Consider the following 57671-nt stretch of genomic DNA (forward strand, 5'->3'; position numbering starts at 1 on the left):
CCTGGGCCACCTGTTTATTCAGATCAGCCTCCGTATGTGCCAGCCGAGCCAAAGGCCATTCCGGATAGGCCCGGGTCGAATGCAGAAAAGGGAGATGGTTTTTGCCGCCGCCATGTTCATGCACCACCGCCAGTTTTCTCCTGACCAGCAGGCCTTCCTGGATCATGCGTTCCAGCACTCCCGTACGCACGACGCCAAACTGGACGCGGCCGGCAAGCACCTCGTAGACCGCCAGATCGTGGGAGTCTGTAAATTTCAGAGCGCGCAGATCACCCTCAATCGACAAGCCCTGCTCCTCCATTTCCCGGCGCAGGGCCAGCCAGGGCATCGAGTCTTCATTGGGGGCCGCCAGAGATGCGCCGCGCAAGGCCGCGAGCCGGTTCAGCTGCGGCTCTGCCGCCGAATGAAAAAGCACCCCGCCGAACTGGTCGCTGCGACGATCGCCCTCACTATGAATCATCGTCAGAATCCGGGAGACTCCGTATTTCGGCTCCAGATTGATATAAATCGCCGGGTTGGTGAGAATGAAATCGACCCGCCTTTCGGCAACGGCCGCCTCGATCCCATCAAAGGCCAGCCGGACCACGACAAAAGTAGTCCCGGCAAGACGCTCGTCGAGATATCGCGCCAGCGGCCGCCAGCACCGAATGGTCTCACTGGGGCTGCGGTAACAGAGCACTCCGAGAAACACAACCTAGCCGCGGAATCGGACTCTGATTCCGCCCTCGCTCCGACCGCCGACAAGAAAACCAGCAATCCCAGGCTCCAGACAAACCACGGTTTCAATTTTGATTTCACAGGCCTTTGACCTTTAAAAACTGAAGCTGTCATAAAAGATGATCTTGCGTCAAACCGACAAACCTTCAAACCCACATCATACCCTTCATGCGTTATCCGTACCTCACCAGCAAATATACCCGGCCTGGCTGAAAAAAAAACAAGCCGCCTCCCGGCCCAGCCCCAAGATCGACTGCCGCTTTACCGGCCCCGAAACGGTTTCATTGACAGCGGCAGCGGGTTTTAAATTTGCGGAAACGATCCCCCCGGCGCCGACAGCTTGCGCCCGCGCCGACGATCCTGCAAGGCCATCAGAAGATCCCACTCCAGCGGCACGATGAAAATCGTCAGAAAGGTTGCCGTGCACAGACCGGTGACAAAGGTCGAGGCCATGCTGCCCCAGACCAGCGAATAAGAAGGAAAACCGATGGCCATCGGTAGCAGGCCCAGGGTCGTGGTCAGAGTCGTCAGGAGAATCGGGCGCAAACGCAGCCGAATCCCTTCGGCGATCGCGGCGCGGCGGTCGCCGCTGCGTTGATAGGCGCGATTGATGAAATCGATCAGGACCAGGGAATCGTTGACCACCACCCCGGTAACCCCGACCACGGCAATAAAGCTGTTAACGGTAAAGAGCCCCTGGGTCAGAAATTTGCCGAACACCACCCCAATCAGGGCAAAAACCACCGCCGAAAGAATGATCAAAGGCTGCAGATAGGACTGAAACTGCAAGGCCAGAATCATGTAGATGGCCAGCACCGCGATGATAAAGGCGTAAGCCAAGGAGGTATAGGAACGTCTGGTGCTTTCAAATTCTCCGGCGAAATCAACCTCCGCCCCAGGGTAGTCTGCCGCGATTCGGTGATAATATTGTTTCACGATCTGAACCACGCTCGGCAGCGACAGGCGGCTGCGGCTATCGAGGTTGGCGGTCAGGGTTATTTCCCGACTGGAGTTGTAACGATTGAGATAACCCGGTTCCAGCGTGAACGAGACCGTCACCAGGTCTCCCAGGCGCAGACCGCCGCCGTCCGTCGCCAAAAAAGGTAGCCGCAGGGCGTCGCCCGGCTTTTCGAACTCGTCGGGATCGATTTTCAGTTTGAGATCAAGGTCTTCATCCCAGGCGCGAAACTTGCCCACATAACGGCCATCCAGGACCGCCCCCGCCAGGGCCGCCACCTGGGCTCGGCTCAAATCGTACTCGGCCGCCTTCTTCTGATCAACCTTGAGTCGATAAATCCGGCTCGGTTCCCCCTGATTACTGGAAAAATCCGTCAAGGCCGGCTGCAGTCGCGGGTCTCGCCGCAAAAAATCATCGAGCCTGGCAGCCAGTGCCTGCACCGCCTTTTCGTCGGTTCCGATCACCCGGACATTAACATCCTTGCCCGCCGGAGGACCTTCTTTTTCCGGTCTGACCCGCAACTGCCACCCGAGACCGGCCAGAGGGGCGACCAGCTGGCGCACATGTTCGAGAAACAGCATGGGATCATTACCGGGATTACCAGGGAAATCCTGCTCCGCCCGGGCCGGTAGAGTAACCGCCAGATGACCAACATTATTCCCCCAGACCGGCTGATAATCCTCATTGATGTAAAATCCGGCCTGCGCCATCACCGAGGCAGCCTGACCCGGACCGCCGCTCAGAATCAGACGACTCCCTTCCATCAGGCGTTGGTTGGTCTGCTCCAGAGTGGCGGCCTGCGGCCCCAGAAACTCGACATAGTACAGGGTGTAGTCGTCCGGGAAAAATTTAACTTTGATCAAGGGCACGATTCCGCTCATGGAAAGATAAAGAATCAGCATGGCGCCCGCGAATAAAACCCCGATTCCGGCCAGGGTGAGAAAACGAAAACGCAGCATCCAGGACAAAACCCAAACATTGAAACGTTTGAGCCAGACCATCATCCGGGGTTCACGCACTGCCGTTCCACCGTCGGCCTGCTCCAGCCCGGCGGCCCCCGGCCAATCGACAAAATGGCTCGGCAAAATCACCAGGCATTCAAACAGCGACGCCCCCAGCGCAAAGCTTACTGTCTTAGGAATGAAGGCAAAAAATTCGCCGGTCGAACCCTTCATGATCAGCATCGGCAAAAAGGCGGCCACCGTCGTCGCCGTGGCCGCGATTACCGGCCAGGCGACTTCTACGGTCCCATTGAGCGCCGCCAGGCGCAGATGTTCCCCCTCCTGCAGCCGCCGGTAAATATTCTCCAGCACGACAATAGCATCATCAACGATGATGCCGCTGACCAGGACAAAGGCGAAGATGGTGATTTTATTGAGTGAGTTGCCTGTAACGTACATGACGATCATGGTGCAGAGAAAAGAAAAGGGAATCCCGACCGTGGTCAAAAGGGCATTGCGCCAGCCCATAAAGAGCCAGACCACCAAGGTAACCAGAAGAATGCCACAGACCAGATTCAGACCCAGGGTGTTAATCGAGTCATCCAGATGGATCCGCTGATCATGGGTCAGAACCACTTCGACCCCCTCCTTTTCCAGACGCTCGGCAAAACGAGCCACCACCTTTTCCACCTCGGCGACGATTTTCAGAGCATTGCCGCGATCGTTCTTGACGACCTTCAGACCGACACTGGGACGCCCATTCACCGAGGAAAGATAAAGGGGATCCCGATAGGCGAACCGGGCCTGGCTGAGCACCTCGGCCAAGGTCACAAAGGAACCGTCACCGTCCCGTCGCAGGATAATTTCCGCGGCGTCTTCGGGACCACGGAAAAGCTCGTCGACGACCACGACAAATTCGCCGTCACGATTCTCGTAATCACCGGCCGGAAGGGATAAATTGGCGGCCTGCAGGGCTCGAGCGACATCCTCGAAAGTCAGTCCCAGCTTCTCGAGCCGCACCGGATCGATCAGAAGATGAAATTCCCGCACAAGTTCGCCGGTAAGTTCGACATTTTCGACCCCGGCGATTTTTTTGAGAAAGAGCTTCATTTCCTCGGCCATCAGGCTCAGGGCGTGGTTGTCGCGTTCTCCGACCAGGTTCACGCTCACCACCGGCAGCCAGTAACTGACATCAACCTCCTGAAACTCCGGCGGCTCGATTCCGGCGGGCAAATCCGGCAGCGCGCCGAGCACCCGCAGCCTCAATTCTTTATAAAGATTGTCATAATCCGTATCATCGATAAATTTGACAATCATGCTGGAACGCCCACGATAGGAGGTCGACTTAATAAATTCAACCTCTTCGAGATCGTCCAGGGCGTCCTCCAGCGCCCGGGTCACCAGGGCTTCGACATCCTGGGGCGAAGCTCCGGGCAAAAAGGTGGTGATCATCACCTTGCCCATGTTGACATTGGGATAACGCTCCACCGGCAACTCGAGCAAGGCTACACCGCCGATCACCATCAGAAAAAGAAACAGCAGACTGATCAGAACCTTCTGTTCAAGGAAAAATTTTACCAAAAAACGCATCGAGCCTCACTCTTTAACCGATGACGAAAGCGACGGAGCAATATAACGAAAAAGCTCGCCGGCCTTAAGCCGCTCTCCGACAATCTGAACATAACCATCCAGGCCCACCCCCACCTTGATTACCCGAACCTCGACGCCATCGTCGCGAACCAACCAGGTCGCCCCATACCGTTCAAACAGGGCCCCGGCCGGAACCTCGACCACGCCTCCGGCTTCCGGCAGGGTCAAAAGCAATTCGAGAACAATGCCGCCGCGCCGATCTTCCAGACCTTCACTGACTTCAAGTTCAATCTCGATTTTACGGGTGGAGGCGGAAAAGGCCGGCGAGACCCGAAAGAGCCGCGCCGGAATTGCAACCGGGTTATCACCCCCCGTCGACAAAGACAAGGTGCCGGCGGCCAGTTCCTGTTCCAGCCGACGAAACTGTTCCATGGTCAGGGAAAAAGGCACCACCAGACCACGATAATCTCCGGCCAGCCCAACGATTTGACCGGGCACCAGCCATTCTCCCGGCTCCAGCCGACGTTCAATCAGACGCCAGCCGGGCGGGGCCATTATGCGGCAACGCCGCCGCCGTTCCTGTAAGATCTCGGCCTTGACCTTAAGCTCGGCCAGGCCCAGACGGGCCTGATCAAACTGCTGTTCATACTCCTGCACCCGGGCCTCGGCCACCGCCTGCCCGCCGCTCAAACTGCGAAAACGCTGCAACTCCCGCTGCCAGTAGGCCATTTGATTGGCCAGCCGCTCACAGGCGGCCTGATTGGCTTGCAGTTCCAGATCAAGAAAGGTCGTGTCCAGGGTCGCGTAGCTGCCCGCAGCCGGAATCAGGTCACCGACATCCGCGTTGACCTCCAGGCAGCGACCGCTTTCTTCGGCAACCAAGTGCTGCTGCCGCCGGGCTCTGGTATAACCGCGCAGAACCGTGGTTTGTAAAGCCGGGCGCGCTCGAACCAGAGAAAATTCCTCGGCCGGCGCCGACCCGCCAGTGAACGTCAGCTGAAAAAAACATGATAAAGACAACATCAAGAATAATTTACGCATGCTCAACTCTCGCGATAAAGCATCGCTAACTTTTAAAATATTCTGCTGAAATAGTCCGCCAGGATTTGCCGGTGGTCGAAAGCTATCCGTTCCGGAAGATGACCGGGAGAAAACACCGCCGCCGCAACGGCATCATCTCCGGCCTGAAGCCGGCCGCGACCCTGAGCCGTGAAAACGGTTGCAATGGTATGCTGGCGAGGGTCGCGGCCGGGTTCAGAATAGGTATGGAACTGCCCGGTCAACTCGACCAGCAGACCCGTCTCCTCCAGCGCTTCCCGCCGGGCCGCGGCCTCCAGGCTTTCGCCGTAATCCACGAAACCGCCGGGCAGGGCCCAGCCTGGCGGGGGGTTACGGCGCTCGATCAAAACAATTCCCCCCTGATAGGAAATCAGCAGATCAACCGTCGGCACCGGATTGCGGTAACGAAACAGCTCTTGCTTACAACTCGGGCAATGGTAGGCTTCGCGCATTTTCGAGCTATCCTTTCGGTAAAGTTTTTTCTTCCCGCCGCAAGCGTTCGACTAGAGCCAGTTCCTCGGCCGGGCCGTGAACCTCACCGTCAAGCCGGGCTTCCCGGACCCGGTCCAGAATGACCTTGAAACGCGGCCCCGGGGTCAGGCCCGCGGCGATCAGATCATGACCGTTGATGTCAAGTTCAACAAACTGCAGATGGGTAATAAAATTAGAAATCGCTTTCTTGGCCTTTTCGTTCTGATGGCCGGCCATGACATACAGCAGGACCTCCAGAGGCTGTCCCAGCAACAGAGCGTAGACCTCGGAATTACTAAAGCCGCGCGGCCGTCGACAGCGCTGGTCCAACTCGACGGCGGTTTCAATGCCACGCTGCCGGTCAGTGATGAAACGCCGGCCGGCATTGGCATCGAAACCCAGGCGCTGGGCGCAATAGATCGCCTCAGCCTGTCCCAAGCCATCCATAAAACAGAGGAAATAAAGTTTCCAGGCCTCCAGTTTCTCCTTCAAATAAAGATATTCATACCAGTTAACCACCTCACGGGCCGCCTGGAAAAGTTCATCACGCCGGTCGATCTTAAGGTTCTTAAGTTCAGGGAAAACTTCCCGCCAGAGATTCAGGCGACCGATTCGGGCAAAAATCGGGAGGGGATCCGGTTCAGCGCAGATCAGCTTCAGTTCATGCAGAATCCGCGCGCCGGAAAGCCGCCGGACAAAACCGACCTTAACCGCATTTCTGATCAGATGCAAGGTCTGACGTCCGATACTGAAGGCAAATTCATGTTCAAAACGAACCGCGCGGAAAATCCGGGTGGGGTCTTCGACGAAACTCAGATTATGTAAAACCCTGATACTGCGTTCCTTAAGATCACGCCCGGCACCAAAATAATCACGCATCTCGCCATAGCTGGCGCGGTTCAAGGAAACCACCAGGGTATTGATTGTAAAATCGCGCCGGTAAAGATCAACCTTCAAGGAACTCTTTTCAACCTTGGGCAGGGTCGCGGGAGCGTCATAATATTCCATGCGGGTACTGGCGATATCTAGTTTATAACCCTCTGCAGTCATAATTACCGCCGTGCGAAAAGGCTCATGTCCATGGCAGCGGCCGGAATACTTCCGGCAGTAGGCCTGGGCCAGGGCGATGCCATCGCCTTCAACCACGATATCGAGATCGAGATTGGGCCGCCGCAGAAGAAGATCGCGCACCACCCCGCCGACCAGAAAGATATTAAGCTGGAGCTCGTCGGCAAGGCTTCCGAGGCGGGACAGAATCGACAACAGCGCGGCCGGAAAACTTTCCTGCAGCAACCCCTTGACATTCTTCCGGCGAAGTTTGCGCACCGCCTCAGGCTCCCCGGCAAAAAAACCGCCACGGTCTTCTTCCTGATCATACAAGGCCCGCAACAGGTCCTTGCGGGTAATCGCTCCGATAATTCTGAGCTGCCCATCGACCACCGGCAGAAAACGCTGATTACGTTCAATAATCAGCTCCTTAATTCGATTAAGATCATCTCCCGGAGCGATGGGTTCGTAATCGGTGGTCATATACTCACTGACCGCGAGCTGCTGTAAACCATGATACAGGGCCTTTTCCACCACCTGACGGGAAATAATTCCGGCCAGCCGGGTACTTTTTTCATCGATCACCGGCAGAACATTGATATTGTAGCGGGTCAGCAACGATGCGGCTTCAGCCAGCGGGGTGGCTAATTTAATTGATAACACCGGCGCAGTCATCAGATCGGCGGCGGTCAGCGGAGGCACCACCTCCACCTGCAAAAGCTCGATAAGTTTTTCGCGGCACTGAATCAAGGTCTGCTCACGGGTCACGGCGGACGCCGCCGAATGGTGACCGCCGCCCCCGAAATGACTTAACAGACGCCCCATGTCCAGAGCCGGGCTGCGGCTGCGACCAATCAGATAAACCTTGTCATCCAGCCGTAACAGGGCGATCACCACCTCCAGTCGTTCAATCTCTCTCAGCCGGTGAATAACCATGGCGACATCGGCCACGTAATGATCCCGCCAGGCTTCGACCAGCACCACTTTCAGACCACGAGGATAGAGGGTTTTCCGGGAGAGAAGCAGATCGTTGAGCAGAGAAACCTGTTCCCGGTCCAGGGGACTGTTGACAACCTCGGCCACGGTTTCGAGGTCCCCCCCCTGTTCCAGCAACCAGGCGGCCGCGGCGAAATCGCGGGTCGTCGTATCACGAAAGGTCAGGGAACCGGTGTCTTTATAAAGACCGATCATCATGACCGTCGCCTCGTCGGCCGGAAGCCGAATACCCTGTTGCCGTAATTTTTCAACCATCAGGGTGACCACCGCGCCAACCTCGGCCAGCTCCAGGCGGGCCGGGTTTTCAAGGTCGTCGGAGCTCGCGGGATGATGATCAAAAACCACCACCTCAACCCCAGGCCGGGCCGCGACCTCGGCAAAAGCCCCGATCCGGCCTTTTTGGCGGGTATCGACCACGATCAGTTTGCCGATCTGAGCCGGATCGATATCCTTGAGTTTTTTAAAGGGATAGGCGTAACCGCAGGAATTGAGAAAAAAATCATGCAGACTGCGCTCGGGACTGCCGGACAGGACCATCACGGCTTCAGGAAAGAGATGCCGCGCGGCCAGCATGGCGGCCAGACCGTCAAAATCGGTATTGATATGGGATGTGATCACGGTAAGCAAACTTTTTACCCTTCAGCCCGGGGATGATAGCGCCGATAGACCTCCTTGAGACGCTCGGCATCAACCTGAGTATAAATCTGGGTGGTGGAGAGATCGGCATGCCCCAGCAGAGTCTGGACAACCCTGAGATCGGCTCCGCCGGAAAGCAGATGGGTCGCGAAGGAATGGCGCAGCAAATGTGGATAAACCTTCTGACGAATGCCGGCTTTACGGGCATAGCGGCGAATATTTTTCCAGAAACCTTCACGACTCAGGGGCCGCCCTGAACGATTGAGAAAAACATAGGGTGAAAGCATGCCTTTAATCAGTTTTTCCCGGCCCTTATCGAGATAGACACGCAGACTGGCGATAATCGGTTGCGGTAAGGGCACGATCCGTTCCTTGTCGCCCTTGCCCAGAATCGTCAGAAAACCGAGATTGAAATTAACCTGTTGCAACTCAAGAGCCACCAGTTCACTAACCCGCAGCCCGGCCCCGTAAAGCACCTCCAGCATCAGGCGGTCACGCTGCCCCAGAACCGTCGCTGAATCCGGGGCCGCCAGCAGCTTTTTGATCTCGACGACGCTCAGCACCTCGGGCAAATGCCGATCAATCGCAGGCAGGCTGAATCCGGCCAGCAGTTGCCGCGAAATCTCACCCCGGACCAGAAGAAAACGAAAAAATGAATTCAGCGCCGAGAAACGTCGGCGAATCGTCCGTCGGGCATACGTCTGTCTGAGCAGGACCAGATATTCACTGATCTGGTAAGCGGACAGGTCCGCGACCGACGGAGCCGCGATCGACCCCAGATAAAGTCCGAAATGCTCCAGATCAACCCGGTAGGCGGCAATCGTCGGCGCCGCTAGGCCTCTTTCAAAAGCGATATGATCGAGAAATTTTTCGATTTGTTCGCGGTAAACCGATACCGCCTCGCTCTCCGCTGTCATGTCCGTCAATGTTTCTCCTCCCCAAAATCCCGCATGGCCGGAGCATCCTGCTCTGTCGGAGTCAGCATGGCGACCGCATGTTTGTAGATGAGATGGCTTGTGAAATCGTCATTTAAAATCAGACAATGGCCGTCAAAGCTGCTGATCCTTCCCTCACGGGCAGTGCCGTTTAAAAGTTCAATACTGACCCGGCATTTTTCGCGCCGCAGCCGGTTCAAAAACTGTTCCTGGACGTTTGCCTGATGTCGCGTCATGGTTCCCTCACTCGTCCGCAAAGGTAAGCGGAGGTTTATCTCCGTAAGTTTCAGTGCGACTATCTAACACTGTGCTCGGCGTTTTAGCAAATAATTTAGTAACGGTTCCGCCATTTTTCCGTGTCGATGGTTCAGATGGTGTTCCGCAACGCCTCGCAAAATTTCGTTGTTGAAGGTTACGTGATTCATACCTATTTTAAAAAACGACAGTGACATTTTCAGCTGAAAATGTTAAATCAACCAGATCCCTCGGATTCGCGCCCCTGCGGGGGGCAAACCCCGTAGCCCCGGATCGAAGATTAGGGCCCAAAGCTGAAGGCTCTCCCGAGAATCGCAGCAAAGTACTCGCACCAGATCATGGCCCGTTTTTTTTAAACCGAAAATGACTTGTGAGTCGTCAATCAACTTCTAAACCTTACAGGGACCAGAGAAAAGCTCATGCAAGATTTCAACCGTTATTCCGGAACCAGCGACTACATTGTCTCCGAAGACCTGCAAAATGATGTCAATGTGGCGATCGCCCTCGGCCGCCCGCTGCTGATCAAGGGCGAGCCCGGCACCGGGAAAACCCTGCTGGCGCAAAGCGTGGCCCGCGACCTGAAGCGCAACTTGTTGATCTGGAACATCAAATCGACGACCAAGGCCCAGGACGGTCTCTATCTCTATGATACCGTCCAGCGGCTTAACGATTCCCGTTTCGGCGGCAACGATGTTTCCAACATCGAAAACTATATCAAACTCGGCCGTCTGGGCGAGGCTTTTGCCGCGGATGAACCAGTAGTCGTACTGATCGATGAGATCGACAAGGCCGATATCGAGTTTCCCAACGACCTGCTGGCCGAACTCGACGAGATGCGTTTTTATATTCCGGAAACCAAAAAAACCATCGCTGCCCGGCAGCGACCGGCAATCATCATCACCAGCAATTCGGAAAAAGAGTTGCCCGATGCCTTTCTGCGGCGTTGCGTTTTTCACTATATAGAATTTCCGCAGCCGGAATTGATGAGCCGCATCGTCCGCGTTCATTTTCCCGATCTTGAGCAACAACTCATCGAGGAGGCGATGGCGGCCTTCTACCAGCTGCGCGGACTTGAGGGCCTGCGCAAAAAACCCTCGACCAGCGAACTGATCGACTGGCTTAAGGCCCTGCTGGCGGCCGGTCTCGGCGGCAAGACCGACCTACAGAAGGAGCTCCCCTTTCTCGGAGCCCTGCTTAAAAACGAGAATGATTACGAGGTCGCCGCCAGACAACGCAGCGCCTACCAGCGACGCGGCGCCCTGGCCTCCTTGCGGCGCTGAAATCCGTCTCGACCAGCGCCCTACCATCATTCGGCCGGGCTTTGAGCCCGGATAAAACCCATCCTTTTTCAAGGGCAGGTGGACAGCGTCCGCCGCGCACCAGTGACACAGCATGTTTACCGGTTTCTTTTTTTGCCTTCGAGCCCACAAAATCATGGTCACCCCGACGGAATGGCTGGCTCTGATGGAAGCCTTAAGCCGGGGTTTCGCCGGCTGCAGTCTGGTTTCATTTTACCACCTGAGCCGGGCCCTGCTGGTCAAAAGCGAAGCCCTGTTCGACCATTTCGATCTGGCTTTTCGCGAATTTTTCACCGGCCTCGAAGTTCCTCAGGAAATTTTTGCAGAACTCTGGCAATGGCTGGGGCAGGAAAATCTGAAACGAAAGCTTGCCCCCGACGCGCTCAAGGACCTGCCCCAATACAACTGGGAAACCGTTAAAAAGATGTTTGCCGAGCGGCTTCAGGAACAAAAGGAGGAACATCACGGTGGTAACCGCTGGATCGGCACCGGCGGCACTTCACCTTTCGGCCACGGCGGCTATCATCCCGGAGGGTTGCGGGTAGGAGGCGAAGCCGGCGGCGGCATGGCCATTAAAATTGCGGCCGAAAGACGTTTTCAGGGTTACCGCCGCGACGTCACCCTGGATATTCGCCAGATCAAGGTCGCCTTAAAGAAACTTCGTCACTTGCGCCGCACCGGCAACCGCTTTGAACTTGACGTGGATAAAACCATCGACCGGGCCTGCCGCAACGCCGGCGAGATTGATCTGGTCTTCAGCCCGGAGCACAAAAACGATGTCAAGCTCCTTTTGCTGATGGATGCCGGAGGTTCGATGTATCCTTACGCCAAGCTGGTGGACCGGCTCTTTTCGGCCGCCAACTCGGTCAACCATTTCGCCGAACTCAATCATTATTATTTCCATAATTCGATCTACGATTATCTCCGTCCTGAAATCGACAGCCGGGAACGGGTGCCGACCGCACACGTGCTCAAAGAGTTGAACCCCGATCACAAGGTTATTCTCGTCGGCGACGCCAGCATGGCTCCGTTTGAACTGTTCATGGAAAACGGAATTATCGACTATTACGACAGCAATCAGACGGCAGGGATTGTCTGGTTTGAAAGGATCGCGGCCCATTTTCGCCGCTGCGTCTGGCTCAACCCGATACCGCAACGCTACTGGGGCCATCCGACGATCAGCGCCATCGGCCGGGTTTTCCCGATGTTTCACCTCTCGCTGGAGGGGCTGGATGAAGCGATTCAGAAACTGACGGCTTTCTAAAGACCAGCTCCGCGCCGCAGCAGATTATCGATTAGGCTCATCAAACCGCGGATAATCCGCACTTCACGGCTGGTCATTGCCGCCCGTCCGAAAAGCCGGCGCAGATATTCAAGTAAATGATCGGGATTACTGCGATCAAGAAAACCGGCAGCACTTAAAGTCCGACGCAGATGCGCGTACATCCCCTGCAATTCAGTATGCGCCGCCAGAGCGGCAACTGCGGACTCCGATCTTCCTGGCTGAGCTTCGAGGCGACTGAGCTCGTAACCGTACAGAAGTACGGATTGCGCCAGGTTGAGTGAGGAAAATTCCGGATTGACCGGAATCGAAGAAAGCATATGACTGTGGCGGCGCTGTTCGCGGCCCAGACCGAAATCCTCCCGGCCAAACATGATGGCCACCGGCACTCGGGTCCCGAGTTCAGCAATCTTACCCGCCGTCTGCGCCGGAGTGAACACCGGACGACAATATTTGCCGAGGCGGGCGGTGGTCCCGACCACCAGTTTAAAACCGGCCAGGGCTTCTTCCAGATTATTAAAAACCCGGGCTGCTTCCAGGATGTCATCCGCTCCGCAGGAAAGCGCCCGAGACTTGTCGGACAGCGGGTCACAGCTCGGTGCCACCAGAAACAAACGCCCAAGATTGAAATTTTTCATGGCCCGGGCCACAGCCCCGACATTTAAATCAAGTTTCGGTTCGACCAGGACAACGGCCAGCTCCGGCCAGAAATTTTTCACGAGAAAATCAGACATGGCAGACCTGGCGACGATTTTTGCCCCCTGAGCGTTCAGGGCCGGCGAAATAATTTTGCCGCGCCAGAGGCAGGAACAGAAAGATCTCGCCGTCAGCGACGGGAAAACAACCACCAGGCAACCCTTTCACGGCCGAAAACTCAGCTCGAAAAGGGCTCATTTTTAATCCGGCGGCAGCGCTTGATTTCAAACAGGGCGACTGCCGCAGCCACCCCGACATTAAGTGATTCACTCTCCCGGGACAACGGAATGGAGACTTGAAAATCGCAGGCCCGGTTAATGATCGGCCGCAGACCCTTGTCCTCCGAACCCAGCACCAGAACCAGCGAGGCCGCCCAGTCGACGGCATAAAGGTCGTCGCCGCCGGAAGCGGCGGCGCCATAGATCCAGAAACCAGCCGCTCGGCATTGCTGCAGGGCGTCGGCCAGATTAACCACGCGACAAATGGGCAGTTTTTCCAGGGCTCCGGCCGCCGTCTTGGCGGCCGCCGGGGTTATCGCGGCGCTGCGGCGCTCGGGCAGCAGCAAACCGGCGACTCCGGCGGCGACCGCGGTCCGAATGATAGCGCCGAGATTACGCGGGTCGGTTACCCCGTCCAGCGCCAGCAACAAAGCCCCCGATGGCGCTTGCGCGCAGGTTCTGAGCAGCTCGACCAGCGGCGTGAAAACAAACGGCGCCACCTGGGCCGCGACCCCTTGATGCCTGATTCCGCTCGCGAGGCGATCCAGAGCCTTTCCCGGAACTATCTTAACGCTGATGCCCTGATCACGGGCGCGTTCCCCAAGGTCCTTCAGCCGGCGGCCTCCTGTATCCAGCAGATACAGGGTCAAAATCCGCGATGACCGAGCCAGAAGTTCAGTTACGGCATTGATGCCGCAAACTAGATCTTGACCACCATCCGCCTTCGAGATAGCTGAAGCCATGAAGATCAATGGCCAAAGATTCGAAAGTTAATAATTTTCGACCACCCCGATTCGGTTTCAACCCCGGCTTCCGGCGCCACGATACAGGCTGTGCCGGATGAGGGGGCGGCGGTCAAAACCTTTGCCGGGGTGGACGGAGTCGACGAGGCGATCGGCAAAGACATGATCATTCGCGATTGCGGGCAAGCCTGAGGACAGGGCGGGCAAAGCAGCCGGCTGGACTGAAAATTTCGCGGTGCACTCCCGGCAATTTCCTCTTCCAGTTTTTTCTGTTCGGCCCCCAGGGATTCGACCAAACCATCAACCACAGCTCGCAAATCCTGGTTGTCATTCAGTAAATCCTGCAAATCAAGCAGGTTCCTGACCGACGCGCCGATCTTCTGCACGCGCCGCTTCAGCCCCCAAACCACCATTTCATCCTCCAGGGCCAGCAATCTTGTACCGGTTTCCGCCTCCGCCGCCTCCAGGGAGACAATTTTACGATTAACCTCAACCAGCTGTTTGCGAAGTTTCTGATAATCAAGAAAACCCAGCCCGGAGGCTACAACCAGCAGAAGAAAAACCGCTGTCGACACAAAAAGAAAGAGACCACCTTTCTTCTTCTGCACGCCGCCATGATTTGCGACCACGGAGGCACCACCCAATTCTTTTTCGTTTTTTTCTTCCGTCACATTCAATCTCCTGGAAATCGTTTACAGTCTCAGAACCTTCGGTTTAAATTCCGGCCTTTCGGCAAAAAAGATGGCGATGAAAGCTGAATATAACCTTTCCCGGCGGCAGGGTCAAGCTTCAGGAGGCGACCGGCTCAAGCAAAGGATATATAAATCTTTTTCTCCGATTCGTGTTTTCGTGTCGGGCGCGGGCGCTCTTTTATTTCACATCAGTTAAGGTTCTCGGTCATGTCCATGGCGGGGACAAAAACCGGCGCCCGGGTCTGGCTTTCAACCACTTCAAGCGCCGGTCAGGATTCGCCACCCGGGCCTTTTTCCTCCCGCAGCAAGGCCAGAATCGTCGCGGTCCGTTCCTCCAGCAGAGCCTGATTTCCCCGGCTCTCGACATTAAGGCGCAACAAAAACTCGGTATTGGAGGAACGCAGGTTAAAACGCCAGTCGGCAAATTCCAGGGTCAGACCGTCGACGCAAAAACTGCGCAGCACCTTTTCCCGCTCCCGGAAATACTTTTCAACCCTGGCGATTGCCGCCGCGGGATCGGCCGGAGAGCAGTTGATCTCGCCGCTGACCGGATAGAGCCTGATTCTTTCATCCACCAACTCAGACAGTCGCCGCCCGCTGCGAGAAAGCAGCTCCAGGACCAGCAACCAGGGAATCATGCCCGAGTCACAATAGGAAAATTCCCTGAAATAGTGGTGGGCGCTCATCTCTCCGCCATAAAGGGCGTCAAGTTCGCGCATGCGCTCCTTGATGAAAGCATGACCGGTTCGAGAAACCACGGCCTCGCCCCGCGACTTGCCGACCAGATCAATCGTATTCCAGGTCAGACGCGGGTCGTAAATGATTTTGGCGCCGGGATGCTGCTGCAGACGAAGCTGAGCCAGCAGACCAACGAGATAATAACCCTCAAGAAAACGACCCGTCTCATCAAAGAAAAAACAGCGGTCAAAATCACCATCCCAGGCCAGACCGATATCAGCCCCCGCTCTGATCACCGCCTGACTCGTCAGGGAACGATTTTCCGGCAGCAGAGGATTGGGAATACCCTGCGGAAAAGTTCCGTCCGGCTCATTGAGCAGCTTGATAAAGGTAAAAGGCAGACGGCGTTCAAGCAGGTCCAGGACCGGCCCGGCGCAGCCGTTACCTGCATTGACGACGACTTTCAGGGGGGCTAAGCCGGGACAGATCGATATAACTAAGCAGATGCTCAATATAGTCATCGCGAAAAGTCAGGGACCGGCGTTGCGCCGCCCGTGCCGCCCGCGCGGGAAAGTCCCCCCCCGCAACCAGTTCTCGAAGTTGAGGCAAACCGAAATCTCCATGTAAAGGGCGAGCTTGCGCGCAAACCAGTTTCATTCCGTTATAATCAGCAGGATTATGACTGGCGGTGACCATGATACCACCGTCAAGCCGATAATGGAAAGTCGCGAAATAAACCTCTTCGGTGCCGCAAAGACCGAGCTCCAGGACCTCGACTCCGCCCTCGCTGAGCCCCCGGGCCAGCGCCTCGGCCAGAGCCGGACTGGAAAGTCGCACATCCCGACCAACAGCAACCCGGACCGGTTTAAAGAATGCGGCGTAAGCCCGCCCCAGACGCCAGGCCAGTTCCTCGTTAAGCTCGTCCGGAACCCGCCCGCGAATATCATAAGCCTTGAAACAGGCCGTAGAGATGGTTTCAGTCATCAGTCAAGTTCCTTTAAGATAACTCGCGTAGGCCGCATGAATCCCTTCCTTAAGTGTAAACCGCGGCCGCCAGCCGAAACCATGCAGACGACTGGAATCCAGCAACTTGCGCGGCATGCCGTCCGGATGGGTGGCGTCAAAAACAATCCCCCCGGTATAACCGACGATTTCCCGAACAATTTCCGCCAGTTCGCGAATAGAATGCTCAACCCCACTGCCGATGTTAAGCAGTTCTCGTGCTTCATACTCGTTCATCACAAAGAGCAGGGCCGAGGCCAGATCATCAACATATAAAAATTCCCGCCGCGGCTGCCCGCTACCCCAGAGCTCGACCGCCGTCGTCTTGGCAAGCGGCGCGTTGCCGACGGCGTCCCCCTCTCGAAAAGGGAGCCTGCGCCCATGCGCCGCGGCGATGCGCCGCAGATTGGCATAGAAAGCATCGGGAATCACCCCATATCGCCTTTCATCCGCCGCCAGGGCTGCGGCATTGCCGGCCGCCGCCAACTTCGCAAGATGAAACTTACGGATCAGGGCCGGTAAAACATGGGAACTCAAAAGATCGTAATTATCGTTGGGACCATACAGATTGGTCGGCATCACGGGGACGAAATTGGTTCCGTACTGCTGGTTAAAAGAGTTGCACATCTCTATGCCGGCAATCTTGGCGACCGCATAGGCGGAATTGGTCGGTTCCAGAGGACCGTTGAGCAGATATTCCTCTCGGATCGGCTGGGCCGCCAGACGCGGATAAATACAGGAGCTGCCCAAAAAAATCAGTTTTTTGACCTGGTTGAGCGCCGCCGCCCGCAGCACATTGGTCTGAATCATCAGATTTTCGTAGATGAAATCAGCCGACTGGGTCAGGTTGGCATAGATTCCACCCACCTTGGCCGCGGCCAGAAAAACATAATCGGGTTTTTCCCGGGCGAAAAAAGTCTCCACCGCCGGCTGCCGGGTCAGGTCGAGCTCAGTCCGGGAAGGCAGCAGAAGGTTGTCGTAGCCCTCCCGCCGCAGGCCCGCGACCAGAGCCGAGCCCACCAGACCGCGATGTCCGGCGACATAGATCTTATCGTTTTTTTGCATCTTTCAATCCTCGATTTAAACTTCGCCGACAACCCTTGGCCCAGCAGGAAAGAAACCGGCTCCCCGATAAAAACCGACAGGCCTAAAACAAAGGCCAGGCAAAAGGGCCTAAACCAAGGTTATTAACCTATTGCGGCGCTGCAGACAAGTAAGAAATGATAAAAACAACAGAACAAATCCCCACGCGAAAATTTTTCGAGCAAGAAAAAGTTCTCTGGATTTACGGCCGCTACCCTGCTATACTCAAAACTTAGGGAACAAAAAAAAGGCGCCCCATCAACCAGGATGGAAACGCCTTTAATTTGAATTGCTGGTGCCGGGGGACGGAATTGAACCGCCGACACGGGGATTTTCAGTCCCCTGCTCTACCGACTGAGCTACCCCGGCTGACCAAGCGAGCGCCTAGATAGCTCAAAGAGCCGGTCTTTGTCAAGCGTATTTTTTAATCTGTGGGAGATATTTTCATGGTCAGCCGTCTTGATGCGTCCCTGAACGCCGTCCACAACCATCTTCAACGTCTGCAGACCAGCACGACCAACATTGCCAATCTCAATACCGACGGCTATCAAAGCCTGCGACTGACCATCAACGAGGGTCCGACCGGGACAACGACCACGACCCTCAGTACCGAGACCACTCCCGGCCCCTTACGCCAGGAATTAAACCAGGATGGCGGCATGGTTGAAACCCCAGGCTCCAATGTCGACCTGGCCGGAGAATATGTCAAGATCATGACCTCGACCCAAGCCGTCAAAGCCAATCTCAAGGCCGCCGCAACCGTCAGCGAGCTTCTGGGTGAGGTTATCGACACCCTGGCCTGAACCGCGAACGCACGACAAGCAGACCGCCGAAACCTTTAGTGATTATCGATTATCCGCCCGCCTGGGTTTAAACCCGCCGGCTATTTTTTTTGCCGGCCCTTGATTCTGCCGACCAGTCGCAACAGACCGTCCAGAATCGTCAGTGGATGCGGCGGACAGCCGGGAATATACAGATCAACCGGCAAGAGGAAACCGGCGCCGTCATTAACCTGCTCATGCCCCCGGTAAGGCCCCCCACCAATCGCGCAGGCCCCGACCACAATCACGATTTTCGGCTCCGGCACCGCCTCCCAGGTTTTTTTCAGGGCCAGTTCCATGTTTTTCGTAACGGGGCCGGTAATCAGAAGGCCGTCGGCATGCCGGGGAGAGGCCACGAACTGAATCCCAAAACGCCCCAAATCCCAACCGATCGTACATAACACGTTCACATCCGCTTCGCAGGCGTTACAACCACCCGCACTGACCTGGCGCAGTTTCAGGGAGCGGCCGAAAAGCTTTTTCAGACGCCGATCCAGCTCGGTCGCCAACCGGATTTCCATCTGTTCAGCCGTGACCTGCAAATCCTCGCGCCGACGAACCGCGAGTCGGTAATCCTCGGAAAAAGAGATGGCTTCCCGAGGACAGGCCGTCATGCAATCGGTGCAGAAAAGACATTTGCCCATATCCAGGCTTTTGTTTTCGACGTCGATCGCTCCCACCGGACAAACCTCCGCACAAATCCGACAGCCGGCCTCACATTTATCCAGGGCAAACAATAGGCGTCCGCGAAAATGCGGCGGCAGCAGCGGAGGCTTCCCTTCCGGAAACTTGATGGTACGATAGCCCTGTTTGAAACGGGAGACGAATTCCTGATACATGTTTATATCCTTAAACTTTTAAAGATCATGCCCACAATAGGAAAGATTGAAACTCTTGTTGCACAAGGGAAAATCGGAAATTTCCTGCCGCCGCAAAACCTGAGCCAGAGCAAACCAGTTGTGAAAAGATGGATCGACGATCTTGTAGCGGGCGAAACTGCCGCCCGCATCGGTGATGCCGACATGGCAAATTTCACCCCGCCAGCCTTCGCAGAGGGCCACCGCCAGGGAATCGGCCTGCAGCGGAGCGGAAGTAACCCTCACCTTGCCGGAGGGCAAATGTTTCAACTGTTCCTCGATAAAAGCAAGGGACTGCTGAATTTCCAGCCACCGAACATAGGCCCGCCCCAGAACATCCCCTGAGTCATAAGTGGAAATCGGAATCTGCGCGAAACGATAAATCCCCGTGGGATGGTCGTAGCGCACATCCCGCGGCAGACCACAGGCGCGCGCCGCCGGCCCGACAATTCCCAGGGCGACGGCGGTCTCCCGGGCCAGACGACCGGTGTCCTCAAAACGGGCCATCACCGACTGATTCTCCCATAAAAGATTAATCGCCTCGCTCGATTCCTTTTTCAGAATGCGCAGCCGGCGCAGTAATTCCTCGATCCCACTCTGGTCGACATCAAACCCCACTCCGCCCGGTTGAATCAGCCCCCGCCCGAAACGATTGCCGCAAAGATAGGCGGTCAGGTTTAAAAACTCACCCCGAATGCGACCGCAATAACTTGCGGTCGGCAAAAAACCGACATCTCCCGACAAGGCGCCGAGATCGCCCACATGATTGGCCAGCCGCTCAAATTCCAGAGCAATGCCCCGCAGGGCCTGGGCGCGCACCGGTTTTTGTATATGGGCAAAACCTTCAAACACCTGACAATAAGCCAGGCTGTGACCGATCGTGGTATCGCCGGCCAGGGTTTCCATAAAATGCAGGGTTCTGGCATTCGGTCCACCGGGCAGAGCTTCTTCCACCCCACGATGCTGATAGCCCAGCGCGATCTCCAGATGAAAAACCTCTTCCCCATGACATTGAAAACGAAAATGCCCCGGTTCAATAACGCCGGCATGAACCGGACCGACCGCCACCTCATGAACCTGGTCCCCGGCAATCCGGTAAAAATCACCGACCGCCGGCAATATCGGTTCACCCGCCGGCCGCTCCCAGGCATCCCGGCCCGTCCAGGATGGGCGGTAACGCACCGGCTTAAACCAGGGATGAGACCGGGCTTTGAGGCCGAACTGCTCGGCAATTTCCCGCTCAAAGAGCTGAACCTGGTGACAGTTCGAAGCCAGGGAGGGAAAACTCGTTTCCGTCACCTCGCTACGGCCGACATAGAGATGATTATCCTCATCATCGGCCAGGACAACGTACAGAATCGTGTTTGCTTCCGACGGCGAAGGCGCAGCGAACAGGGCGCTCACCCTTTGGCCCCGCTCAACCGCGGCGCTGATGGTCTGCATAAAATCATCAACCGCCAAACCAGGGATATCCTTCAGAGAAACAACCCCACCGTTGGCGATGGTCGCAAGTTTGGTCGACATGGGCATCATCCTCGATTCTCCAGAAAGCTGACGGCGTTATTGAGCATGGATTGCAGAAATTCCGGAATGTACAGGCCCAGCAGCAAGACGATTGCCATAAAAGCCAACACCGGCGCCGCCGTCAGGAAAACATCCCGGTAACCGGAGCCGATCACATCCGTGGGAACTCGACCCTGCACCACGCGTAAAACCGTGATCCCCATGCCGATAAAGACCAGGAACAGAAATACCAGGAAGAGCCCTCCGGCCCAGAAACGCCCGGTGCTGAAAGCGGCGTCAAGAATCGAGAATTCACTGATAAAGGGAGCGAAGGGAGGCGATCCGGTAATCGCCAGGAAACCGGCCAGAAACAAAGCCCCAGATAACGGCAGACGCCGGAGAGCGCCGCACACCTGATCGGTATTCTTGCTCGCGTAAGCCCGGTGAATATTGCCGGCCGAAAGAAACAAGACCCCCTTGGTCATGGCATTATTGATCATATGCAGCAGGGTTCCGAACAGGGCCGGGCCGCCGATTCCCAGGCCCAGAACCAGGATCCCCATATGCTCGACGCTGGAATAGGCCAGCATGCGTTTGAAATCACGCTGGCTGAGCATGAAAATACCGGCGACCGCCATGGAAAACAGGCCCATGAAAACCAGCAGTTTCGCCATAAATTGCTGTTCCCCCGCGGCAAGACCGATCTGATAGATCCGCAGCAAAGCGAGAAAGGCGCCGCTGGTAATCCCGCCGGCAAAGATACAACCGACCACGCCGGAAGCTTCACCATAGGCATCGGGTTTCCAGGTGTGCATGGGAGCCAGCCCCATCTTCGTCCCATAACCAACCAGAATCAGGATGAACGCGGCTCGCAACCAGGGTTTCGCCAAGCCCGGTCCGTTCTCAAGCAGCTCGGTAAAACCCAGAGTCGCTTCCATTCCTCCCTGCAGGGAGGAATAGGCCAGGAAAAAGGTTCCCAACAGGGCCAGCGCGATACCCACGGATCCGACCAGCAGATATTTCCAGGTGGCTTCGATACTGCGCGGGGTATGATTGAAATAGATCAGGGGAGCCGTAACCAGGGTGGTGCCCTCGATCGCCACCCATAAGAGTCCGAGATGGTGAGCCCAGGCAACCAGGGTTATCAGCCCGAGAAAAGCCAGCAGACAAGCAACAAAGATGCGATTGGGCCGTTCCTGTCTGAATTTAAGATAGCCCACCGTGTAAAAAGACGAGAACAGATACAGCAGGGTTATGGTCAGCAGAATGATCGCTCCGACCGGATCCAGCACGAGCCAGGGCGTCCGGCTTCCCCACTGAGGGAAAATAAGCACCAAAACAGTACCGGCGGTATGCGCCAAGGCCGTCACCGGCATGAGCCAGGGACGCCAGTAATTACTGGTCACCACCATGGCCAAAGCGGCCATGGCCAGAGGTAACAGAATCAGGGCCAGGGCCATGAAATTACTCCTTAAGAGAAGAAAGATGGCGCGTATCCAAAGAGGAAAACGTGCGATTGATTTGGTTGGTAATGATTGAAACAATGAAAATACTGACAAAAAGGTCGAGCAGCATCCCCATTTCCACGACCAGTGGAATCGCCTCCATCAGCAGCAGGCTGAACATATAGATGCCGTTTTCCAGCACCAGATAACCCAGCACCTGAGTCAATGATTTCAGCCTGGTCGTCAACAGAATAAACCCCACCAGGACGACCGTGATCGCGGTTGGAATAATAAGCGACTCAGACTGTCCCGGCACCTGCCCGCGCCCGCAGATCAGAAATACCGCCGCCGTCACCAGGGCGCCGATGATCGTCGACGGCAGCAAACCGATAATGGGTTCAACTTCCCGTTTGATCTGCACATCGCGCAGAGCTTTGATCATAATTGCGGGAATAACGATCCCCTTCAGGGAAATGGCCGCCAGTGAAGCCAGAATTGTGGCAAAGGAGAGATGCGAATGGATGAACAGAGGTAAAAACCCCATCAGCACCCCCTGTAAAGCCACGATGCGAATCACCGAAATGATGCTCGCGTTGCCGAGGGCAAAAAGATTAAGCGCCAGAATGAGCATGAAAATCGCATTCATTAACTGATCCATCAAATCACCTCAACAAAACCACAAAGGCCGAACCGCATAAAAGAACGGAGACGATCAATAAGGACGGCACTCTCGACATCCGCAGGCGGGCCATGATCGATTCGATAACCCCGACCGAAACCGCAAGCCCAAGCAAACCGGTGATAAAGATCAGCCAGTCCAGCCAGATTTTTCCGGAAGCTGCCGGCAGCACGAGATTAAGAAAAACGGAACCGAGAACCATGAACTTTAACGACGAGGCATATTCAATCAGGCCCAGCAGAGGCCCACTGTGATCAAGCACCATAACTTCATGGATCATGGTCAATTCAAGATGGGTATTGGGGTCATCCACCGGAATACGGCTGTTCTCGGCCAGGAAGACAATATAAAAACCCAGGGCGATCATGACGATTGAAGCCGCACTGCCCCGATGAAAAAGAGAAACCTCTGGATCGTGCAGCATGCCGGCAAGAGAAAGTGAGCCGGAAAGTTTGGCCAGCACCAAAAAAGCAAAAAACATCGCGGGCTCGGTCAGGACCGCGAACGTCACCTCACGGGAAGCCCCCATACCTTCAAAGGCTGAACCGGTATCCAGGGCGGCGGCGGTCGTAAAAAACCGGGCCAGGCCGAAAAGGTAGGCAAACAGGAGAAAATCCCCGGTAAAGGAGACCAGGGCCGGAGAACTGCCGAGCGGAATCAGGACGGCGGCGGCCAGCACCGCGATCAGCGTGATAATCGGGCCGGCCTGAAAAACCCAGGTGGTGGTTCCGCTCAGAACCAAACCCTTACGCATAAGCTTGAAAAGATCATAGTAAAACTGAAAAAAAGGAGCGCCTTTACGTCCGGCCAAAAAAGCTTTAGTTTTATTGACCACTCCCAGTAAAATTGGCGGTAAAACCAACAAGAGAAACAGATGCACCGGCAGATTGATCATAAACCACCTCCCACGCCGCCGAAGATAAAGAGGCCCAAAGTCATCAACAGGACGTAGAGAACATAGATATGCGTCCAGCCATGCTGAAGGATGTAGATCTTGGGCACAACTCGACTTGCCATTTTAAATGCCGGCAAAACCAGTCTGTCCAAGACGGTGTCCGGCATGACTTCCTGAAATTCAGTTTTTTGCGGAAAAGGTGAAAAGGTCAGCGCGGGAAAACGAATCATGGGCCATAAGACAAAACCGAAAAGTTTGCTAAGCGGCTGGGTAAACGAAGTCCCCGTGTACTGCATTTTTGCCGCAGGTTGCGAATAACCACAATCCCAGGTCGGCCCCGAGCCCACTATTTTTTTCTTCCGCGCGCGCAGATACCAGGCCCCCGCCACAAGCAAAGCGATCAAACTTATACCGTTACAAGAGGCCAGTCCTGAAGGTGAGGCCAAAAGGGCAAGCTTCTGGGCCGGATCGAGCAGGGGCATCCAGCAACGCACGGCTTTCTCAAACAAAGGCGACACCGCCATCGGCAGCAGGCCGATGAAAAAACAACCGCCCGCCAATAAAAACATAGGCGCCAGCATGCTGATTTCGGGATCATGCGCCGCCGCGGAAGCCGACGAGCGTGGAACGCCCAGGAAAATGGCGCCATAGAGTTTGACAAAGGTGACGACCGCCGCCAGAGCGCCGATCGTGGCCAGGGCCACGGCACCGGCACCCGCCAGGGCCAAACTCGCTTCCGGCGTTTTCGTCGCGAGGGTTTTAAACAAACCCAGATAAATAAACCATTCGCCGACAAAACCGTTAAGCGGCGGCAAGGCGCAGATGGCCAGTGCCCCAACCAGAAAAAGAGCCGCGCTCACCGGCATTTTTTTAGCGCCCCCCATTTGTTCGAGATCGCGAGTGTGCCCGGCATGAATAATCGCCCCGGCATTGAAAAAGAGCAGGGCCTTGAACAATCCATGATTCCAGACATGGAGCAGGGCACCACTCATTCCCAGGAGCACCAGTCCCGGGCGGGCACAGGTCCGGCCCAGCAGGGCAGCCCCACCCCCATGGTTATAATACCGACGTTTTCAATGCTGCTGTAAGCCAGCGCCCTTTTCAGATCACGTTGACTTAAAGCGAAAACAATGGCGAATAAACCACTCAGCCCCCCGGTAACCAGCAACAGGATACCCCACCAGGAAGCGCCACAGGAAAACAGACTGGAGATTCGCAGCAGGCCGTAAATACCCATTTTCAGCATTACTCCGGACATCAGGGCCGACACATGACTGGGGGCGTTGGCATGGGCTTCCGGCAGCCAAACATGCAAGGGCATGAGACCGGCCTTACAGGCGAAACCCAGAAGCACCAGAACAAAAATCAAGCCCGCGCCGAACAACGGCACCGTCGCCGGGGCCACCAGCAGGGAAAATGAACCCGTGGCCTGGTGCCAGAGAGAAAACATGGCGATCAGTAACAAGGTGCCGACATGAGTGGCGACCAGATAAATCCGCCGGCCTGCCGAACCTCGAGAAGATCATCCTCAATCGTGGCGGCAAAATAGGCCGAAACGGCCATAACCTCCCAGACCAGCAGAAAAAGAACGCCATCCCGGGCAATCACGACCAAAGCCATGCTCCCGGCCAGCAAGCCGTAGAAGATCCCCAGTTTCTTTCCATTTTCCGGATGCTCAAGCTGTTTCCAGTAGCTCAGGCTATAGACTGAACCAAGTGCGGCAATCGTGAAAATCAAGCTCAGGAAGAAAGCGCTGAGCGCAGCGACGGCCACGGTAAAGCTTCCCCAGGGCAAACACCAGGGCAAGGACAGGACCGAAACCTCGGTACCGCACCAAGACCATCCCGTACTCAGGATGCCCAACAGGCTTCCGGTCAGCAGCAGACTCACTGTCAAACGCTGCCCCGCCGTCGGTCCGAGCGGCAACAGACTCGCCGGTAAACCGCTGAAAAGCAACAACCCCAGACCCCAAAACACCAACCCAAGCCCTTCCATCTTTTTTTAAACCTCTCAACAAAATCTACAGAATTAACCAACCCCATGCAGGCCGGCTGACATTTTTTCTTTTGCTTACCCCAGGCGTCTGATGACCGTAAACCAAACGCAGAAAACCGGACACATTCGCGTCCGGCATAAAGAAAGCACCTATCTGATTCTTCGCTCTTAAAGCAGGCCGGCGAAGATCTCGGCAAAAGGAAGCAGGGTCGTCAGCATGAGTAAAACGGCCACGACGACATACAGAACATAGAGACGCGTCTGTCCCTGCTGGAAACGATAAAACCAGCGCAGCTGCCTTTTGAGCCGACAGAAACCCGGAATCAGCGCCCGATCCAGAACCAGCTCGGCGACATGGCTATGCAGACGGCTTCTCTCCGGCATTACGCCTCTGATTTCAGGCCCCCTGACTTCAGGTTTGAGAACCCAGACGAACAAGCCCAGTAAAGTCCGGGCAAACGATGAGGCCGTGTATTGCATCCTGGCCGTCGGCGCGGCGTAACCACAATCCCAGGTGACCACTTTGCGCCGCGACCACGGCTTGCGACAACGGCGAAAGCAAAGAACCGGAAGTAAAACCAGGCTCAGCAGAAGAAACGCCGACCAACTGATGGCGGAAAAGGGAATCAAGCCCGCCAGGGTCGGACTGTAGGTCGACAACGAAACCGGCAACCAGGCGGCGATAGCCTGCTCAAGCACCGGAACCATCAGCCCCGGCGCCAGGCCCAGAACCAGACATAATCCGGCCAGAACCAGCATGGAAGCAAGCATGACGCCGGGCGCTTCAGGGGCCGACGCCGCCGCCGGACTGCGCGGCGTCCCCAGAAAAACCGCGCCATAGACCTTGACGAAACAAGCTATGGCCAAGGCCCCGATCATGGCCAGAACCGGAGCTGCGACCCCCACCATCAAACCAGAATTTCCCGGAACCATAAAGGTTTTAAAAACCCCCAGATAAACAAAAAACTCACTGACAAAACCATTCAAAGGCGGCAGACCGCAGATAGCCACGGCCCCGATCAGAAAGAGAACCGCCGTCCAGGGCAGGCGTTGCGCAAGCCCCCCCAGCTGATCGATGCGGCGGGTATGAGTCGCGTGAACAATCGCTCCTGACCCCAGAAACAGCAACGATTTAAAAAGACTGTGGTTCCAGATGTGCAACAGACAGCCGGCCATTCCCAGCATAATCCATTCCGGCCGGCCATAGCTGCGGCCGAGCATGGCCAGTCCCAGACCCAGCAAGATAATGCCGATATTTTCAACGCTGTGATACGCCAGCAGGCGCTTCAGGTCATGCTGAGCCAAGGCAAAGATAACCCCCAATAAACCGCTCAGGGCTCCGGCCGCCAGAATGAACCAACCCCATAAGGCCGGAGGATCAGGCAGCAGGGAAAGGATGCGAATCAAGCCGTAAAGCCCGATTTTCAGCATGACTCCGGACAAGACCGCCGACACATGACTGGGCGCGTTCGCGTGCGCACCGGGCAACCAGAAATGCAGCGGCATGATTCCAGCTTTCAGACCAAAACCGACAAAAGCCAGAAAAAACAGGATATGGCTCTGCAACCTCGAGACGCTCCCGAGCGCCGGGGAAAAAAAAGCAAATGATCCAGTCAGATGTCGCCAGAAAATAAACAAGCCGAAAAGCACCAGGGTCCCGAAATGAGTGGCCAGCAGATAAACCAGGCCGCTCTTTCGACATTCTTCAAGCTCGTCTTCCGTCGTAACCAGAAAAAAGGCCGAAAGCGCCATCACCTCCCAGCCCAGCAGAAAAGCCAGAGCATGCGTACTGACCACCAACAAGGCCATCCCCGCCAGCAAAGTGCCCCAGAAGCAACGCAACCCGGAAGCGTTGTGTTGGTTTTTCTGCTGCGGCCAATACCCCAGACCAAAGACCGCTCCCAGAAAACCCATCACAAAAATCGGCACCAGGAAAAAGGCGCTCAGAGCGTCAAGCCCCAGACAGGAACCGCCGGCGGGCGGCCATGGGAAAGCGTGAGCGGTCGAAAAAGCCGACAGGAAAAAAACCCGACCGCTGCCGATCAAACCGGACAAGGCTCCAAGTCCCAGCAGGAAAACCGCGCTCCGCTCCCCCCAGACCGAAGTCCGCGGCAGAAAAAGCCCGGGCACCCCACTACCGGCCACCAGAATCAGGGCCAGATTCAGCAAAAAAAAATTCACTCGCGGTTCCTTGGTCTATCGATTCAATTTCGCGCTGGAATTTCACCTTCAATCAGAGTCAGCAGGGCCAGCAGCTCTTGTTGCGATGCTTTTTCATGTAAGGCATCCTGCAGACGTTGATTGTGTAAAACATAACTGATTCTTGACAATAAATGCAAATGAACTCGCGTCGTCGTACTGATCAGGGTAAACAGGACGTTTACGGGCTTTCCATCCAGAGCCTGGAAATCTATGGGTTTTTCTAAAAAACAAAGGGTTACCGAAGGCTTTGCGACGTTCAAGACCACGGGATTGCGCACATGGGGGATGGCGACTCCCCCCCCGAAACCGGTTGAACCCAGACTTTCCCGCGCCAGAAGCACTTGATAAAGGAACTCACGGTCGACCGTTTCGGGCAAATTTAGGAGGGCGACCATCGACCGCAGCACCGACGCCGAATCGTTGCCGGGCAGTTGATAGATTACGCCTCCGTGACTAATCGCCTCCACCAAAGAGGGCAGAACCGTCGAACCGTTGCGTCCTTTCTCCAGAAAGCTATCCGGCGCCAACTTCATATGCCGGGCGTTGGCCCATTCCAGAATCTCGCTGCGCACAAAACGATATTGCTCGTTGATTTTGCGAGATGGAATGATTGACTTTTTAATCCACCGATGAATCGTGTCCTCGGAGACGTTAAGCAGTTGCGCGATGTCCTGAACCGACAAATTCATCAATGAAACTCCTTGAAAAAAATAACCATTTTTTTACTCCGCGGATATCGGGCAATAAAAATCAGCTCTTACTTCGGGGAACGGATATCAAAACGGGGAGCGGCCAGCATTCTGCCGATCTGCTCTTTCAAATCCGTCTGATCCGGGTTTTCACTAGCCTGTTCCTGCAACAGGTTAAACAAACGACTCTGCTCCAGCGGATGAGCATAGGCTTCCGGAGTGCCGTCCTTCAGTTGAATATGGGCGGCCCAGGGAACAAAATAGGTGGTTGCCGGAAACCCCTGATACTCGGAGATGTCTACGTTGAGACCCGCCACATAAAGCAGATTTTTATCGGCATACTCATTCCCCCGACGAATGGACTCCACCGTCCGGGCAAACTCAAGCTGGATATTGATCTTGGCCGCTCTCAACGCCGGGTTGGGAGCGGTGACGATCGTGGGCATGAACTCGATCAGAGATCTTTCCAGCAGGATAGACTCATCGGTTTCATGGAAAGCTTCCTGAAAAAAGAAAAGGTCATCATACAGATATTCACCGATCGCTTCCCCCTCTCCCCCCTTCCACACATAACCTGCGATCTCAAGACGCCGGCGAAAGGATTCGGAAACCTCGTAAGTCTGGCTCGTGGAAAGGGCCGCTATCGGATTGATCCGACCGGCCGCGTCAATTCTGGCGATGTTCTCCAACCGCAGGACCAGGCCGCTTTTCACCGGATGCAAGGGGAAATCGACAAATGAATTCTTAACGGTTATCAGGTGCCGCCCCGCATCTTCCCGCCGGAGAAAGATGCGATTTCGGGCAAAATGATATTGTTCGAGATAGGGCGTGATCACATGCGTGATCTTGCCGCAGGAGTTGGAGCTGCACGAACCTTTCATTTTGGGGCGCACCCATTTTCCGTAAGCACCGGTATGCGGGTCATAGCCCACATGGCTGGCCTGCACGATCAATGAATCCTCGCCATGATGGGCATGCGGACCATGGCGGTCAATCGCGACGATGCCGCCCACCCGGCCATGATTAAAAGGAAAGGTGCCGAAATGCTTGGTCAACAGAATAATCGGCCAGCCCTGATTTTCATCGGAGCAAAAGGCCCGGGAAGGCATGATGTAACCTTTCCTGAACCCCAGGGTCATGCAGAGGTTATAAAGCTTGGGAACGAATTCGGCATAGGGAATAGCCAGACCATCCACCGCGAAAGGCGCCAAGGTTCTAACAATATATGGTTTCTGATAAAAATTCGGCATTGATTGAACCTCCGGTAAGCTAAACCGCAACCTGCCTTATCCATGCCTTTCCTTATCTTTCGCCGAGAAAGGCCATGTCCTCGCCTTTTCGCAAAAAAGCAAAGTGCCCCTTCTTAAAAGAGAGGGGCACTTTGCTTGAGCAACCAGCTTATATAACCAGCCGTTCCTGCATGATCTTTTTCATATCACTCCGTGGCCGCCACTACCCGATTCGAAGTTCGTTCGGACTCTGAATCAGAAAGGAATATCATCAGGACCGTTGTCGGGAATTGAAGAATGACCATAAGGTGCTGAATTTTCCGCACTCGACTGACCCCCGGAACCGAAACCACCGCTCCCGCCACCGGCAAAAGCTCCACCTTGGCCGCCACCGGCCGACTGACCGCCGTCCCGCCCCCCCAACATCTGCATGGTGCCGGCCACGATTTCCGTAGTCCAGCGTTTAACCCCATCCTGTTCCCAGGAACGGGTCTGTAATCTTCCTTCCAGATAAATCTGTTTACCTTTATGAAGCCATTTGGCGCAGATTTCAGCCAGCTTGCCGAAAGCGATAATGCGGTGCCATTCGGTTCTTTCCTCCTTTTGCCCGTCCTTAACCCAGCTGTCGGTCGTAGCCAGGGTGAAAATCGTAAAGGGGTTACCGCTACTCCCATATTTCATTTCGGGATCACCGCCCAGATGCCCGACCAGAATAACCTTGTTTATTCCCGCCATCCTCTCGTCCTCCATGTTGAGCGCTTAAATCCACGCTGATTTTTCAATGCCGACAGCTTGAAGAGTTTAAAACTCCTTCGAGACAAACCAACCTGGAATATAATTTGCAGACCGCAGACGACACCATTTCAAAAGTATATTACCACATCGATAATATATCGATTTCAAGGAAGACATCCTCGAAACAATATTTTTATATACATACGACTTTTTTTCCCATTAATCAAGCCGGAAATTTCGGGCAAAATAATATTGTGTTTTTTTATTCATTCTGGTAAGCCTTCTTTGATTATGCAAGGTTAAACATGCGTTATAAAATCGCCGTCAACCGGGAAAATCGGCGGGAATAAATAAATAATGAAGTTCAACAACCCCCGCGCCGACTTCCGTTTCTAATAAAAAAACGGTTTTCCAGAGCCGGCGGGGATCAAATCAGCAACGAGGTTTGCCAAGGAGAAATCAGACCATGAGTGAGATCAAAACCGTGGGCGTGGTTGGTTTCGGCGTCATGGGCGCCGCCATCGCCCTGAATGCCGCCGGAGCCGGCTATCAGGTTATTTACAAGGAACTCAATGATGAACTAGTCGCCGCCATGTTTGAGCGCTGGGTGACCAAACCATTGAGCAAGAGAGTGGCCCAAGGCAAGATGAGCCAGGGCGAGATGGATGAACTGAGTGGCCGGATAAGCGGCACCAGTCTTTACTCGGGACTGCGGGAATGTGATCTTGTCATTGAAGCGGCAATCGAAAAAATGGATCTTAAAATCGAGGTTTTTACCGAGCTCTCCAAGGCCTGCCGCCAAGACGCCATCCTCGTCAGCAACACTTCAACCTTTCTGATTGAAAAGCTCATGGCCAAAGTCGACAATCCGGGTCGCACCGCCGGCCTGCATTATTTCTTTCCGGCCAATATCAACCGTTTAGTCGAAGTCATCCGACAGAAGAAAACCAGCGACGACACCTATCACGCCCTAATGGAATTTGCTCGCAGAAACCGTAAAGTGGCCATCACGGTTAAAGATTTTCCGGGATTTGCCGTCAATCCCGTTTTTATCGCCAGCTATGTCGTTCTCGACAGTTTCCATGGGGATAAATTCAATGCCATCAGCCTCGAAAGCATTTCCCAGGAAACTCTGGGGCTTAAATTCGGCATCATGTGGGTCCAGAACGGAGCGGGTCTCGGCACCTGCTACCATGCCGGTGTTTCCATGGCCGCATACCTGCGCGCGGCAGATACCGGCTATCCCGCGATGTGCCCCCAACTGAAGAGTCAGTTTGAAAGCGGTCGTCCCTGGGATATTGAATCCGGCGTGATCATCGAAGATTCGGCCGCCCGGACCGAGGTCAGGGAACGACTTCTGGGAGCCATTTTTGCCATTTCCACCCATTTGATTGAACACGAGGTGGTAAGCCCCGACGATCTGGAGCTCGGCATCATCACTTCTCTGGCCTGGCCCAAGGGTCCCCTGACCCTGATGAACGAGCTGGGCATGGAGGAAAGCTCCCGTCTGGTCAAACTCGCGGTCGCCGCCGGAGATTTCAATCTGCCCCAAAAGTTCGCGGACAACGACCTGAGTCCCTGGAAGTTAAAAAAATAACCCCTAAAAGTGCCGTCTTTCTTAAAGAGCGTGAAGAATCTTTAAACAAAAGATTCTTCACGCTCTTTAAATTTTGGCGTCAAATCTTCCGGTCGCAGCAGCACCGTCAGCCCTTTTCTTGCGGGCAACTATCTCTTGGGCCAGCCTGAGAATTTCAGCAAAAGGATGGTGAACCTGCGTGGTATTGATGGTGATAATCGTATCGGTAATCGTGCCGTACCGGGTCGGATCTCCACTCTCATGAAGATGATGGGAAATTATATCCCGCAATTCGGTTTCCGTGCCCATCATGATATGGCGTTCATTCTCGGCGATCAGATCTTTGATGCGAGGCCTCTGCCGGGTGCGAATAAAGAACTGGGCTCCCAGGGTGGCGGCTCGCAGGGCATGCCCGCTGTCCCAGCCAATCGCTTTCAAGGCAATGAAAATTCCGGCGAAGGTATCCCCGGCGCCCAGGGTTGACACCAACTCATCGACAAAATCATCCCCGCAGATAATCCGGCGATCGGCATAACGCATGCGAAAAATCGTGTCTTCAGGCATGCGGGCCTTCCGCCAATAAAGCTGAGCCCGTGCCGGAGTCAGGCGCTCGGTATAACGAACCCCTTTGCTACCCTCGGTCAACAGCAAACGACCGCCCTTATTATTCTCTCCCTTTTTACCTTGATTCATCTGGCGCACAAGTTGACTGCAGGTCAAATCAATCCCTCGCCGCCGAACCACGCTGTCCATAAGCAACAATTCATCGGTATTTAAAATCAGGTACTGAATAAATGGAATTATCGCATCATGAATAAGTTCCTCACGGCTGTTGAAAAAACGTTCCTGACGCGAAGTATAGTAACGCGAAGCAACCAGCTCGTCCATGCAGCGGAACAAAGTTTTGGTCGGGCAGAAATACGTCTGTACGGCGCTGGCATACGCCGTATGCAGAAGTCTGCAGACCAGACGCAGTTCCTCCGGGTTGGTCAGCGAATTAACAATCAGATTGGTGTCGACGAACTCACTGTCTTTGCGCAGCTTATACTCAAGATCAAAATAACGTTGCGCCAGTCGTTCAACCGGAATGATCTCTTCGTTGGTCTGGTTAGAGAGCACGATGCGATCCAGAGTCTTGCCCTCATCGTTCTCGATCGTTAAAACATAGCTCGTTCTGGGCACCAGATTTTCAACATGCATTTCCGGAATATCGCCGATCTTAACCTGATTATCCTGATAAAAGTTTTTCACAAGCTTGAACATGGGATTCTTGACATCAAAGAAAAACAGATGTTCGAACTCAATCGCCGAACTCTCGGCTTTAAGCTCAGCCGAGTTGTAAAGACAGCGAATTGCATCAATCAGGTTACGATTATTGCCCCCCAACTGCACCTTGGCCTTGCGCTTGACCAAAACCTTGTGCAGATCCTTTTCCGTCCGAATAACGTCAGGATAAACAGCGTTAAGCCCCTTGAGCAGGGACGGCAGATCCGAAACCCGCAGATCGGCTGACTTGCGTTCCCCATGCTTACCACCAAAAGCCATGGTATAGTATAATTTTTCATTAACCTTCTGCACTTCGCAGGCCGCCAGAGGGTTGACTATCAGCATTGCTTCGCGGCCATCGACCTGACAACAGAAAACCGTTCCCAAAGGCAACAGTATCTTATCGTCAATCATGATAATATCATTATTGACGGCCGCCCGAATCTCCTCCAAAGAAGGTTCGATCATGTAATCGAAAACCGGAATTCCCCCTAAAAAAACAAAGCGACTTTGCGTTTTTTTATCAGCCATGACAATCCTCATCTAAATCATACTTGATTTTCATTGTTGATTCGTGCTAAAGGGCACAGCCTCACTGAGGCTTTAACTAAACAGAGAGCATCGTTGCGCTTGAGGTTCTCTTAATATTTACGATAAACCAGCCAATTCGACGGAGTATTTAAAGATGGCCAGAGTCTGTGATATCTGCGGTAAAAAACCGCTTGTCGGCAATAACGTTAGTCATGCTCACAATAAAACCAAAAAAGTCTGGCGGCCCAATCTGCAGGAAGTCAGGGCCACGATTGACGGACAGAGCCGCAAGATTAAAGCCTGCACCCGTTGTATCCGCTCCGGCGCGATCACTAAATAATCCAAGCCTTATTTCGACCTCTGCAAAACCGGTACCGGATATCCGGTACCGGTTTTTTTGGGTTTATCCCGGGTTGCCGGCCACCGCGGCAACCGCTAACTGATCCGCACCACCTGATAAACCCCCTTCACGGCCCGCAGCGCCTGCTTGACCTTTTTGAGATGTTCCAGATCCCTGACCTTGACCTCAAAAAGACAAATGGCCTTCTGATCGATACTGGTTTTCAGAGAACCGCTGGCGATATTGGCCTCCTGACTACTGATCGCGGTTCCCAGAGCCACCAGCATGCCCTTGAGGTCCTCACACATGATTCGAATCTTGACTGAATGATAAGAAGCGCGCTCCAGATTCCAGTCAACCTCCATGTAGCGCTCCGAATCACCCTGATGCACATGCCGGCAATTGCGCCGATGAATGGTCAGGCCTCGCCCTCGCGTAATAAAACCAACCACGTCATCACCCGGCAGAGGATTGCAGCATTTGGCAAAACGCACCATCACATCATCGATATCCTTGATGGAGATTCCATCGCGAACGTTTTTCTTGGCGTTCTCCGTCTCTACTTTTTTGCTTTTAGGCTCAGGCTTGTCGCGCAAATCCGGAAAGATCCGATTCGCCACCTGTTTTGCCGAAATCTTACCGCGCCCCACCGCCGCCAGCAGTCCCTCGGCATGCCCCAGAGAGAACTCCGTGGCCACAGCCTGCATTCTGCCGCTCTTTAAAGCCTGATTCAAGGACAACTTGTCGCGGGAGAAGGCTTTTTCACAAAGTTCTCGACCCAGTTCTATACTGCGCCTCTCCTCCTCCTTTTTAACCCATTGTTTAATCTTGGCCCGCGCCTTGCCGGTTTTGGCAAAAGCCAGCCAATCCTTACTGGGATGCTGGCGCTTGGAGGTGACAATCTCGACCATCTCGCCATTTTTCAGCTGATAGCGCAAAGGGACAAGCTTGCCGTTAACCTTGGCGCCGCTGCATTGATCGCCAAGATTACTGTGGATACTATAGGCCAGATCAATCGGAGTTGAACCGCTCGGCAGCTCCTTGACCTCCCCGGCGGGAGTGAACACATAAACAGCCTCGGAAAAAAGATCAATCTTAACCGAATCAAGAAACTCTCCGGGATTATTAACATCCTGCTGCCACTCAATCATCTGTCGCAGCCAATCCATCTGTTTACGATCCTGATCCTCAAGCTGGTAGCCTTCTTTATAATGCCAGTGCGCGGCGATTCCCATTTCCGCGATCTGATGCATTTCATGCGTCCGAATCTGAAATTCGACATGGCGTCCTTCGGGACCGATTACCGTAGTATGAAGAGACTGGTACATATTGGCCTTGGGCATACTGATAAAATCTTTAAAGCGGCTCGGCACCGGCCGCCAGAGAGAATGAATAATGCCCAGAACATTATAACATTCCGCCTTATCGTCAACCAGGACCCGAAAAGCAATGGTATCGTAAATCTGCTCAAAAGCAATATTACGCTGCACCATTTTTCGATAAATACCGAACAGGTGTTTAAGCCGACCCGAAACCTGGTTCTGAACCCCATGATAATCCAGGTTACGCTGCAGCAACTTAATCACCCGATCGATAAAATCCCTGCTTTCCAGCTCCTTACGGGCGACCTTTTCCTCGAGTTCGCGATAGATTTCCGGCTGCAGATAACGCAGCGAGAGATCTTCAAGCTCCAGCTTCATCCAGGAAATTCCCAGGCGATTGGCCAGCGGCGCATAGATATCGAGAGTTTCCTGAGCGATAACCTCCTGTCGGGCCGGTTTCTGAAATTCGAGGGTCCGCATATTATGAATACGGTCAACCAGCTTAATAATCAGCACCCGGATATCCTTGACCATGGCAAGGATCATCTTCCGATAGTTCTCGGCCTGGTGCTCACGGGAACTTTTAAATTTAATCTTGCTGATCTTGGTCAGGCCTTCAATCAGCGAGGTAATCTCGTCGCCGAAACGCAGGCTGAGTTCTTCAACCGAGGTCAAGGGATCATCTTCGAGGGTGTCATGAAGCAGGCCGGCTGCGATACTGGCCACATCCATTTTCATATCGGCCAGTATGCTGGCGACCTCTATGGGATGAATCATATAGGGTTCACCGGAGAGGCGAAGCTGATTACGGTGGGCGTAGGCGCTGTATGCGTAAGCTTTGCGAATGGTATCGAAATCTGCCGCCGGATAATAGTCGGCTACCTTCTCAATAATATCATTCGCTCTGATCATACTGTCCGGCAAAAAGATTATTGATTATTACTACAGTTACGGGGAGGAAACCAGTCGGGCATCATTAAAGCCGGCAGCCCTGATCCGATCAAGAACCTTCGGCAAATCGTCTTGAGACCGAAGAGGGTCAAGCGCCAGGACGGTCTGCGGCAACATCAAATTTTCCTTGCGGACCTGGGGATTTAATCCGGCGTCATGATACATATTTTCCCAAGCCACCACACTGCTCTGCAGATAAAATGAACCGACGACCACCAGATAGGTCCCTTTTTCCATTTCAAGAAAAGGGTTGTCTCCAAGCTTGCGGGCCGCCGCCATCATCCGGAGCGCCTGCTGCCGCTCGCCAAACGGGCCCAGATAAATTCTCGTCATCGGGGTCTGACATTTCCGCCTGAAGCTTCTCACTGTAAAACCGAGTTTTTCAAGCTCAGATCGGGCTTTATCCGCAGATTCTGGCAAAACATAACTGCCGGCTTCAATGACCTGGAGCGGCCGCTCCGGAACGCCATCGCCTGCCGGCAAAGAGACCGACGAAGGCGTGGTGGAGGCGGCCGGCGGCGCCGGTGGAGTCTTTGTCCCGGCCGCAACCTCGACCTTCGGCAACACCGGGCAACCGGCTTCGACAGGATCCTGATCCACGACAATTGGAACCGCGGAGTCAACCGTCATGACGCTTGCCAGCCCAGACCTGGCTTCCGAAACCGCCCCAACCCCGGTTTCCGTTTTTGGCGCCGCCGGCTCCAGCGCCGAGCTAGCTGGAAGGACAGGCGACTCGACTTCCGTTTGAGCCTTCAAATCAACCCGGGAATCGACCGGCACCGCAACCGACCCGTCAGGCCCAGGCATGGGCGAAGGCTTCACACCCTGATTTATTGTCGGCAGCGCGGCCAAGGCCATCTGCGGACTGCGAATCGGCTTTTTCGGCATTCGCACCGGAGAAAACGAAAGAAAATAATAAAGGCCGATCAAGACAAAAAGAACCACCACGATTTCAAAACGCAGAAGATTCTCCAGCCAGTGGTCCAAACCTCTTGCGGCCTGTTGCTTTTTTTTACTTTTTACCATCTCGATTCACGATCAGTGCTCTTCCTTAAGATGTTTGGCTTCCTCGACAATCTTAGCCGTCAGATGACTAGGCAGTTCTTCATAATGAGAGAATTCCATGGTGAACATCCCCCGCCCGCCGGTCATGGAACGCAGATCCGGGGCATATTTCAAAACCTCCGACATCGGCACCTGGGCTTTGATCAGCTGGCTGTTGGCCATGGGTTCCACCCCATTGACCTTACCCCGGCGGCTGTTCAGATCACCGATGATATCCCCCATGTATTCATTGGGAACATTGATCTCCATCAGCATGATAGGCTCCAGTAGAACCGGTTTGGCCTCGGCCACCCCTTTTTTAAAGGCCATAGACCCGGCGATCTTAAAGGCCATCTCCGAGGAATCAACCGTATGGTAGGATCCGTCATAAAGAGAAACCTTGACGTCAACCACCGGATAACCGGCCAGCACCCCTCCGGCCATAGCCTCCTGCACCCCTTTTTCAACCGCCGGAATATACTGCCGCGGGACCACGCCCCCGACGATATCGTTGGAAAACTCAAATCCTCCCCCTTTGGGCAAGGGTTCAATCTTAAGCCAGACATCGCCGAACTGTCCCCGACCACCGGACTGTTTTTTATGGCGACCCTGCAGCGAAACCGTGCCGCGAATGGTTTCCTTATAGGGAACCCTGGGAGCATCCAGTTCCACGTCAACCCCGAATTTACGCTTGATGCGGTCAACCGTCACCTCAATGTGAACCTGACCCATTCCGGAGATTACGAGCTCTTTCGTCTGGTCGTTACGTTCGAGATGAATCGTGGGGTCCTCAGCCATCAGCCGTTGCAGGGCGCTGCCCAGTTTTCCTTCATCGCCCTTACTTTTCGGCCGTAGGGAAAAAGAAATCACTGGGGCCGGGAGGGCCAGTCCTTTCAGGCGCAGCGGGAATTTTTCGCTGCACAAGGTATCCCAGGTTGAAGTTTCCTTCAATTTGGCCACCGCGACGATATCACCGGGAATACATTTTTCGATCGGAACCTGTTTATTGCCCTCAAGTTTAAGCAGCTGTCCAATACGTTCCCGACGATCATGCGTACTGTTGAGACAGCTCGAATCGGACGCCAGGGTTCCACTGTAAACCCTGAAAACAGACAACTGCCCGGTAAAGGGATCGACGATGGTTTTAAAAACCAGGGCGACGAAAGGAGCCTCAGGACTCGGCACCAGATCCTCGGCGGATCCGCTGACCAGATTCTCCGCGATCTGGGTCGGCCGTTCCAGAGGAGAAGGCAGACAGCTGCAAATCAAATCCAGCAGCGGCTGGACACCGATATTCTTCATCGCCGAGCCACAGACCACCGGAACGAATTTACCCGTCATGGCACCTTCGTGAGTTGCTCGACGGATATCTTCTTCTTTTATTTCTTCCCCTCCGAGATATTTTTCCATAAGCTCATCATCGGCTTCAACGGCCCGTTCTATCATCTCTTCACGCGCCGCTTCGGCCGATTGCCGAAGATGCTCAGGGATTTCCTCAACCGTATATTTACCGCTTTGATCGTTACTGTAACGCAAAGCCTTCATGGTAACCAGATCAACCACGCCGACAAATTCTTCTTCCTTGCCGAGAGGCAGCTGCAGAACCAAAGGGTGGCATTTGAAAACCGCTTCCATTTCGCCCACGGCCCGAGCAAAATCGGCCCGCTCACGATCCAGCTTATTGATAAAAACCACGCGTGGAACCTCAAATTCGTCCGCGTATTTCCACACCGCCTCAGTCTGCACCTTGACTCCGGAAATCGCGCTGACAATCACCACCGCCCCGCCTGAGATTCTCAGGCAAGCCTTGGTATCGACGATAAAATTGGCATAACCGGGCGTATCGATAACATTGACATGGCAACGCTGCCAATCCAGATGATGAACGGCGCTGCTCAGGGTTATTTTCCGTTTTATTTCCTCCGGTTCGGAATCAAGCACCGACGTACCATTATCAACACTCCCCAGACGAGCCGTGCTGCCACTGTTAAACAGCATGGCCTCAGCCAAAGAGGTCTTACCGGCACCACCATGAGCGATAATTGCGACATTCCTCAAATTTTCACTTGTATATGGCTTCATTGCTCTATTCCTTGCCTGCAATCTAATTGAAGTTAACAGATAAAAAGAGCTTGCCCCATGTTCCCGAGAGTCCAAGACCTCGAAAGCAAAGGCCTGAAAGATGCAAATCCCTACTGTAAATCACCACTCATTGTCAAGCCTTTAGTAAATCTCCGTACTCCCAAGTCGACAAATCACCCAAAGCCCTGTAAAAGTCTTCAAGGGATGATCGCTTACGAATGCGGGTTCGGGCCCCGCATTCCGCAACCGGCGAGATTGTTTTTCAAACCGATAACAATTTGCTAAAGGTTCTAAGGCTCAGCGTGAAAAACAAAAAAGATCCGTTTTGCAGCCAATCCGCTTGTAATCAGGCCTGAAATATTGTAATGAACCTCTACGAAGGTAAAAGAATTTTCCGAAGCCTCCTGACAAGCTCAAACAGCTATTTATTTCCCACAATTTTCACGAAGGCAAGTTTGGAGAACCAACCATGAAAGTCAACCAGCAAGATGACCAGGTCACAATCTTACTGTCCGGCGACTTGACCAGTGAAACCCTGAATGATCTCAGGGCAATCCTGCGCGAGAAGATAGACGCCGGCAATCGCTCCTTTAACATTGACTTTAAAAACACGCTGATCATCGATTCGATGGGGATCGGCTGTCTGGTGGCCACCTATAATACCCTCAAAATAAATGGCGGCTCATTGCAGTTAAGCAATGTCAGCGAAAATCTTAGAGAGATTTTCCAGATCATGCGTCTCGACCGTATTTTGACCATTGTCTGAGACCGGCCAGAAGCCCGGAGCCCCATTAACCGACGTTGAGGAACCCCATGTCAATTTCAAATTTTATCGACGATGAAACCTTACAGGAATATATCAGCGAAAGCCTTGAACATCTTGCCGATATCGAACAAGATCTTCTGACCCTTGAAGAAGGCGGTGCCGATATCGATGAAGAGGTTGTCAACCGGGTTTTCCGGGCGGCTCATTCCCTGAAAGGCGGCGCTGGTTTCCTGGCTCTGGAGACCATCAAGGAACTGGCGCATAAGATTGAGAACGTTCTCGACATGATGCGTAACCGGGAGATCGTCCCAAATCCGGAAACCATCAACATCCTGCTGAATGCATTTGATAAACTGCGTGATCTGATTAACAATTCGACCACCAGCAACGAGGAAAACGTCGATGCATTCATCGCGGCTCTGATCAACCTGACGACGGAGCATCTGGCTCCGGGTCAACAACAAAGCCTCTCCAACCTGATCCCGATCCGCAAGAGCGACGGCACGCTGATCTTTGAAGTTCCCGAAATCGACCTGGCTCAGGCGAAAAAAAATGCCCAGACCCTTTATCTGCTGGAATACGACCTGATTCACGATGTTTACCAGCATGGCAAAACCCCGATGGAAATCATCAAAAACGCCATGAACCTGGGCACCATCATCGAAAGCCTGATCGACATCGAACAGGTCGGAACCCTTGACGACGCTCCCATCAATAGCATTCCTTTTTACATGCTCATCAGTACAATCATCGAACCGGTGGTCGCGCCGGACTTCCTCGAGCTGCCTGAAAACAAGGTTCTTCTGATCGGCAATGACGGCATGGAAATTAAACCCAGCCTCAAGATACCGACAGAGAAACCAGGCCCACCAAGCGCAGCCCAAGCCAGCCCTCTGACGTCGACGGCAACGCCAAAACTTCCCACAGCGCCTCCGGCGCCATCCCGCGGCACGCTGACCGAACCCCCTGCGCCGGCAAATGCGGTCCGGCGCAGCGAACCTGATGCGATCTCAAAAGTGCCCCCTGCGTCCGAAAATTCTCGGGAAAACGCCGCTCAGACTAAGAATGAAACCACTTCAAGTCTGCGGGTCAATGTGGCCCTTCTCGAAAGCCTTATGACCCTGGCCGGCGAAATGGTGCTCTCCCGCAACCAGTTACTTCAGGCCATCAATCAGCAGGATCAGCACGGAATCAAACTTTCCGGGCAGCGCATCAATCTGGTCACTTCCGAACTGCAGGAAGCCATCATGATGACCCGCATGCAGCCGATCGGCAGTATTCTCAACAAATTCCCACGCGTGGTCCGTGATATCGCCCAGAAACTCGGCAAAGAGATCAACCTGTTAATCACCGGCAAAGAGGTTGAACTCGACAAAACCATTGTCGAAGGGCTTAATGATCCCTTAACCCACCTGATCAGGAACTCAGCTGACCATGGCATTGAAAAACCGGAAGTCCGAGCCGCCCTCGGCAAACCCAGAGCCGGCAGGATTGAACTGAAAGCCTATCATGAGGCCGGCCAGGTCAATCTTGAAATTACCGATGACGGCAGCGGGCTCGATGCGGAAAAGATTGCCAACAAGGCCCTCGAAAAAGGAATGATTACGCCCGAGCAGCATAAATCGATGTCCCGCAAAGAGAAGATGTCTCTGATTCTGCTTCCAAGCCTTTCCACCGCCGAGAAAATAACCGATGTTTCCGGACGCGGGGTCGGCATGGATGTCGTTAAATCAAACATCAGTCAACTGGGCGGACAGATTGAGATTGACTCGGAACCAGGCCGGAGCACAACCATCCGGATTAAGCTGCCGTTGACGCTGGCTATTATCCCGAGCCTGTTGGTTACCGTTGGCCATGAACGCTTTGCCGTACCTCAGGTCAATGTCAGCGAGTTAGTCCGCATCGGAGCCGCCCAGGTGAAGGAGAGAATCGAAAGAGTCGGCGATTCAGAGGTCATGCCTTTGCGCGGGGAACTGATTCCGTTGATCCGTCTGGCCGCTGTGCTCGGTATCGAATCCCGAATACTTAACCCGGTCACGGCAGAAGAAATCACCGATCGCAGAAAACTTATCGCCGACCGGCGTTCGAAGGCCAGCTCCCTGGAGGGGGAAACCATACATCCCGGACCCAAAGACCAACCTCATATGCGCTCCGGTCAGGACCGTCGCTACAGGGCCGGAAGCGATCTCAACATTGTCGTGGTCTCCGCCGGTTCCTTTAAATACGGTCTGGTGGTTGATGAGCTGCACGACTCTATCGAAATCGTCGTCAAACCTCTCGACCGCCACCTCAAGCACCTGACCAGCTACGCCGGCGCCACCATCATGGGAGACGGCCGCGTGGCTTTGATTCTTGATGTCGCCGGTATCGCCAGAATGGCGGAGCTGACTTCCATGGCCGGCAGCCAGCGGGCTCAGGAATTGGCCGAAAACGCCCAGGGCAGCCACGACAAGGATCGCCAGGCCTTACTGCTCTTTGGCAACGGGCCCGAAGAACCCTGCGCGGTTCCGCTCGACATCGTGGAAAGGGTTGAACAAATCGACTTCAAAGACATCGAAATCAAGAGCGGCCAGAAGGTCATCAAGTATCGCGGGGGCAGTCTCCCGCTCTTCACCTTAAATGATGTCGCAAAAGTCAAGCAGCTTGATGCCGAAATGGATCTGGTGGTAATTGTCTTTACCGTCGCCGAACGTGAAATCGGCCTGCTGGCGTCGCAACCGGTGGATACGGTTGAAATCCGGGCGGCCATCGACCACGATACCCTGCGGGCCACGGGAATCATGGGCTCGGCCATCATCAAGGAGCAGGCCACGCTGATCATCGATATTTACGAGCTGGTCGAAACCCTGAAGCCGGACTGGTTCAAACGGCTGCTGAAAAAAGAAAAACGCCATCAGGAAGTTCGGCGACAGGCTGAATCCGGGCACCAATCAAAATCCGCCCCCGCTATAAAACGAATTTTACTGGTTGAAGATTCTGATTTCTTTCGTTCACAGTTACAGAAATATATCGAGGATGAAGAGCGCCAGTGCGTCACGGCCGCCGATGGTTTGATCGCCTGGAACTGGCTTCAGGCAAATCCGGAAGAGGTCTCACTGATCATCACCGACATAGAAATGCCCAATATGGATGGATTTGAGCTCTGTCGACGCATCCGCGATGATAGTCGTTTTGACCACCTCAAGATTATCGCGGTCACCTCCCTGGCGGCGGACGAACATCAGGCCAGAGGCAAAGAGGTCGGCATAGATGACTACCAGATCAAGCTGGACAAGGAAAAACTACTGGCCAGCATTGACGAAAACATCCTCTAAAACAAAGCCGAGTCCCGCAAACCCAGAGGCGCGACCTTTTGCGACCTGCATCCCTAGACTGAATCCGGAGAACCCTGAAAATGGCTGATACAACCCTGCAATTATGTTCCTTTCAACTAGCCGATGCGCTTTTTGGGCTCGATACTATGCTGGTCCAGGAAATCATTAAGGTTCCGGAGATCACCCGGGTTTACAAAGCGCCCGAAGAGATTACCGGAATTATCAACCTGCGCGGTAAAATCGTCACCATCGTCGATCTCGCCATCAAGCTCAATCTGCCTACGAAAATGGAAACCGCCGGCCGCCGCATTATTATCGTCGAATTCCAGAATGAACCCTTCGGCCTGATGGTTGATCGAATCAATGACGTCATCCATATCGACAGAGAAGCCTTGGGGCCGGCACCGGCCAACGTCCGCAGCCATCAGGGAAGATTTATCACCGGGGTCTTTCGCGACGATGAACAGCTGATCGCGATTCTCGACCTCGAAGGAATCGTCAACCAGGCCGAAAAGAAACTTGACTAGCACCCACTGAAAAACCAGGTATGGAGACAAAATGCCCATCAAGGTTCTCATCGTCGATGACACCATTCTTTACCGCAAGGTTATTGGAGACATCCTTAAGAACGAAGCAGATATTGAAGTGATTGGTACGGCCAACAACGGCAAAACCGCAATTTCCCGAATCGAAAGTCTAAAGCCTGACCTGCTGACCCTCGACATTGAGATGCCGGTCTGCAACGGGCTTGAAGTTCTAGAATATCTGCGTGAACATCGCCTTTCCACCGGCGTCATCATGCTCAGCAGCCTGACTCGCAAAGGCGGGGAGCTGACCATGAAATCCCTGGAGCTCGGAGCTTTTGACTTCATTCCCAAACCTGAAGGCAGCAGTCTGGCCGAAAACCAGGCTTTCATCAAGGAAAACCTGCCTCCCAAAATCAAGGCCTACGCCCGCCGCCAGGCTTTCAGAAAAAGCCTGAACCGAACGCCGCAACCGGATCGGGGAAAAGATGAAACTCCGACAACCATGCCCGAAACCAGCCGGCAGCCATGGCCGCAAAAGACCGCTCCCCTCCCCCCACGGCGCCTTTTGCCATCAAGCATTATCGCGATCGGCATCTCTACCGGAGGCCCTAACGCTTTAACCCGAATGCTGCCGATGCTGACCGCCCCGATCGGGGCTCCGATCGTCATCGTGCAACACATGCCGCCCCTTTTCACGAAGTCTCTGGCTGCCAGCCTTGACCACAAATGCTCGCTTCAGGTCAAGGAAGGTGAAGATGGAGAAACCCTGAAAAATGATGTCGTCTACATAGCCCCGGGCGGCAAGCAGATGAAAATCGTAGCCGATGCCAGCGGCCCCCACGGAAAAATCCGGCTCACCGACGATGCGCCGGAAAACAACTGCAAGCCTTCGGCCGACTACCTCTTTCGTTCCGTCGCCAGCCTTTATCGGGAACGGGTCACCGGCGTAATCATGACCGGCATGGGCAGTGACGGCTGTAACGGGTTACGTCTGATCAAACGACATGGAGCCCCGGTAATCGCTCAGGACGAGGAAAGCTGCGTGGTTTATGGAATGCCGAGGGAAGCGGTCAACGCCGGGATTGTCGACATTTCTCTGCCGCTTGACCTCATCGCCGCCGAAATCATGAAAACCCTCAGCAAACCTTGATGCCCCCAGATAAATTAATAAAGCAGGAAAAACATCATCAATTTCAGACGGCTTACAGTCCCAGATAGTCATTACAAAAAACCGGGAAAACCATAACCGACATGATAAAAGTCTCTACCCAGGAATTTCAGATCTACTGCAAATATGTGTACGATATCTGCGGTATCAACCTGGCCTCCAATCAAAGCTACCTGATCGAAACCAGGCTCGCTCCTCTGCTGAAAAAATTCTCCTGCAACAGCTTTACCGAGCTTTATAACCAAGCCCGCGGCGACCGCCTGAAAAAAATCGAGCAGGAAATTATTGACGCGATCACCACCAATGAAACCTATTTTTTTCGCGACAAATCGCCCTTTGATTTGCTGCAATTTAAAATCATCCCCGACCTGATTGATAAGCGTTCAGGCCGTTCCGGTCTTCCGCCAAGCCTCAGGATCTGGAGCGCTGCCTGTTCTTTCGGTCAGGAAGTCTACAGCCTTGCCATCACCCTGCGCGAGCTGCTCGGCAACGATCTCGGGAAATTCCGGATTTCCATTATCGGAACCGACATCTCCGACGAGGCGATTTCACGTTCAAGTTACGGCCTTTATAACCAGTTCGAGATTGAAAGAGGCCTGCCCCCCGAGAAACTCAGGCTTTATTTCAACCCGGTGGATAATGGATGGCGCATCAAGGATGAGCTGCGGTCACTGGTTTCCTTTCGCAAGCTAAACCTTTTGCAACCATTTACGGCCTTGGGCAAATTCGACATCATCTTGTGCCGCAATGTGGCGATCTATTTCCCCCTGCCCGACAAGGTTAAACTTTATGAAAAGATTGCCTCATCCCTGGTTCCCGATGGTTACCTGATGATCGGAGCGCAGGAGAGCCTGACCGGCATCACCAGCCTCTTTGAACCCAAACGTTATCTACGCTCAATTTTCTATCAGCTGAAAAATTAAACTTGGACTTCGCACAAAAAAAGGAGGCGCTGAGTAAGCACCTCCTTTTTTCGCACAATAGATTCCCCGCGATTTTTCAACCCAAATAACGGGCCAGGGCCACACCGATACTTTCCTGGGTAAACGGTTTATGCAGAATTTCATTGACCCCGGCCTCTTTTGCCGCCTCGTTATCATGATTGTCATTCTGCGTGGTCACCATCAGGATCGGCAATTCACTTTTGCTGAACGTTCGGCGTAAACGACGGGTCACTTCAATCCCGGTAATCCCTGGCATGTTAAGATCGGTCAGAACGGCATCGGGTTTGAGCCGGCAGACTTCCACCACCGCGCTTTCCGGATCCATAAAGACATAGGGCTCGTAGCCAAGGACATGAAGCATACTTCGGTAAATCCCCAAAATCATCTTGGAATCATCAATCGCCACAACCTTCTTTACGGTTTTGCCGGCGGCAATCCCAGGAGAAACATTTCCGAGTTCTTCCGCTTCACTGACATAGCCATTAGCTTGAAGGACATTACGAAAGAATTCCAGCGTATCGGCATGAGCCTTTTGCGTAAGGTAGCGAAAGGCCTGCTCACGGAAAAAATCAAGTTCGAGAAGATCAAGAAAGATGTTGCCGCTCTGCGTCGTGATAATCGTTTGCACAAGTCCCTGGGCTTCCCGATCCCCGGGCCTGACCATATTTTTAAGCCCGGCGGCAAGAATTTCATTATAGTTTCGGTCAATCGCGGCAGCCGCCGCCGAACGCACATTGGCAACCGGATCATGCAGACCTGAAGCCAGGGCGTACGCCCCTTTGGTCAAGGGCAGACGACCAAGGGTTTCGTAAGCGGCAAAGCGAACATTGGCATCCTGCGGCTGCTGATGAAGAAGTTTACGAATCGGGGCAATCGCCCCTTCATCCCCTATCTCACCCAGAACATTGAGCGTGTGAATAAGCAGATCGGGATCATTATAACGCAGATTTTCAGAAAGCAGCGGCACGACCTTGCTCCCCAGCGCGACCAGTTTTTCCTTGCCCGCCGAGCGGATATGGGCGTACTGGGAAGTCAGGGTTTTATTGAGTTTTTCAAGCGCCTCCCGGCTTTGCACCGCAGAGAAAACCTCGAGAATGGCTGAATCAAATCTTTTTTCCCGACCCAGCTTTTCATCAAGACGCTGCATCGCGGTGGATGAGCCCAAACGTCCCAAAGCCTGAATGGCGGTTTCCACCAGAACATCATCCTCGGTGTAGAGCAGCTCGGCAATGTTGGAGACCGCGCCCACATCTCCGATATCACCCAAAGCCCTGACCACCCTTTCGATAATATCGTGATCCTTTTCGTTGACGAGCATAGCCATCAGAACCTGATAAGCATCATCAAACCCCATTTCCCCGGCCAGATCAATCAGAAACCCGCGACAATTTACTCGAGAATCCTGAAGAAACTCAAGGTAGATTGCCGGAACCTCGAGAATCCTGGCGACCAGGAGCTCCTTGAACTCGGGTAAAGAATCCGTCAGATAGGGGAAACGATCAAGAACCAGGGCCAGCAGAGGAATTGCGAACTCAGCCGAACTCAGCCGGAAGAGCTCAAGAGCCTGTTTTTGCACCTCCAAGTCCATCTCGGCAAGATGAGAAAGAACAACGGCGGCTTTTACGGCATCGTTTTCAGCGATATTATTCCTGATTTCAGTTATAAACGCCGCAGGTTTGATCTTCGCCAACCCAGAGCTCCTTCTTCAATCTACTGTAAAAGCCTTCGGACCCCATCACGGCAAAGCCTGCAACCGGGACGGTTCCGTTTACAATTTTTCTGCAAGGATTTTCTCCGCAGGCTTCAGTCTTCATAGTAGCCGACATACCTTTTTTCAATCCACATGCCGACCAGCACCATCACGCCGCCGACCCCGATCAAGAGGCTTGCCCAAAAATAGGAATTATGAATCAGCCACAGCGCGATGCCGCAGATAACCAGAAAGAAACCCAGCATTTCCAGCAGAGGTATAAAAATTTTGTTCATCGCTACATATAACCCCTTATGTGCATTAAAAAAATGAAGCTATCCCCGAAAAGCACTTTCTCGGTCCCTCTGCGACGAAGGTTCTGCGTCCGCTAACCGGTCTGAGGCAGCCACAGGTTAAGATAACGGGAAAAGATGGAGAGATAGTCGAAAACGAGCAGCAGACCAATGACAATCAGAAAAATGCCGCTGACCAGGCTGACTACCCGCAGGTAACGGTTAAAACGGGAAAAGTAAGCAAGAAAACTATTAAAAGCCAGCGCCGAAACCAAAAAAGGCAGGCCTAAACCCAAGGAATATGCCGCCAGCAGAAAAATCCCGCCGGCAACATTTCCCGAAGTCCCGGCATACAACAGAATACTGGCCAGAATCGGCCCGATACATGGCGTCCAGCCTGCGGCAAAAGCGATACCGACCAGGACCGAGCCCAAGTAGCCCAAGGGCTTGTCATTGAATTCAAAACGTTTTTCGCGCTCAAGCAACCTCAACTTGACCAGCCCGGTTATATGAATCCCGAGAAAAATAACAATCACTCCGCCAACCCGGCGAATCAACTCCTGATTGGTCTGAAAGAAACTCCCGACAAAGGTCGCCGAAGCCCCGAGGGAGACAAAAATCAGAGTAAAACCGAGAATGAAAAAAAGAGAGTGCAGGATTGTCCGCTGGCGCACCGCGCGACTCCGGTTATCATCGACCAACTCATCAAAAGAGATTCCGGTGATATAAGTCAGATAGGAAGGGATCAGGGGAAGAACACAAGGCGAAACAAAAGAGAAAATACCGGCCGTAAAGGCAATCAGCAGAGATACGTTTGAACTCGAAGTTTCCATCATATACTCAATGATTTAAAAGGGTTTCGTAACTATTCACCAACCCGAAACGCTGGGAACACGACCCCCCGATTTCTTGTTTTTCACGTCTCAATACAGGCTGAAATCAACTACGCTGAATAAGTTACAGGTTTTTTACATCTGAGCAACTGTTCCCGCAACAGGCCGACATCGACCTTGTCCTCCAGATAAGGATCTCCAAGGCCGTGCAGAAGTATCATCGAAAGCGTCTCTCCCGCCTTTTTGTCTCGACGCATCAAGGCAATCAGTTCATCAACATCCGCATCTTCCGGAATCTGCATCGGCAGACCGTAGAGTTCAACCAAGCGCAGAGCTCGGGAAAGTGAAGTTTCAGGCAGGAACCTCATGGCGAAAGAAAGCGACAAGGCGCAAACCAAACCGACGGCCACCGCCTCACCGTGCGCCATCCCCCGGTAGTCATACATCTTCTCGAGAGCATGACCGACGGTATGTCCGAGATTGAGCGCCGCGCGCACGCCAAGCAGATCGAATTCATCACGAACCACGTAATCGGCTTTTATGCGACTGCAAAAATGGGCCATGATCGCCAGACTGCGTGGATTGCGGGCCAGGATTTCAGCGCGGTTCATCTCCAGAAAGGAAATAAAATCATCGCCGGCCAGCAGGCCGTACTTGACCACCTCGCCCAAACCGGACAAGACTTCGCGCTCGGGCAGGCTCTTGATAAAATCAACCTCCGAAATAACCACTCGAGGTTGATAGGTTGTTCCGATCAGATTCTTGCCGACCTCCAGATTAAAACCGTTTTTACCTCCGATAGAACTGTCAACCTGAGCCAGGATGGTGGTCGGCAACTGAATTAAATCAAGGCCCCGCATATAGGTCGCGGCGGCAAAACCAGCCAGATCACCAACCACCCCTCCACCCAAAGCGCAGATAAAACCATTCCGCTGCAGACCGGCGGCATAAAGATTCTGATACAAACGCAGAAGCACGGCGTGGTTCTTATACTCCTCACCGTCCGGCAAGACAATCGCGCTGCTTTTGTAACCCGCATCCGCAAGCCATGCCTGCACCTGACTAAGATAAAGCGGGGCAACGGTTTCATTGGTAACCACCACACCCTGGTGACCACGCAGCCGCGGCAACAAAAGGCTGTCGCCGCCGGACTTGATCAACCCGGAACCGATATGAATCGAATAACTCCTGGATTCAAGAGCAACCGTCAGTTTGTAAGCCACCATACCCTAGAAATCACCACAAACCCGGCGAGAAATCTCAAGATAAGCTTCCTCAACCTTACCCAGATCTTGGCGGAAACGATCTTTATCAAGCTTTTCCAGGGTATGTTTGTCCCAGAGCCTGCAGGTATCGGGACAAATCTCATCCGCCAGCAGTATCCCGCCCTGCCAGGAACCGAATTCAAGTTTGAAATCCACCAACAGAAGATCCCGGCTCAGCAGATAATCACTGAGAATGCGGTTAACCTTGAGTGCGGTCTCACGAATCTGGTCAATCTGCGCCGCGGTAGTCAGGCCAAAGACCAAAATATGATCGCGGTTGATCATGGGATCGTTGAGGGCGTCATCCTTATAGTAAAACTCCACTATCGGCTGAGGCAGCCGCTCGCCCTCTTTCCGGCCCATTCTTTTCGCCAGGCTGCCGGCGACATAATTACGAATAACAACTTCCACCGGAACGATATCAACCTTGCGCGCCAGCATTTCACGATCGGAAAACCGGCTGATAAAATGACTCTGGACGCCGTTTTCGGCAAGCAGGGTAAACAGTTTCGCTGAAACCCGGTTATTGATTACACCCTTGTCAAGAATGGTTCCCTTCTTGGCGCCGTTAAAAGCCGTCGCATCATCCTTGAAATAAAGAATATTCTTATCCGGATCATCCGTCGCATAGATGATCTTGGCCTTGCCTTCATATAGTTTTTCCCGCCGTTCCATAGACGCAATACCCTTTCCCGACAATTATCATTAAGCCTCGAAAACCCGGGCAAAAATTTTTCCCACCTGGCGCAACTGATGTTCCAGGCTGAACCTTTCTTCTATTGCAGAGGGCTGCAGATAAAGCGCGATATCTTTATCCCTGAGCAGGTACTCCTTAAAGGAACCACCATCATTAAAGGCCTGCATGGCGTTACGCTGCACCCAGCGGTAAGCGTCCTCACGAACCACCCCGGCCCGGGCCAGGGCCAGAAGAATCCCCTGTGAATAGATCGTCCCGCCGGTTAATTCAAGATTATGAAGCATCCGTTCCGGATAAACCACTAGTTTTTCCATCATCGCGGCAAAACGATGAAGCATAAAATCAAGCAGGATCGTCGCATCCGGGGCGATTACCCGTTCAACCGAGGAATGACTGATATCGCGTTCGTGCCAGAGTGCAACGTTCTCCATCGCCGCCAGCGCCTGCGCCCGCACCAGCCGGGCCAACCCGCAAAGATTTTCGGAAAGCACGGGATTGCGTTTATGCGGCATGGCCGACGAGCCCTTCTGCCCGGCATGAAAGAATTCCTCCGCCTCGCCGACCTCGGTTCTCTGCAGATGACGAATCTCGGTCGCAAATTTTTCAATTGAAGCGGCCACCAGCGCCAAGGTTGTGAAGAAAAAGGCGTGTCGATCACGCTGCACGATCTGGCTTGAAGCCGGGGCCGGCTGCAAGCCCAGACGCCGGCAGACCGCTTCCTCAATTTCCGGCTCGATATTGGCGAAGGTTCCGACCGCGCCGGAAATCTTGCCGACCGCGATATCAGTGAGCGCCGCTTCCAGACGGCGCCGCTGGCGCTGCATTTCATCATACCAGATGGCAAACTTGAGCCCAACCGTTATCGGTTCAGCGTGAATTCCGTGCGAGCGCCCGATCATGGGACAATCCTTGAATTCAAAGGCTCTTTTCCTGAGCGCTGCCATAACTTTAGCCAGACCTGCAAGCAGCAGTTCCCCGGCCTCTTTCAGCTGTAGGGCCAGGGCTGTATCCAGGACATCGGACGAGGTCAACCCTAAATGAATAAAGCGCGAGGCCGGGCCGACATGCTCGGCCACCGAGGTCAGAAAAGCGATGACATCATGACGAACCTCGGTTTCAATCTGGTTGATTCGAGAAATATCAAAAGCCGCCTTCGCCTTGATTTCCTGCCACGACGCGGCTGGAATCTCGCCATTATCGGCAAAAACCTCGCACACCGCCAGCTCCACTTTAAGCCAGCTGCTGAACTTATTTTCTTCACTCCAGATTCGACACATTTCCGGACGTGAGTAACGTTCAATCATAATCAATAATCCTGATCCGGCCGCACCGGAACCCAAAAATCTAAAAAATAACCGCTCTCAAACAGAAGCGGTGGAGGCTTCTGCCAAAGGCTTACGACCACGTACCACCATCACTGAACAGCTGGAATTTTTAACCACGCTGTCAGCGACACTACCCATCAGAAACTTTTTAATCCCGGACCAGCCGTGCGAACCGACAAAAACCGCATCGAACCCGCCCTGTTCGGATTCATCGACGATCATCGAGGCGGGATGGCCCTCGATGATCCGACCCGTGACCTGAAAACCACGCTTTTGCAGGCTGTCGATCAGCCCCGCCAGCTTATCTTGCAGAGCTCTCCGGCGTGAATCGTTAAAGCTCTGAATGGTTGCCAGATCATCAAAAGGCAGACTCATGCCGTCAAGACCTGACAAGGCGTAACCTTCTTCAAGAACGTTGATAAGCTGAAGCTCAGCCCCATAATTTTCCGCAAAGCGGGAGGCGACCGCGACCACATCGTCCGTCGCTGAAGAGAAATCAATCGCCACCAGGATTTTTTTAAAGCGTTCTGCCATAGAACCTCCTCCTCGCAAGCCGCCTCCATTTTTTGGAGAAGCGGGTTCTCTACCATTGCACCAGGACGATTGTCAAGTTTTAAGCTGCAACCGGCTAAAATCCAGATCGCGGTAAACTCGTTTTCGCGTGTCAGGCCCGAGCTTTTGCGCCATCTCGCCAAGGTATTCTTCCCGGGTCGGAAGACGGCCGTAAAGAGCGCTCACCGCCGCCAGTTCGGCCGATCCCAGATAGACCCTGGCGTCCTTGCCCAGACGATTGTCGAAGTTACGGGTTGAGGTCGAAAAGACCACGGCACCGTCGGCAACCCGAGCCTGGTTACCCATGCAGAGACTGCAACCGGGAATTTCAATCCGGGCGCCAGCCTTGCCGAAAATGGCATAGTAGCCTTCTTTTCTCAGGGCTTCGGCATCCATGCGCGTCGGCGGAGCCAGCCACAACCGCACCGGCACCTGTCCGGCATGCCGCAGGATTTCACCCGCCGCGCGGAAATGCCCGATATTGGTCATGCAGCTGCCGATAAAAACCTCGTCAATCTCGCGCGGGCACTGAGCCTGTCCCAGCACCTGACTTAACGTGGCGACATCGTCGGGATCATTGGGGCAAGCCAGAATCGGTTCCCGCACCGAATCCAGATCGATATCAATCTCCGCCGCGTATTCGGCGTCGGCATCGCCCCGCAACAGATGGGGATGCGCAAGCCACTCCCGCATGGCCTGGGACCGCCGGGCCAGGGTGGCGGGCGCGCCGTAACCTTCGGCCAACAGACGTTCAATCAAAGCCACGTTGGAGTTCAGGAATTTTTTGACCGGCTCAAGACCGAGCTGCACCGTACAGGCGGCGGCGCTGCGCTCGGCCGAAGCGTCGGAAAGTTCAAAAGCCTGTTCGCAGGAAAGCTCTTCCAATCCTTGAATTTCCAGAATTCTCCCGGCAAAGATATTCCTTTTATTCTCCTTGGCCACCGTCAGCAAACCCATTTCCAGGGCGCGTAACGGAATTGCATTAACCAGATCGCGCAGAGTGATGCCGGGCTGTAATTGCCCGTGAAAGCGAACCAGAACACTCTCCGGCATATCCAGCGGCATCATCCCGGCCACGGCGGCAAAAGCCACCAATCCGGAACCGGCGGGAAATGAAAGCCCCAGAGGAAAACGGGTATGCGAATCCGCCCCGGTACCCAGGGTATCGGGCAACAGCAGGCGGTTAAGCCAGGAATGAATCACCCCGTCCCCGGGTCTCAGGGAAAACCCGGCCCGTTCCTCGATAAAAACCGGCAGGGTGCGCTGCGTTTCGACATCGACCGGCTGAGGGTAGGCGGCGGTATGACAGAACGACTGCATGACCAGGTCGGCGGAAAAATTAAGCGCCGCCAGTGCCTTGATCTCATCGCGGGTCATCGGCCCGGTCGTATCCTGGCTGCCGACCGTGGTTACCTTGGGTTCGACATAGCTGCCCGGTCGCACCCCCTCACAATCACAGGCCCGACCGACAATCTTCTGCGCCAAGGTAAAACCGGCGGTTGACGGCGGCGGGGTCAGTGGGCGGGCAAAAAAATCAGCCACGTTCAAACCGAGAACCCGACGCGCCCGGGCTGTCAATTCCCGACCCAGCAATAACGGAATCCGTCCTCCGGCCCGATATTCGTCAGCCAGAGTATTGGGCTGCAGGGAAAAACGGCTGATCACCCGACCATTTTTAATAATTTCTCCGGCATCAGGACGCAGACTGATCAGATCGCCGTCAGCCAGTCCGGTAACCGGCGCCACGATGGGTAAAGCCCCGGAATCCTGGGCGGTATTAAAAAAAATCGGCGCGATAATACCGCCGATCACAATGCCGCCGCCGCGTTTGTTGGGTACACCGGGCAGATCGTGCCCCAGATGCCACTGCAATGAATTAATCGCTGATTTACGGCTGCTGCCGGTACCGACGACATCACCGACGTAAACCAGCGGATAACCTAGTTCCCGCAGTGCAGCCATGCGGGCCAGAGGCTTTTCCATGCGGGCGGCGAGCATGGCCAGGGCATGCAAGGGAATATCACTGCGGCTGGCGGCTTCCGCAGCCGGTGACAGGTCATCGGTGTTGGTCTCGCCGGGAACCTTGAAAACGGTCAGTTTGATTTCCTCCGCCAGGGCCGGACGTGCATAAAACCACTCCGCTCGGGCCCAGGACTGCAACAGCTGCTCCGCGCCGGCGTGAGATTGCTTGAATTTCTCGACCACCCAGGCAAAGGCGTCATAGATCAGCAAGGTATGTTTCAGGGCGAAAATCGCCGCCGCCGCGACCTCGGCTCGTTCATCTTCGAGGGCCTCCAGCAGGGGCGTGATATTGTAACCGCCGCGCATCATGCCCAGCCATTGCACCGCTGTGACGGCGTCAATGCCGCAATCTGGAGCCCGTCCGGCGATGACCTCGGCCAGGAAGTCGGCCTTGACTCCCGCCGCTTCATCAACTCCGGGATTAACTCGTTCCCGCAACCAATAATACATTTCCCGCCGTTCGCCGTCAGAGCTGCCCGGCAAGCATTTAATTATCGCTTTCACCTCTGCGGCGCTTAAGGGCAACGGCGGAATCCCTAATTGCTGCCGCGCCGCCGCCGCCTTTCGATAGGCTTCGAGAATCTCCATGAAAATTTTCTCCCTGAATCCTGCAATTAAACGTTCCCCTAAAACTATTTGATTTTAATCTCAACCTCTCGACCGGCAACCGTTTCCGCCTCCGCAGCCGGCAATTGCGGTTCCAGCAGAAAAAGGCGGCGGTTCTCAACCGGTCCCCGCTCCGCCAGATACGACATTACCGCCCGCGCCCGATGTTGCGCCAGCAAGAGCAGATCGGCATCACTGACCTTGACAAAATCACGCAGTCGGGCTTCCTGCAGAAGCGCTTCAATCTTTTTGACCAGTCCCAGAAGATTCTTCTCCTTGACGAAAGGAGCGGTCTTGTAGGCCCGCCAGAGATAATGCTCGAATTCGGATTCAGTCACCACCACCTCCGCGAGCTCTGAAGCGCCCCCTCCACTGCCGCCTTTTTCCTTGAATTTTTCGGCTTTGAGCAGATGCTGAAAACGTTCCTCAGATAAAACCTGACGATCACTTACAGACGCAGCCCGGCCTTGAATCTCAACCTTGAGAGCGGGCCGCTGAAAAAGAACCGCGGCCAGCTTGTCTAGACGACTGCGGGCCATTTCGTCAAGTTCAAAGCGACCGGGCGCAAATTCAACCCGGTTAAGTTCCTCGCTATCCCCCACCAGGGCCCCCAGCAAAGAAAAGGGGGAGGTTACCGCCTTGGTCACCAGATTGACGAAAATCTTGAAAACCACCCCGCCCAAACTGAATTTCGGGTCATCCAGATCACCGCGAACCGGGACCCGCAGATGAATTTCCCCCTGCCGATCACGAAGCAGGGCGACCGCCAGGGTGACCGGCAGATTCAGAGACTGAGAGCTTTCCACCGCCTCGCCGAAAGCAAACTGATCCAGAAAAATCCGGTTGTTGGAGAACAGGTTACGATCTTCAAGCTTGATTTCTAGATCAAGCGACAGTTTCCCCTTGCCGATGGTCTGGCCGAGATACCTGCCCGAATAAGGAGTAAGTTCGGTCATGCCGAAATCCTGACAGCTGATTTTCAGATCGGCGAAGAGCTCTCGTCCCAGAGGATCAAGCTCGCCGGTAATCTTAAGCGGGGAATGATGATTCAGGCGACCGCTGAAATTCACGGTGGCCTCTTTTTCTTCCAGCGAATTCAAACCCTGCACCCTGCCGTTTAATTCATCCAGGACAAGTTCATAGTGCGGTTCCAGAGTACGGTCAAGGTAAAATAACGCGCTGTCCGTCAGGACTAATTCTTTGAGCTTAAACAAGGCTTCGTGGTTCTGTTCCTGTATCTCATCCTCAACCACCATGGGATTCGCGGCGGCCTTTTTCGATCGCAGAACCAGCGCCAGAGAGTTGCTGCCATCCGGCTCTTTGACCAGGCTGGCCTTCAGAGCCTGAATCGACACCCGCTCCAGCTGCACCGCCAAAGGCTGGGACCTAAGGCTCAGGCCATCACAAGTCAACTTTTCAAGTTTAACGAATTCCTGCGCCTGGGAACCGGCAAGGGCTTGCAGATCGCGCAGTCCGGCGCCGCCGGAGAACGAGATTTCCGGACCGCTCTCAAGCCGTCGTAAACTCAGATGACCTTTCAACCCGGCCACGCCCCGAGTCAACAAAAGATCAAAATATCCCTGCAGATAGGGTTGCAGCGAAGACAACGCCAGATTCTCCAGCCGCAAATCTAACTCAGCCCCGAGGGGATCGAGAACCAGCGGTCCCTGCGCTTTGAGAGTCCCTCCTGCGCCCAGCTGCAGAAACAGACGGGCGAAGCCTGAGGAAGGTTTCGCGCCAAAACCGACCTTTTCGAGCTCAAGATCCAGCTGTTTGACTTTCAAGGTGGCCCCGGCGGCCGGCATCAGGTCTTTGAAAACAGCGGTAAATTTATGCAGACCGGCCTTTTCCAGATAAACCTGCCAGGGCTCAGTCGCCCGGGAACCGTCAGCGACCGTCGGCGCCGAGGAAGTAACCGGAGGCAGCAACCCGGACCAGTCCAGTTCGCCATCACCATTCCGCAACAAATCCAGTTTTCCCCCGACGGCCTTGAGCGAATCAATCCGGACGGCTTTTTGCCGAAAATCAATCCGCCCTCCGGCAAGTTCGAATTCCGGCAGAGCAAAAACCTCACGGCCGGCTTCCGCGCGCAGCTGCAGATCCTTCATGCGCACGGCCAAGTCATTGAGCGACAACTCCTTTTCCGCGGCCGAAAAAAACAGGCCGCCGCCCAGATCAATCCGGCCGTCGACAAAATGCCCCCGAAAATA

At 54.2% G+C, this 57671-nt stretch carries 46 protein-coding genes, 1 tRNA gene and 1 pseudogene (1 of these 48 running past the window's edge); 10 read left to right on the forward strand and 38 right to left on the reverse strand.

Going from position 1 to position 57671, the window contains the following annotated elements:
* From ENN66_11445 to hfq, 7 genes are all read right to left on the reverse strand, one after another.
* A partial coding sequence (locus ENN66_11445) for a hypothetical protein (protein ID HDS17197.1) occupies positions 1-691 on the reverse strand: 691 nt, incomplete at its 3' end.
* Between the two features lie 329 nt (positions 692-1020).
* Positions 1021-4206, reverse strand: a complete 3186-nt coding sequence (locus ENN66_11450; GenBank protein ID HDS17198.1) for an efflux RND transporter permease subunit — start codon at positions 4204-4206, stop codon at positions 1021-1023.
* A 6-nt stretch (positions 4207-4212) separates the two neighbouring features.
* Positions 4213-5247 (reverse strand): efflux transporter periplasmic adaptor subunit, encoded by a 1035-nt coding sequence (locus tag ENN66_11455; GenBank protein HDS17199.1) that lies wholly within the window; start codon positions 5245-5247, stop codon positions 4213-4215.
* Positions 5248-5279: 32 nt separating this feature from the next.
* A complete protein-coding gene (locus tag ENN66_11460; protein ID HDS17200.1) occupies positions 5280-5717 on the reverse strand; it encodes an NUDIX hydrolase in 438 nt (145 codons plus the stop codon).
* A 7-nt stretch (positions 5718-5724) separates the two neighbouring features.
* Positions 5725-8406: a CBS domain-containing protein gene (locus ENN66_11465; GenBank protein ID HDS17201.1), complete on the reverse strand. Its 2682-nt coding sequence runs from the start codon at positions 8404-8406 to the stop codon at positions 5725-5727.
* Between the two features lie 5 nt (positions 8407-8411).
* Positions 8412-9332, reverse strand: coding sequence for a tyrosine recombinase (locus ENN66_11470; protein HDS17202.1), 921 nt, complete (start codon positions 9330-9332; stop codon positions 8412-8414).
* A 5-nt stretch (positions 9333-9337) separates the two neighbouring features.
* On the reverse strand, positions 9338-9586 hold the full coding sequence (gene hfq / locus ENN66_11475; protein HDS17203.1) for an RNA chaperone Hfq: 249 nt from the start codon (positions 9584-9586) through the stop codon (positions 9338-9340).
* A 438-nt stretch (positions 9587-10024) separates the two neighbouring features.
* Here hfq and ENN66_11480 point away from each other — a divergent pair, with 438 nt between their 5' ends.
* Positions 10025-10885 carry a MoxR family ATPase gene (locus ENN66_11480; GenBank protein ID HDS17204.1) on the forward strand — a complete coding sequence of 287 codons (861 nt, stop codon included), beginning with the start codon at positions 10025-10027 and terminating at the stop codon, positions 10883-10885.
* Positions 10886-10997: 112 nt separating this feature from the next.
* Positions 10998-12167: a VWA domain-containing protein gene (locus ENN66_11485; GenBank protein ID HDS17205.1), complete on the forward strand. Its 1170-nt coding sequence runs from the start codon at positions 10998-11000 to the stop codon at positions 12165-12167.
* Here the strand turns inward: ENN66_11485 and ENN66_11490 are convergent.
* The 6 genes and pseudogenes from ENN66_11490 to ENN66_11515 form a co-directional block, all read right to left on the reverse strand.
* Positions 12164-12919, reverse strand: coding sequence for an RNA methyltransferase (locus tag ENN66_11490; protein ID HDS17206.1), 756 nt, complete (start codon positions 12917-12919; stop codon positions 12164-12166). The two genes, ENN66_11485 and ENN66_11490, sit on opposite strands and share 4 nt — an antisense overlap.
* A 140-nt stretch (positions 12920-13059) precedes the next feature.
* Positions 13060-13842, reverse strand: coding sequence for a 23S rRNA (guanosine(2251)-2'-O)-methyltransferase RlmB (gene rlmB / locus ENN66_11495; GenBank protein ID HDS17207.1), 783 nt, complete (start codon positions 13840-13842; stop codon positions 13060-13062).
* Positions 13843-13847: 5 nt separating this feature from the next.
* Positions 13848-14513, reverse strand: coding sequence for a hypothetical protein (locus ENN66_11500; protein ID HDS17208.1), 666 nt, complete (start codon positions 14511-14513; stop codon positions 13848-13850).
* Positions 14514-14803: 290 nt separating this feature from the next.
* Positions 14804-16196: pseudogene (locus ENN66_11505) on the reverse strand (phosphomannomutase).
* A 3-nt stretch (positions 16197-16199) separates the two neighbouring features.
* Complete coding sequence (locus tag ENN66_11510) at positions 16200-17279, reverse strand: GDP-L-fucose synthase (GenBank protein ID HDS17209.1); 1080 nt, start codon at positions 17277-17279, stop codon at positions 16200-16202.
* A gap of 311 nt (positions 17280-17590) precedes the next feature.
* Positions 17591-17666 (reverse strand) — tRNA-Phe (locus ENN66_11515).
* Positions 17667-17743: 77 nt separating this feature from the next.
* Here ENN66_11515 and ENN66_11520 point away from each other — a divergent pair.
* Positions 17744-18100: a hypothetical protein gene (locus ENN66_11520; GenBank protein HDS17210.1), complete on the forward strand. Its 357-nt coding sequence runs from the start codon at positions 17744-17746 to the stop codon at positions 18098-18100.
* Positions 18101-18180: 80 nt separating this feature from the next.
* On the opposite strand, the gene ENN66_11525 is transcribed toward ENN66_11520, so the two are convergent.
* The 12 genes from ENN66_11525 to ssb all read right to left on the reverse strand — a co-directional run bounded on the left by ENN66_11525 (position 18181) and on the right by ssb (position 30347).
* Complete coding sequence (locus tag ENN66_11525; protein HDS17211.1) at positions 18181-18957, reverse strand: hydrogenase; 777 nt, start codon at positions 18955-18957, stop codon at positions 18181-18183.
* Positions 18958-18975: 18 nt separating this feature from the next.
* Positions 18976-20499, reverse strand: a complete 1524-nt coding sequence (locus ENN66_11530) for a hydrogenase (GenBank protein ID HDS17212.1) — start codon at positions 20497-20499, stop codon at positions 18976-18978.
* Positions 20500-20504: 5 nt separating this feature from the next.
* On the reverse strand, positions 20505-21938 hold the full coding sequence (locus ENN66_11535) for a hydrogenase (GenBank protein HDS17213.1): 1434 nt from the start codon (positions 21936-21938) through the stop codon (positions 20505-20507).
* A 4-nt stretch (positions 21939-21942) separates the two neighbouring features.
* Positions 21943-22581: a hydrogenase gene (locus tag ENN66_11540; GenBank protein ID HDS17214.1), complete on the reverse strand. Its 639-nt coding sequence runs from the start codon at positions 22579-22581 to the stop codon at positions 21943-21945.
* Positions 22582-22585: 4 nt separating this feature from the next.
* Entirely contained in the window at positions 22586-23497 is a 912-nt protein-coding gene (locus ENN66_11545; GenBank protein HDS17215.1) for a hydrogenase, read from the reverse strand.
* Positions 23494-24489 (reverse strand): hypothetical protein, encoded by a 996-nt coding sequence (locus tag ENN66_11550; protein HDS17216.1) that lies wholly within the window; start codon positions 24487-24489, stop codon positions 23494-23496. The genes ENN66_11545 and ENN66_11550 overlap by 4 nt, the downstream gene beginning before the upstream one ends.
* Positions 24486-24962: a hypothetical protein gene (locus tag ENN66_11555; protein ID HDS17217.1), complete on the reverse strand. Its 477-nt coding sequence runs from the start codon at positions 24960-24962 to the stop codon at positions 24486-24488. The genes ENN66_11550 and ENN66_11555 overlap by 4 nt, the downstream gene beginning before the upstream one ends.
* A complete protein-coding gene (locus ENN66_11560) occupies positions 24953-25477 on the reverse strand; it encodes a hypothetical protein (GenBank protein HDS17218.1) in 525 nt (174 codons plus the stop codon). The genes ENN66_11555 and ENN66_11560 overlap by 10 nt, the downstream gene beginning before the upstream one ends.
* 183 nt (positions 25478-25660) lie before the next feature.
* Positions 25661-27673, reverse strand: a complete 2013-nt coding sequence (locus ENN66_11565) for a hydrogenase (GenBank protein HDS17219.1) — start codon at positions 27671-27673, stop codon at positions 25661-25663.
* 23 nt (positions 27674-27696) lie between these two features.
* The gene (locus ENN66_11570) at positions 27697-28383 is read right to left on the reverse strand and encodes a helix-turn-helix domain-containing protein (protein HDS17220.1); all 687 of its coding nucleotides are present in this window, start codon (positions 28381-28383) and stop codon (positions 27697-27699) included.
* 68 nt (positions 28384-28451) lie between these two features.
* Complete coding sequence (locus ENN66_11575; protein HDS17221.1) at positions 28452-29633, reverse strand: hypothetical protein; 1182 nt, start codon at positions 29631-29633, stop codon at positions 28452-28454.
* Positions 29634-29867: 234 nt separating this feature from the next.
* Positions 29868-30347, reverse strand: a complete 480-nt coding sequence (gene ssb, locus ENN66_11580; protein ID HDS17222.1) for a single-stranded DNA-binding protein — start codon at positions 30345-30347, stop codon at positions 29868-29870.
* A 466-nt stretch (positions 30348-30813) separates the two neighbouring features.
* On the opposite strand from ssb, the gene ENN66_11585 reads away from it, so the two are divergent.
* Complete coding sequence (locus tag ENN66_11585; protein HDS17223.1) at positions 30814-31944, forward strand: 3-hydroxyacyl-CoA dehydrogenase family protein; 1131 nt, start codon at positions 30814-30816, stop codon at positions 31942-31944.
* Positions 31945-32010: 66 nt separating this feature from the next.
* Here ENN66_11585 and ENN66_11590 read toward each other — a convergent pair whose 3' ends face one another.
* A complete protein-coding gene (locus tag ENN66_11590; GenBank protein ID HDS17224.1) occupies positions 32011-33720 on the reverse strand; it encodes a hypothetical protein in 1710 nt (569 codons plus the stop codon).
* Positions 33721-33874: 154 nt separating this feature from the next.
* On the opposite strand from ENN66_11590, the gene rpmB reads away from it, so the two are divergent.
* The gene (rpmB, locus tag ENN66_11595; GenBank protein HDS17225.1) at positions 33875-34060 is read left to right on the forward strand and encodes a 50S ribosomal protein L28; all 186 of its coding nucleotides are present in this window, start codon (positions 33875-33877) and stop codon (positions 34058-34060) included.
* Positions 34061-34155: 95 nt separating this feature from the next.
* Here rpmB and ENN66_11600 read toward each other — a convergent pair whose 3' ends face one another.
* From ENN66_11600 to fusA, 3 genes are read right to left on the reverse strand one after another with little or no spacing between them, the layout of a single operon-like run.
* Entirely contained in the window at positions 34156-36294 is a 2139-nt protein-coding gene (locus tag ENN66_11600) for a bifunctional (p)ppGpp synthetase/guanosine-3',5'-bis(diphosphate) 3'-pyrophosphohydrolase (protein HDS17226.1), read from the reverse strand.
* Between the two features lie 36 nt (positions 36295-36330).
* Positions 36331-37359, reverse strand: coding sequence for an SPOR domain-containing protein (locus ENN66_11605; GenBank protein HDS17227.1), 1029 nt, complete (start codon positions 37357-37359; stop codon positions 36331-36333).
* Between the two features lie 12 nt (positions 37360-37371).
* Positions 37372-39459 carry an elongation factor G gene (gene fusA / locus ENN66_11610; GenBank protein HDS17228.1) on the reverse strand — a complete coding sequence of 696 codons (2088 nt, stop codon included), beginning with the start codon at positions 39457-39459 and terminating at the stop codon, positions 37372-37374.
* Between the two features lie 469 nt (positions 39460-39928).
* Here fusA and ENN66_11615 point away from each other — a divergent pair, with 469 nt between their 5' ends.
* The 5 genes from ENN66_11615 (at position 39929) to ENN66_11635 (ending at position 46157) form a co-directional block, all read left to right on the forward strand.
* On the forward strand, positions 39929-40225 hold the full coding sequence (locus ENN66_11615) for an anti-sigma factor antagonist (protein ID HDS17229.1): 297 nt from the start codon (positions 39929-39931) through the stop codon (positions 40223-40225).
* Positions 40226-40272: 47 nt separating this feature from the next.
* The gene (locus ENN66_11620; protein ID HDS17230.1) at positions 40273-43539 is read left to right on the forward strand and encodes a response regulator; all 3267 of its coding nucleotides are present in this window, start codon (positions 40273-40275) and stop codon (positions 43537-43539) included.
* An 80-nt stretch (positions 43540-43619) separates the two neighbouring features.
* Positions 43620-44066, forward strand: a complete 447-nt coding sequence (locus tag ENN66_11625) for a chemotaxis protein CheW (GenBank protein HDS17231.1) — start codon at positions 43620-43622, stop codon at positions 44064-44066.
* Positions 44067-44097: 31 nt separating this feature from the next.
* Complete coding sequence (locus tag ENN66_11630; GenBank protein ID HDS17232.1) at positions 44098-45216, forward strand: chemotaxis response regulator protein-glutamate methylesterase; 1119 nt, start codon at positions 44098-44100, stop codon at positions 45214-45216.
* A 101-nt stretch (positions 45217-45317) separates the two neighbouring features.
* Complete coding sequence (locus ENN66_11635; protein HDS17233.1) at positions 45318-46157, forward strand: protein-glutamate O-methyltransferase CheR; 840 nt, start codon at positions 45318-45320, stop codon at positions 46155-46157.
* 76 nt (positions 46158-46233) lie between these two features.
* Here the strand turns inward: ENN66_11635 and ENN66_11640 are convergent, their stop codons facing one another.
* The 9 genes from ENN66_11640 to ENN66_11680 form a co-directional block, all read right to left on the reverse strand.
* Entirely contained in the window at positions 46234-47868 is a 1635-nt protein-coding gene (locus ENN66_11640; GenBank protein HDS17234.1) for a response regulator, read from the reverse strand.
* A gap of 113 nt (positions 47869-47981) precedes the next feature.
* Entirely contained in the window at positions 47982-48164 is a 183-nt protein-coding gene (locus tag ENN66_11645; protein HDS17235.1) for a hypothetical protein, read from the reverse strand.
* 92 nt (positions 48165-48256) lie between these two features.
* Complete coding sequence (locus tag ENN66_11650; protein ID HDS17236.1) at positions 48257-48994, reverse strand: cytochrome c biogenesis protein CcdA; 738 nt, start codon at positions 48992-48994, stop codon at positions 48257-48259.
* A gap of 110 nt (positions 48995-49104) precedes the next feature.
* The gene (aroB, locus tag ENN66_11655; protein ID HDS17237.1) at positions 49105-50220 is read right to left on the reverse strand and encodes a 3-dehydroquinate synthase; all 1116 of its coding nucleotides are present in this window, start codon (positions 50218-50220) and stop codon (positions 49105-49107) included.
* Positions 50221-50223: 3 nt separating this feature from the next.
* A complete protein-coding gene (locus ENN66_11660) occupies positions 50224-50934 on the reverse strand; it encodes a phosphoribosylaminoimidazolesuccinocarboxamide synthase (GenBank protein ID HDS17238.1) in 711 nt (236 codons plus the stop codon).
* Positions 50935-50964: 30 nt separating this feature from the next.
* Positions 50965-52260, reverse strand: a complete 1296-nt coding sequence (locus tag ENN66_11665; GenBank protein HDS17239.1) for an adenylosuccinate lyase — start codon at positions 52258-52260, stop codon at positions 50965-50967.
* Between the two features lie 57 nt (positions 52261-52317).
* The gene (locus tag ENN66_11670) at positions 52318-52815 is read right to left on the reverse strand and encodes a universal stress protein (protein ID HDS17240.1); all 498 of its coding nucleotides are present in this window, start codon (positions 52813-52815) and stop codon (positions 52318-52320) included.
* Between the two features lie 72 nt (positions 52816-52887).
* Positions 52888-55443 carry a bifunctional aconitate hydratase 2/2-methylisocitrate dehydratase gene (gene acnB / locus ENN66_11675; GenBank protein HDS17241.1) on the reverse strand — a complete coding sequence of 852 codons (2556 nt, stop codon included), beginning with the start codon at positions 55441-55443 and terminating at the stop codon, positions 52888-52890.
* A 44-nt stretch (positions 55444-55487) separates the two neighbouring features.
* Positions 55488-57671, reverse strand: partial view of a DUF748 domain-containing protein gene (locus ENN66_11680; protein ID HDS17242.1) — the 3' portion only. Its footprint extends 1467 nt past the window's final position; 2184 of the gene's 3651 nt are visible here — the last part of the coding sequence; its start codon lies off the right edge, out of view — the gene reads right to left on this strand; it ends in the stop codon at positions 55488-55490.

The sequence above is a fragment of the Pseudomonadota bacterium genome (genome assembly GCA_011049115.1).
GTDB lineage: Bacteria > Desulfobacterota > Anaeroferrophillalia > Anaeroferrophillales > Tharpellaceae > DSCM01.

Coding starts and splice junctions, on each gene's coding strand:
- ENN66_11570 (HDS17220.1), bottom strand. CDS start 28,383: ATGAATTTGTCGGTTCAGGACATCGCGCAACTGCTTAACGTCTCCGAG.
- ENN66_11625 (HDS17231.1), top strand. CDS start 43,620: ATGGCTGATACAACCCTGCAATTATGTTCCTTTCAACTAGCCGATGCG.
- ENN66_11510 (HDS17209.1), bottom strand. CDS start 17,279: ATGCAAAAAAACGATAAGATCTATGTCGCCGGACATCGCGGTCTGGTG.
- ENN66_11490 (HDS17206.1), bottom strand. CDS start 12,919: ATGTCTGATTTTCTCGTGAAAAATTTCTGGCCGGAGCTGGCCGTTGTC.
- ENN66_11575 (HDS17221.1), bottom strand. CDS start 29,633: ATGCCGAATTTTTATCAGAAACCATATATTGTTAGAACCTTGGCGCCT.
- ENN66_11520 (HDS17210.1), top strand. CDS start 17,744: ATGGTCAGCCGTCTTGATGCGTCCCTGAACGCCGTCCACAACCATCTT.
- ENN66_11630 (HDS17232.1), top strand. CDS start 44,098: ATGCCCATCAAGGTTCTCATCGTCGATGACACCATTCTTTACCGCAAG.
- rlmB (HDS17207.1), bottom strand. CDS start 13,842: ATGGCTTCAGCTATCTCGAAGGCGGATGGTGGTCAAGATCTAGTTTGC.
- ENN66_11540 (HDS17214.1), bottom strand. CDS start 22,581: ATGGATCAGTTAATGAATGCGATTTTCATGCTCATTCTGGCGCTTAAT.
- ENN66_11485 (HDS17205.1), top strand. CDS start 10,998: ATGTTTACCGGTTTCTTTTTTTGCCTTCGAGCCCACAAAATCATGGTC.
- ssb (HDS17222.1), bottom strand. CDS start 30,347: ATGGCGGGAATAAACAAGGTTATTCTGGTCGGGCATCTGGGCGGTGAT.
- ENN66_11615 (HDS17229.1), top strand. CDS start 39,929: ATGAAAGTCAACCAGCAAGATGACCAGGTCACAATCTTACTGTCCGGC.
- ENN66_11470 (HDS17202.1), bottom strand. CDS start 9,332: ATGACAGCGGAGAGCGAGGCGGTATCGGTTTACCGCGAACAAATCGAA.
- ENN66_11545 (HDS17215.1), bottom strand. CDS start 23,497: ATGATCAATCTGCCGGTGCATCTGTTTCTCTTGTTGGTTTTACCGCCA.
- ENN66_11605 (HDS17227.1), bottom strand. CDS start 37,359: ATGGTAAAAAGTAAAAAAAAGCAACAGGCCGCAAGAGGTTTGGACCAC.
- ENN66_11550 (HDS17216.1), bottom strand. CDS start 24,489: ATGAGTGGTGCCCTGCTCCATGTCTGGAATCATGGATTGTTCAAGGCC.
- ENN66_11590 (HDS17224.1), bottom strand. CDS start 33,720: ATGGCTGATAAAAAAACGCAAAGTCGCTTTGTTTTTTTAGGGGGAATT.
- hfq (HDS17203.1), bottom strand. CDS start 9,586: ATGACGCGACATCAGGCAAACGTCCAGGAACAGTTTTTGAACCGGCTG.
- rpmB (HDS17225.1), top strand. CDS start 33,875: ATGGCCAGAGTCTGTGATATCTGCGGTAAAAAACCGCTTGTCGGCAAT.
- ENN66_11645 (HDS17235.1), bottom strand. CDS start 48,164: ATGAACAAAATTTTTATACCTCTGCTGGAAATGCTGGGTTTCTTTCTG.
- ENN66_11650 (HDS17236.1), bottom strand. CDS start 48,994: ATGGAAACTTCGAGTTCAAACGTATCTCTGCTGATTGCCTTTACGGCC.
- ENN66_11455 (HDS17199.1), bottom strand. CDS start 5,247: ATGCGTAAATTATTCTTGATGTTGTCTTTATCATGTTTTTTTCAGCTG.
- ENN66_11535 (HDS17213.1), bottom strand. CDS start 21,938: ATGGCCCTGGCCCTGATTCTGTTACCTCTGGCCATGGCCGCTTTGGCC.
- ENN66_11460 (HDS17200.1), bottom strand. CDS start 5,717: ATGCGCGAAGCCTACCATTGCCCGAGTTGTAAGCAAGAGCTGTTTCGT.
- ENN66_11530 (HDS17212.1), bottom strand. CDS start 20,499: ATGTCGACCAAACTTGCGACCATCGCCAACGGTGGGGTTGTTTCTCTG.
- ENN66_11660 (HDS17238.1), bottom strand. CDS start 50,934: ATGGAACGGCGGGAAAAACTATATGAAGGCAAGGCCAAGATCATCTAT.
- ENN66_11620 (HDS17230.1), top strand. CDS start 40,273: ATGTCAATTTCAAATTTTATCGACGATGAAACCTTACAGGAATATATC.
- ENN66_11670 (HDS17240.1), bottom strand. CDS start 52,815: ATGGCAGAACGCTTTAAAAAAATCCTGGTGGCGATTGATTTCTCTTCA.
- ENN66_11635 (HDS17233.1), top strand. CDS start 45,318: ATGATAAAAGTCTCTACCCAGGAATTTCAGATCTACTGCAAATATGTG.
- ENN66_11480 (HDS17204.1), top strand. CDS start 10,025: ATGCAAGATTTCAACCGTTATTCCGGAACCAGCGACTACATTGTCTCC.
- ENN66_11585 (HDS17223.1), top strand. CDS start 30,814: ATGAGTGAGATCAAAACCGTGGGCGTGGTTGGTTTCGGCGTCATGGGC.
- ENN66_11600 (HDS17226.1), bottom strand. CDS start 36,294: ATGATCAGAGCGAATGATATTATTGAGAAGGTAGCCGACTATTATCCG.
- ENN66_11450 (HDS17198.1), bottom strand. CDS start 4,206: ATGCGTTTTTTGGTAAAATTTTTCCTTGAACAGAAGGTTCTGATCAGT.
- ENN66_11665 (HDS17239.1), bottom strand. CDS start 52,260: ATGATTGAACGTTACTCACGTCCGGAAATGTGTCGAATCTGGAGTGAA.
- ENN66_11525 (HDS17211.1), bottom strand. CDS start 18,957: ATGTATCAGGAATTCGTCTCCCGTTTCAAACAGGGCTATCGTACCATC.
- aroB (HDS17237.1), bottom strand. CDS start 50,220: ATGGTGGCTTACAAACTGACGGTTGCTCTTGAATCCAGGAGTTATTCG.
- acnB (HDS17241.1), bottom strand. CDS start 55,443: ATGGAGATTCTCGAAGCCTATCGAAAGGCGGCGGCGGCGCGGCAGCAA.
- fusA (HDS17228.1), bottom strand. CDS start 39,459: ATGAAGCCATATACAAGTGAAAATTTGAGGAATGTCGCAATTATCGCT.